Raw genomic sequence first — 44,149 nt, 5'->3', positions numbered from 1 at the left:
GATCGGATCGTCCGCAGCGGGCGCGGCGGGCGCAACCGGTTGCTGCAGACTGCCGATGCCGCCCATCATGCCCGAGGCCATGCCCAGACCCATCATGCCCGCCGCACCGGTGTTTTCACCGGCTGATTGCATGCCTTGGGCCACGCTGGCCTGCAAGTTGGAATTGCCGCGTGCACCGGCCAGCGCATCGGCACGCTGCACGGTCTTGAGCAGTTCACGCGTGTTCTCGTCGTATTCGATCGAAACGATGGCGGTCTTGACGATGGCCAGGCCGCGATCGGATTTCCACTGATAGGCATTCTCCACCGCATCGGACAGGCTTTTCGCAAAGCCAACCGAATCCTGCTGCAGTTTGGTGATGCGATTGCCCTTGGCCGGATCATTCGTGTACAGGCTGAAGGCGGGTGCGAGCGAACCGACCACTTCGTTGAAGAGCTGGCCGGCAGCGGCATTTTCCATGTCGGTGAAATCGAAAACCTGGCCGGGCTGCAAATATTTGGCCGGCACGAAATTCTTCACGAACAGGATCGGATCGATGATCTTCATCGTGTAGGAGCCGCGTGTCACCGCACCGACCTGGGTGCCGAGGAAGCCATCGTCCCAGTAGATTTCCGATTGGGTACCGAAGCGGTTGTCCGGCAGTTCCTTCAGCGAGACGAAGTACGCCGCCTGCATCGAGCCCGGCTGGCCGCCAAACTTGAAGCGCTCCCAGCTCTGCTTGATCAGCGATTCGACCAGGCCACTGCCGGAGAAGATCGACTTCGAATTGATGTCGTCCGAGCGCCATTCGTAACCGCCCGCCTCGGCGGCAAAGCCGGTAATCGCGCCATCCTGGAACAGCAGCAGACCGTAACCTTCCGGAACGATAATCTTCGAGCCATCGGTGATGATGTTCGAGGAGCCCTTGGTATTGGAGCCGCGTCCGGCATTGGTGCCCTGCGGAACCGCAGCGAACAACGCCGCAGTAGACGGCAATCCGGCCGGAACCGTGTAGAAATCCTTCCACTGGTCGGCCAGCGTTCCGCCAATCGAACCCACCACTGCCTGAACAAGACCCATGATATCTCTCCGCGATTCGTGGCCGGGCACCGTGCCCGGCATACCGGTCGAACTATACATTCCCTGACAAAAACTGGGGTGAATTCGACTCGCGCCTGAGTGATGAGAAATTTCCGTTCCCGCCCCGGCGCTGGCAGCAGCCGCCTCTCAATAGCCGCATGGCGGGTCATCCCGTGCCCATGATTGTCTGCGATTGCGACGGAAGAACCGGGGCATGGCTGCGAAGATCGACGCTGGAGCAGTTGATCCATGAGGCGGATCGGGCGCTGTACCGGGCCAAGCATCTGGGGCGCGACCGAGTCGTCCGCACCACTGTCCGCGCATCGGCACCGCTTGCCGGACTGGTGGTGGTCGGCAGTGGCATCCAGTTTGACCGTCACGTCAGCGAGCGCTGTATGGCGGAGATTCGGGAGGCCCAGACCGTTTTCTGCCTGGTTGATCCGTTTGCGCTGGAGGTGATTGCCAGTTTGCGTCCCGATGCGATCAATCTTCGACTGCACGACGCTCCAGGCAAGGACCGACGTCAGAGCTGCGGCGAGATCGAAGAATCAATCATGACCGAACTGCGGACCGGCAAGCAGGTCTGCGCGGTGTTTCATGGGCATCCGGGCGTGTTCGCCGAGATTCCGCACCGGGTCATCGGCAAGGCACGTGACGAAGGTTTTCCAGCGCGCATGGAGCCGGGAATTTCCGCCGAGGCGTGCCTCTATGCGGACCTCAACATCGATCCCGGGCATGGCGGCGTGCAGTCGATGCATGCGATGCAATTTCTCATCGGCGACCGCAAGATTGACCCTGCCGGTTTGCTACTGCTGTGGCATCTGGCTCAGTCTGGCGACCCGTCCCGCACGCGGGAACGCTCCGGGCGCGAGGGCCTGCAAGCGCTGGTCCGAAAGTTGCTGCTCGAGTATCCGCCCGAACATGAAGTGATCCTCTACGAGGCGGCACGACGACCAAGCGAGACTGCACGCGCCGATCGCATTTCCCTGGGCGACCTGGCCACCGAGCAGTGCGGTGAATGCACCATCCTCGTCATTCCTGCACGGGGCGGCTTGCGCAACGATTCGCGCCAAGGGCATGGCGAAGAGATGCCATGACGGTTTCTCGCGGGCGATAGCGCATGCGCTGGAAGGTCGACAAGGGGGGACAAATCCGTGCCTGGGATCCGGCATGGCAACGGCAGGGTCGCGAGATTTGATATTCTGACGCCCATTGTCTCCGTCCCTGTGCCGGAATTGAAACCTCGTCACGGGCCGCCTCATGTTGAAAAAATCCAGTCCACGCTTCGTCGTTTACGCCGCGCTTGCAGCCAATCTGTTTATCACCCTGAGCAAGTTCGTCGCTGCCGCTTTCTCGGGCAGTTCGGCGATGTTGAGCGAGAGCGTGCATTCCGCGGTCGACAGCGTGAATGGACTCTTGTTGTTGTACGGCATGAACCGTGCCAAGACGCCACCGGACCGCGATCACCCGTTCGGCTATGGTCGCGAGCTCTATTTCTGGAGCTTCATTGTTGCGTTGCTGGTATTTGCGCTGGGCGCGGTTATCGCATTCGCCGAAGGAGTGGCGACTCTGCGCCACCCGGTTGCTCCCACCCACCTGTGGCTCAACTACCTCGTGCTCGGTGTGGCTGCGCTGTTCGAGGGTTCATCGTGGACCATTGCCCGACGCGAATTCCGCGCGCGCATGGGTGGGCTGAGTTACTTCGAGGCCTTTCGACAAAGCAAGGATCCCGTCACGTTCACGGTGTTGCTGGAGGATAGTGCCGCCCTGATCGGATTGTTGATCGCTTTCCTCGGCATTCTCGGCGCACAGCTGCTGGATGCGCCGTGGCTTGATGGCGCGGCATCGATTGGTATCGCCCTGGTGCTTGCGACCACGGCCCTGCTGCTGGCCCGAGAGAGCAAGGGCTTGTTGATCGGAGAGCCCGCACATCCTCGCGTCAGCGAAGCCATACTCAGCATCGCCAGGCGGGACCCGGGCATCCGCAGTGCCAACGGCGTGTTGACCATGCAGATGGGTCCCAATCAGATCGTTGCGATATTGAGCGTGGAATTCGAAGACGCGCTGACGACGCCCGAGGTCGAGGCCTGCGTCAACCGCCTGGAAAAGAGTGCGAAGCTGGCGAACAGCACGATCGTCGCACTGTTCATCAAACCGCAAACCGAAGAAGTCTGGCAGGCGCGGCTCAAGGCCCTGGACGACAAGCGCGAGGCATCTTGATCGGTCTGGCCAGCGAGCAGGCTTGGGACAACCCTAAAACTCTCGTTTTGAATCGCTACTGGCCCTTGGCCAAATGCGCGATACAGTCGATTTCGACCGTGGCTTCGTAGGGTAGCCGGCTGACCTCCAGAAACGTCCGCGCAGGCCGGGGCTCGGAAAACAGGCGCTCGAACTGGCGGTTCGCTTCTTCACGCAGTGTCACGTCGGTCACGAAGTAAGTGAGCTTGACGACGTTCTGCAATCGCCCGCCCGCCGTTGCAAGACGTTCGGTCATTCGATCAATTGCTGCGTCAAGTGCTTCGGTCCGGCCATCGACGGCCTTGCCCTCGGTATCGATCGACAGGGCGCCGGACACAAATACAAATCCATCTATCGCAAATGCAGGGCTGTATGGGTGGGGGTCCCGCGCTGGCTGCTCGGATCGGGCATCCTCACTGGATGACGTAGTCATGCTTGTTTACTCCCATTGTTTCGCAAGAACAATTTTCTGACGGCTGATCGCCGACGATTCACGGACGCTGTCGCGATCAAGATAGCAAGAGAACAACCGGGACACCGACCCGGCCGAGGGAGAGCGCCGGGATCGTGGGTGTCCCTGTCCTGACGTCAGAGGCTATCCTGAACTCTCCGGTGGTCCGGACAAGAGTGCACTTCAGGAGCAATACATGGTCATGTGGATTTCATTGGCGTTACTGCTGCTGCTCGTTGTGGTCGGCAGTGTGGCGCCGGATCAGCTGGCTGCATTGACTCAAATGGCGCTGGACTTGACCATTGCGCGTACCGGGTGGCTCTACCTGCTGGTCGTGTTTTCGCTGGTCATTTTCCTGTTCTACCTGGCCTGCAGCCGATTCGCCACGCTGCGCATCGGCGGCGAGGACGCCAAGCCCGAGTTTTCTGGTCCAACATGGTTTGCCATGCTGTTTTCGGCGGGCATGGGTATCGGCCTGGTGTTCTGGGGTGCCGCCGAGCCCATTTCGCATCTTGCCGCGCCTGCCGAAGGCATTGCGCCGATGACCAGCGAGGCGGCGCGTGCCGCGCTGCGCTATTCGAATTTTCACTGGGGACTGCATCCGTGGGCGATCTATGCGGTGCTCGGACTGGCCCTGGCCTGGTTCAAGTACAACCGTGGTGCCAGCGGTTTGATCAGCGAGTTGTTGCGACCCTTGTTCGGAAGGCTTGTCGATGGCTGGCTCGGACATGCGGTGGACATCCTTGCAGTATTGGCGACCGCGGTTGGCGTGGCCACCTCGCTGGGTTTTGGTGCGCTGCAGATTGGTGCCGGGCTGCATCACGTTTTTGGTTTGCCACAGAACACCGGGATGCGCATTGGCATCATCGGTTGCGCGCTCGCGCTTTACCTGATTTCTTCGGCAACCGGCTTGCATCGGGGCATCAAGTGGTTGTCCAACACCAATATGGTGCTGGCCTTGTTGCTGCTGTTCGCCTTCTTCGTGTTTGGCCCGACCGACTTCATTTTCGATGCATTCACCAACGCGCTGGGCGGTTATCTCAACAACTTTTTCGCCATGAGCCTGCGCATGACACCGTACAGCGAAGGCACTTGGGTGGCGGAATGGACACTCTTCTACTGGGCGTGGTGGATCAGTTGGGCGCCGTTCGTGGGTTCGTTCATTGCACGTGTCTCATACGGGCGCACGGTGCGCGAGTTTGTTGTCGGCGTGTTGGCGGTACCCAGTGTGCTGAGCTTCATCTGGTTTGCCGCGCTCGGAGGAACCGCATTGCATCTGCAACTCTTCAGCGGCGCCGATCTCGTTGGAGCTTATGCGCAGGGTCCGGAGAACGTCTTGTTCCAGGTTCTGGACACATTGCCGATGTCGGGGTTGCTTGCGCTGGTCTCGACGGCCTTGTTGCTGAGTTTCTTTGTGACCTCTGCCGATTCGGCAACGCTGGTTCTGGCCTCGATGTCTACCAGCGGCGCGCTCGATCCACCGGTGTGGAAAAAGATTATCTGGGGCATTGTCCAGGCAGCCGTAGCCGCAACCCTGCTGGTGGCCGGCGGACTCGAAGGATTGCGCTCAATGGCTATTGTCACGGCACTGCCGTTTGCGCTGATCCTGCTGGTCGTCTGCTTCTCGTTGCTGCGTGCTCTGCGCAAAGAGCAATCGAGGCTTGATCTGGAGGCGGCTGAATTCCGCCATGCCCTGCGCGGCTGGTTGGCGCAAACACGGAGCGGGGCAAAAAGTGAGACGCAACGCGCGAGAGCGGCCGAGGGCCCAGGCGAATCATGATTGAAGCGCAGCGTTGTCGTGGAGAAGTATCAGGATACTGGGCAGTCTGTATGGGCGCCGCCACGACACGGTCGTGCAAGGACTGACGAAACCAACAAATCCGTGGAGTACACGATGCGCACTGCAGACATCAGCTGCTGCTGACTACCTTCTGAGCCCGAACATCTCCGGCAAGCTCAGCGAATTCAATGCAAGCCGCTAATGCGCATGCACCAGCGTGCCGAGCAGAGAATCAAATCCGCCCCAGGCAATCTGCACGCCGATGCAGAGCAAAATGAACGAGACCAGCCGCTGGATGCCGTTGGCCACGCTCTTGGGCATCAATCGCGACAAGCGTGGTGCGTAGGCAAAGCAAAGATAGACAAGCACGGCGACCAGAACCACCGCAACGAAGATCGCAGCATGTGCAAGCATGCGCAGCTCCCAGTCGTGACCGGAAGCATGCGCGCTCATGGTAACGATGACGACAATGGCGCCGGGCCCGACCGTCAGTGGAAATGTCAGCGGATAGAAAACCTTGCCGAGCAGTGACTGTTCATCGTGACCGACCGAGGCGGCCTCGGTTTCGGATTCCTCTTTGGCATTGAGCATGCTCCAGCCCATCGCGGCCAGGGTCAGTCCGCCTGAAACTTGGAGTACCGGCAACGAAATGCCGAAGAACTTGAGCAGCAGGGCACCGAAGACCTCGATCACGGCGATGAACACGAGCATGCTCAGCGCGATGCGCCAAGCCAGCTTGCGAAAGACCACAGGTTGCGCGGGACCGACGATGTTGAGAAAGATCAGCGACGTGCCAACCGGATTGATGATGGGAAGCAGGGCCGCAAAGGTCAGCGGGATAAATTCCAGTGCCTCTTCATACATGGGTTTTGTGCTCTTGTTCAGCGCGACTGACTTGATCGTTGATCGGACAGGTATTGCATGTGCTTGTTGCGCCGGCGATAGATTGCCCGGTACGGAAGGCCGGCAACATTACAAGACGGGGCCAAGCAAGCGGAAAGTATCTTCGACAAACTTTTTCCATCGGGGTCGGCGCCGCCACGCTTCAAGCGTGAGCATTTCGGAATCCTCGATATAGGAGTTCTGCAGCGCGCGCAGCCGCGTGCAGAAGTCTGCGTCATAGACAAACAGGGATATCTCGAAATTCAGCCAGAGACTGCGCATGTCGAGATTGACCGAGCCAAACAGGCAGACCTCACCATCGATGGCCAGGCTCTTGGTGTGCAGCAGGCCCCCCTTGAACAGGGCGATGTTCACACCGGCCGCCATGAGGACGTCGAAATTGGCGACGCTCGCATGACGGACGAGCAAACTGTCGTTGTATGCGGGCACGATCAGCGTCACCCGTGCGCCACGCTGGACGGCCGCCTGCAAGGCAAGGATGAAGGATTCATCCGGCACGAAGTACGGCGTGGTCATGACGATTTCACTGTGCGCGTTGTAGATCGCCGTGAGCAGCAATTGGTGGATGCCTTCCGGTTGCAGGTCCGGCCCGGAAGGAACCACCTGGACAACACTTGCAGACGTTCCAGAAGAGTCGGGCAGGGCCGTTGCAGGTGCTTCAAACGGCTTGCCGGTTTCCACTGACCAATCCAGTGCGAATACGCCATCGAGTGATGAAACGGCCGGCCCGCTGATCCTGGCCATCGCATCGACCCATTGACCTGCACCAGACTTCTGCTTGAAGAAGCGTGGGTCGACCAGATTCTGGCTGCCGGTATAAGCGACCGTCTCATCGATGACGACGATTTTTCGATGATTGCGCAAATCGGCACGTGATCGCAGGCTGGGAATACGTCCCATCGGCAAGGAAGCTTCAAACTGCACGCCGGCCTTCTGCAGGCGCTGAAGATGCGGCCCTTGCAGGAACGCTTTGCTGCCAAGCGCATCAGCCATGGCTTTGCATTCAACGCCCCGTTGCGCTGCACGTACGAGTGCGTCGACAACATCCAGTGAGCGGCCCTCGCCGTGCCAGATATAGAAGGCTAGATGACAGCGTTTGCGGGCACGGTCTATGTCGGCAACGATGGCATCGAAAATGCCTTGATAGTTGTCGAGGAGGGTGATGCTCTGGCCGGATTGCGGGGGAAATCCGTAGAGCCCCCGGGCCAGGTTGGCAAGCGCGCCGGCCACCGGTGCACTGACAATGGAATCGACAGGTGTCTGGTTGAGGCTGTGTTGCCACGTTTGCAGGTCGGGCAGGTGCGCCTTCGTTCGGGCGATGCGTCCGCGCCCGAGACGTTTCTCGCCGAATAGCAAATACAGCACGGCGCCCACCAATGGAAGGCTGAACAGTATCACCAGCCATGCGCTGGCGACACCAACTGGAGAGCGCCGGGAGATGACCCGCAATGACAGGCCGATGACGATCAGCCAATGCCCGATCAATATGCCCGTCGAGATGGAATGAATACTCATGAAACCAGGAGCCTGGAACGAATGATTGGATGCGAACGACAACCATGACAGGTTTTCAGATTCCCAAGCGCGCAAATTGACCCGCGCTTTCCCGCATTGTCCTGCCGACCGGATACGGCTTCGGCCGCTTGTCAGGTCAACCAGGCTTCAAGGCCCTTGAGTGCTGCTGCCTGCGGGTAATCGCCCCGGCCTTCGACACCATGCTCGAAGCCTTCGTAGGCGATTACCAGCTCGCCGAACGGATCGTCGACTTCTTCGGTTTCCTCGAGAACCAGTTCGAGATCTTCGAGGGCTTCGTCGATATCGTTGACGTCCAGCGGCATGCGCAGGATCAGCAGCCAGGTGATGAAGTTGGCCTCGGGGGCTTCGGTTCTGGCCTTGCCGATCGCTGCCTCAAGCTGTGCCGAGCGACGCGAAAAATGGCTGCGCGCCGAAGTTTCGGAATCAAACAGCGTGATCGACTCACCCTCAGCCTGCATGTCGCCGGTTTCGAGGTTCTCGAAACTGGAAATTACGATGTGGGTCATGTGTCGCTCCGTTGTGAATAGCGCGAGCAGGGGATTGGCTGCTCATGGCTTGAGGTTGGCAGATCAGCGACGAGTCGCCAATACACCGTCGAGGGCGAGCTGCGCCTTGAAGCCCGCCTTTTCGAGACGCTTGCTGACTTCGCGTGGGACATCGCGACCGCTGGTCAGCTTGTTCGGGCTTCCGGTGTAGTGAAACAACTTGCCTCCCCGACGCAACACGCGCGCGAGTTGATCGTAGAAAACCTGCGAGTAGAGTTCACCGGCGATGCCGAAGCGCGGCGGGTCGTGCAGTATCGCCTCCACCGAGTCGTCGGCAATCTGTGCAATGGTATTGGACACATCAGCATGCGTGAGTTGCAGACGTCCGCTGCACGTCGACGAATCCGGGTCCGGAGACCACGGATTCAGTGACCGCAACCACAGGACATCGGCATTTTTCTCGAACGAATCGATGCGTGCGACGCCGGCATCGAGGCAACACGCCGCAAAGTAGCCGAGACCACCGCAGGTATCGAGCACGATCTTGCCGCGTGGCTCGATCAAGGCGACCTTACGCGTTGCATCATCGATCGGCGATTCCTTCGAGGTCGGCAGCATCTTGATACCGTCGATCTCGAAGGTCGGCGCGCCCCATTCGGTCGGCACGAGTTTGATCAGTGATCCGGAGAACCGCGACGCCGCCCGGAAATCATGGCCATCCCAATAGTAGATCGTACGCTCCTTGAGCTTGCCAGGATAAGCATGGGAATTCCCATGCCAATGCCAGGAATCCGATTGCAGGATTGCCGTCGCAATGGATTTTCCGAGGTCGAGTGACCCGATCCATGCGGAGCTGCCGGCCTCGAGTGCGGCGCGCAAGGACTCGGCGTTGGCTCGCGTCAGCAGCGGTCCGGAATAGTGCGGCACGTTGAATGATGTCCTTAAAAATTGTCAGGATTGTATGGCTTTTCCGACTGTCGCACGCGCTTGTCGGCCAAGCACGGGGTTTCCATTCCGTACCGATGGAGGAGTAGGATTTGCACTCGCTTGTCGCAACTTGCCAAAGTGACGGCGTGAATCAAGGATGCGGCACCCTGCCAGCGAACATGCGCTGCTCGTGCCCAATTGACCACGAACAATGACTTGGAGTTTTCATGACTACTCCGTCTGCAATACCCCCGAGCAACGCCATTGCCAGCCCCGCGGACGATGGTCCGCTGTCGCCCTGGTGGCTGCGCAGTATCGCCATCGTGATGCTGGTCGGGTTCGGTGTCCTGATCGCGATCACGGTTCTGGCCTACCGCAACGCGCCGCCGATACCGGGCAAGGTCGTTGATACGCAAGGCACCACGTTGTTCACCAGCGAAGACATCGGCAACGGCCAGGCCGTGTTCCTTAAATATGGATTGATGAACAACGGAAGTATATGGGGCCATGGCGCCTATCTCGGCCCGGATTATTCCGCCGAGGCCCTGCATCGCATGGGGCAGGACACCGCCGCCGCACTGGCGCTGCAACAATTCGGCAAACCGGTCGCTGAGCTTGATGCGGTACAACGTGCTGCCTTGCAGGCTTCTGTTGCGGTGGTGTTGAAAACCAATCGCTACGATCAGGCCAATGACGTGCTGACCCTGACGCCCGCAGAAGTGCAGGCCTGGCAACAGCAAATTTCCCATTGGACGGAATACTTCAAGGATCCGACGCGAAACGGCGGGCTCAAACCAAATCTGATCAGTGACCCCACCGAGCTGCGCGAATTCAGCGCTTTTGTCTCCTGGGCCGCATGGGTCTCGATTGCGAATCGACCGGGGGAAGATTTTTCCTACACCAACAATTTTCCGTTTGACCCGAGCGTCGGCAACGTCGCGATTCCCGGCGCGCTGCTTTGGAGCGCATTGAGTCTGCTGGTGTTTCTGGCCGGCATTGCTGCCGTGCTGCTGGCGTTCGGCAAGTTCGAGTATCTCGGTTGGCTCAGTCATGGTCATACCATCGAACCGCGAATTCACCCCGGCAGCCCAAGTCCCGGACAGCGTGCCCTGGTCAAATTCTTCGTCGTTGTCGCGCTGGTGTTTCTGTTCCAGACGCTGATTGGCGGTGCGACTGCGCACTATCGTGCCGACCCAGGCAGCTTCTACGGCTTCCAGCTTGAGAACATTTTCCCGAGCAACCTGATGCGTACCTGGCATCTGCAGAGCGCGATCATGTGGATCGCAACCGCTTACGTCGCTGCCGCGCTGTTCCTCGGCAATACCTTGCGCCGTGAAGAGCCACGCGCACTCGCCACATGGACGCATATTCTGTTTGCTGCCTTCGTTGCGGTGATCGGCGGCAGCCTGCTCGGCGAGTGGGCTGGCATTTCACAGCTTCTGGGTGACTGGTGGTTCTGGATCGGCAACCAGGGCTGGGAATACCTGGAGCTCGGACGCCTCTGGCAATACATTCTGGTCGTCGGGCTGCTGGTGTGGTTCGCAATGCTGTGGTGGGTCGCGCGTCCCTCCAAAGTGGAAAACGTTGAAGCACGACCGATCGTGAAGATGTTTTTCATCGCCTCACTGTCGATCCCGGTGTTCTACATCCCCGCCTTGTTCTTCGGCGCCAAGACCAATTTCACTGTCGTTGATACCTGGCGCTTCTGGATCATTCACCTCTGGGTCGAGGGCTTCTTCGAATTCTTCGCCACCACCATCGTTGCCCTGGCCCTTTACCAACTCGGTCTGACTCGACGCAACACCGCGCTGCGGGTGATCTATCTCGATGCGATCCTGTACTTTCTCGGCGGTTTGATCGGTACCGGCCATCATTGGTATTTCAACGGCCAGACCGGCTTCAACATGGCGTTGTCGGCACTGTTCTCCGTTCTTGAAGTGGTGCCGCTGACCTTGCTGACGCTGGATGCCTGGGATTTCGTACGTACCACAAACCGTGAAAACCAGGTTGCCGGAAAGCCGACACCCATTCCGCACAAATGGACGTTCTACTTTCTGATGGCGGTTGGCTTCTGGAATTTCTTTGGTGCCGGCATGTTCGGTTTTCTCATCAATCTGCCGATCGTCAGCTACTACGAAGTCGGCACGCAGTTGACGCCGAACCATGGTCACGCCTCGATGATGGGCGTTTTTGGAATGCTGGCGATTGCGCTGATGGTGTTTGTACTGCGACAGACCGCCGATGACAAAACCTGGCCCGGTATCGAGAAGTACGTGAAGATGGCGTTCTGGGGCACCAATGTCGGCTTGATGATGATGGTCCTGATGAGCTTGTTCCCCAGTGGCGTTCTGCAGATGTGGGATGTCATTCAACATGGCTACTGGCACGCGCGCAGCATGGACTACATGTCGACGCCGCGATCGCACCTGATTGAATGGTTGCGCATGCCCGGCGACATGGTGTTCATCCTGTTTGGTGCGATTCCGTTGGTAATCGCGTCAACCAAAGGCTGGCTCGGAGTGCGCGCGAGTTCGAGGAAAGACATGGCGGCTGGCTGACATTCAGGACCGGGCGCAGACAAAGATTGAAGGATCTTTGTTGCGGAACTGGGATCGCTGTTGCGCAACTTCACTCTGCCCCGGTTCATAGCGCATGCGTATGGTGCCGGTAGCGTTCCCGCGCATTATCCGGAAACTCCATGTCCAGCAAATCTCGCACCGGCAAGAAAAGCAGGAAGTCATCCATCGAGGGGCAAGACGCGGCGACGCATGAGTCATTCGCATTGTCGCGAGAAGAAAAGCGCGACGTCGAGGAAAGCTTGCCGCCTCGGGTCCAGGTGCTGCACGAGATCATTCGCCAGCAAGGCAAGGAAGAGCTCGAACGATCGATCTCGGCACTCGGTTGGTCTTCGCTGGCAGCGGGGCTTTCGATGGGTTTCTCGATGCTCACTCGCGCTGTGCTCAATGCCCACCTTCCAGAAGCGGCAGGGTGGTTTCTCGTCGAGAATCTGGGCTACACGATCGGCTTTCTTATCGTGATCCTGGCCCGACAACAGCTTTTCACCGAAAACACGATAACCGCCGTGCTGCCGCTGATGACGGTGCCAAGTCTGCAACACTTCGGCAAATTGCTCAGGCTCTGGGGTGTCGTGCTGCTCGGGAATCTGATCGGGGTCGGACTGTTTGCCTACGGTGTTGGCCACATGCAGGTCATAGAAGAGCCTGTGCGCGAAAGCATCATCAAGCTCGGCCTTGATGTCATGCACAACACGCCCTGGCAAATGTTCTCCAAAGGCATCGTTGCCGGATGGTTGATCGCGACGATGGTCTGGCTGTTGCCTGCAGCACGCACGTCGAAAGTGATGATCATTCTGTTGATGACCTACTTGATCGGGATCGGTGGCTTCACCCACATCATCGTCGGTTCTACCGAAATCCTGTTCCTCGTTTTCGACGGCCGCATGTCATCTATCGGCTACATTGGCGAGTTCGCCCTGCCAACCCTGGCCGGAAATCTTGTCGGCGGCAGCGCAATCTTCGCCCTGATCAGTCACGCTCAGGTGCGCAGTGACGATTGACCGGCAAAGCCGCATTGCGGACTCTGCGACACCTTTTTGAAAGGCATCACGATCACCCAGGTCGCTGATAGCTGCTCCCGACACATACCGAAAGAGTTGACAGAAGCCATGTGGATCAGAAGCTGGTTTGAGAATCGACGCATCAGGAAAATGGCTGTCAGCGTCGATCAGTGGGAATCCGCCATTGCCGATTGGCCGGTGGCGAATCGATATCAAGGTGCTGAGCGTGAAGCGCTACGCGACGTCGCATTGCGATTTATCGCGCGCAAGATCATTACTCCAGGCGGCGACTTTCAGTTGACCGATGCCATGTGCCTGAAGCTTGCGACCATGGCTTGCGTTCCCATCCTCAAGCTTGGGCTCGACTGGTACGACCATTTCAAGACCGTCATCGTCTACCAGGAAGACTACGTTTCGGATCAACCCTATCGAAGTGATGATGGCGTTGTACACACCGGTACGCGTGGACTGAGTGGCGAAGCTTGGCTTCGAGGCCCGGTGATTCTGTCGTGGAGTTCAGTTCGCCAATCCGGTGCGCATTCGCGTAACGGTCATGCCAGCAACGTGGTCGTACACGAGTTGGCGCACAAGCTCGACATGCTGCGCGATGGTGCCAACGGCGCGCCTCCCATGCACCCGGACATGCGCCCGGGCGAGTGGCATGAAATTTTCTCGGCAGCGTGGGAGCGGCTGCACAACGATGATGAGCAGGGCCGCTCATTGCCAATCGATGACTATGCGCTTACCAACGAAGCTGAGTTCTTCGCGGTATGCAGCGAATCGTTCTTCGAAGCTCCAGAAAATCTGCAGAAAGCGATGCCGGAAGTCTACCGGTTGCTATGCCAGTTCTATCGCCAGCAACCTGCGCTGGCTGCCACTTGATCAGCGTTGCCCTAAGGCGGAAATCACTGCCTTGATGCCTCGACCAGCCGTCTGCTCATCGGCTGAAAAGCCGTAGCGACACGTCCCGGATTGCCATTTCAATGCCCACCACAGGCCGCCAACCACGCTGCTGATGCCGATGGCATACATGCCTAGCGTGATGTATGCGCCCTTGATGATGTGACGATGACTTTCTTGATGGCGGCGCGGTCGTTGAGATTGGGGAAGGGCTCGGTCGGCTCGGGTACATCCGGGAAACGGCGCAGCGGACCCCAGCCTTCGCTGACAGTGAACAGCGGAACCGGATTCGGACCGATCCAGACTTCCTGCAAGCGTAAGCGGATCAGTCAATCGTTGGAGGAGTTTGAGTCGACTGGTTCGGCGGATTTCCGTACTCGAGCTGATCTTCGGTGATAATGGCCGTTCTTCGCTCACTCAAGGAATTTCCCATGAACGCGACAGATCACAGGCTTTTCTCATTCCATCTGCTCGGCAGTCTGTTGCTTGCTGCCCTGGCAACACCGGCGTGCGCAAGAGATTTGCCGCCGATCGAACGATTGCAGGTGCCGACTGGCTTTCATGTTTCGATCTATTCGGCAGATGTGCCGAATGCACGTGAGTTGGCTATCGGCACAAATGGCACGGTGTTTGTCGGTTCACGCGGCGAAGGCAAGGTTTATGCGTTGACGGATGCCGATCAGGATGGTCGTGCCGAAAAAGTGCAGGTGATTGCGAAGGGACTGAAGATGCCAGTCGGTGTCGCCTTCCATGAGGGTGACCTCTATGTTTCAGCGGTCAGCCGAATTCTGGCTTTTCGTGATATCGAAAAACACCTGGATCAGCCGCCAGAGGCTGAAGTCGTGGTTTCCGATCTGCCGACAGAGGCTCATCACGGCTGGAAGTTCATCGCGTTTGGTCCCGATGGAAAGCTGTATGTGCCAATCGGCGCGCCGTGCAATATCTGTGATCGGGATGGGTACGCGAAAATCATCCGCATGAACGCCGATGGCAGCGATCGCGAGGACGTTGCGTTCGGCGTCCGCAACACGGTCGGCTTCGACTGGCAACCGGCAACGAAGCAACTCTGGTTCACCGACAACGGGCGCGACATGCTCGGCGATGATCTGCCCGCCGATGAACTCAACAGGGTCAGCCGCATGGGCGAGCATTTTGGATTTCCGTATTGCCATCAGGGCGACTCGCTGGATCCGGAGTTTGGCAAGGGCAGGGACTGCGCTGATTACACGCCGCCTGTACTCAAGCTTGGCGCCCATGTCGCAGCACTGGGCATCCGCTTCTATGACGGCAAGATGTTTCCAGCGGCGTATCAGGGTGCGGCAATCATTGCCGAGCATGGCTCGTGGAATCGTTCGAAGAAATCCGGCTACCGGGTGATGACGGCGCGCGTGGCTGGCACCAGGGTGCTGGGCTACGAGTCTCTGATCGACGGCTTCATGGCCAATGAGAAGAGCTGGGGGCGCCCGGTCGATGTCCTGGTCATGCCTGATGGCGCGCTGCTCGTCTCCGATGATCAGGCCGGTGCGGTTTATCGGGTGACGTATTCGGCTGAAGGCGCCCGCAAAAAGTAGAACTTCTGGCCGCAATGGCTTCGTCGCCGCGACGACATTTGCATCGACATCACGAAGTTGCTTCGATGGTGTCCTGTGCTATGGTTTTTGCTCGATACAAACTTGGTCAGGGAGGTTCTCGATGAGCTGCAAGAGCATCCATGTCGGCTTGCTTGTTTTGTCCTCGGTATTCCTTGGCGGTGGTTCTGCGATTGCAGAATCGGCGGGCACTGCTGTCGTTCGGGTTACCACGACGCCAGTCTACCGAGACGCGATGGTGCGTTTTGCCGGAACGCCTGCTGGCCAGATGCGCTTGGACGAGAATGGCGTGACGGAGATTCGTGCGCAGGTAGACATCGGTCGACATGAATCGACCCTGGCTCTGATCGATCCGAATCTGATCAATGCCGGATACCAGTTGACCGAAGTCAGATGTGACGATCCGGGCAGCGCGCAGCGCAGTTCCGGCAGTGTGCAAAACGCCAAGGCCACTTTTGAAGTCGACTCTGACGAGACGGTCACTTGCTCTTTTTCGCTACAGGTCTCGCTGGCCTGCAAATGCCCCAGAGAGGGACGTTGGAACGTGGTCAACAACACTGGCAGCATGGCTTGCACCGGGGTCATGTCAATGACGCACCCGCTCAAGGCCAGCCGCTCCAAAGGTTCGCTCGATGTCAATGACCGCTGCGACACGATCGTCGCCGAGGGCATGTCCGATGATGAAGCGTCCATCACAATGGCCTTGCAACCTGATTGCAGTTGGAAAGGATCGGTTGGAGGCGAGCAGGATGGTATTCCGATGACGATCAACTTCCGATGGAATGTCGAGAACGAGGGGCGCATTACAGGCAATCTTGATTCGACGATTTCCCAGCAAGGCATGACCTGCAGGATGTCGCGCACGTTCGGACTGGATTTCGATAGTTGAGACAACGCTGATCAAGTGACGCAACCGCCATCGCATTCAGAAGGCTCGCCAGTCGCGCTGCATGGCGACGCGAAGGCTGGTTGCCTTGACGAGCCGCGCGGTGCGGCTGCAGGACTTTCTGCATACCACCTGCTTCAATAGAACCAACCGGTTAGGCGAAACCTGTCTGCTGCGCGTTGATTGGACCGTGTGCCATACACTGCACGGATGGCATGCGGCTGGAACCTGCCGGGAATGGACCATTCCGGATGGTCGTGGCACCGCACTTCTTTTCAATGGAACAATCCATGTCCGAAATTCCCCCATGTCCAATCTGCTCAATGGAAAACACCTATCCCGATGGCGACAGCTACATCTGCGCCGACTGCGCGTACGAGTGGCCGATCCAGGCCGAGGATTCGTCGGCCGACGAGGATGCGGTCATCATTCGGGATTCAAACGGCAATCGCCTGAGTGATGGCGATGACGTCGTCCTGATCAAGGATCTCAAAGTGCGTGGCTCGTCGATGGTGATCAAGCAGGGCACCAAGGTGCGAGGCATCCGCCTGGTGGACGGCGATCACGATGTCGAAGGCAAGGTCAACGGCAGTGCGATGATGCTGAAGTCCGGATTCCTGAAAAAAGTTTGATGTACAAGATGATCGTTGCAGCGTGTCCGTGGTAGAAGATCAGTTCCGAGCTCGATTGAAAGCGGGGTAGCGCAGCGTATGTTTTGTCCGAAATGTGGTCAGGAAAACACCGATTCGTCCATGCATTGCATTCGCTGCGGCGAATCCTTGCCGTCTGCTGGAACGGAGTACGGGCTTGGAATGGCGGCCCGCCCAACGCAGCGTGTGACCATCAACAACAACCTGGTCTGGGCAATCCTCGCCACCTTGTTTTGTTGTCTGCCAACCGGCATCGTCGCCATCGTCTATGCGGCGCAAGTTGATGGCAAGGTTGCCGGTGGCGACATTGAAGGTGCGCAACATTCGGCGCGCAATGCGGCAACCTGGAGTTGGGTGTCTTTCGGCCTCTTCATGATTGGCATCCTTGGATACTTCTCACTACTTGTTCTCGGAATAACGCTGGGCAACTGATGCGTGGCGAAGTTGCCAACGGGATGCCCTTCCGCGATCAGAAATGGTTGCCGCTGATTGTGCTGGTGGTGCTTGGTATAGCGATGTCCAGCATCTTGATGCTATCCGACCCGTTTGCGGCCGATAGCATCCTGCCACCTTGTCTGTTCCATTCGCTGACTCATCTCTACTGTCCCGGCTGTGGCGTCACCCGGGCACTGCATGCCTTGCTGCATGGCGAGCCGGCGCTCGCCTTGAGCATGAATCCGCTGGCGGTGGTGGCGATTCCGGTGATTCCGCTGATGCTCTGGAACTCAGCGCGCCCGGGTACGCCTTGGATCGCGAAAATTTCTGATGGACGCCTGTGGTTGGCGCTGGTCACTGGCTTTTTCATTTTGCGCAATCTGCCGTGGGCGCCGTTTGTCTGGCTGGCTCCGGGATAGTCGACATTGCCCGGGGTCAACATGCGAATCGATCGCTGCTGTGTTCAATCAGCAGGCAAGGTACGCTTGGCGTTGACCCAGGCAATCGCTGCAAACAAGCCGGCGAGCGCGTAGACACTGACAAATGCCTGCGTCGGCATGTATTCCTGAAGCAATGCGAACGCCAATCCGCCGGCTGCCAGTGCGGCGCTGGTGGCGAGTGCGGAGCTGAGTTGCAGGGCGGACGAGTAGATGCCTTGTTGCTCACGTGGAGCAAGTTTGAGCGTGAGCACGCCAAGCATCGGAAACGACACGCCCATGCCGAGGCCGGTGATCGACCAGCCAATCAGCATGCACCATTCCGGCAGCAAGCCGAGCACGCTTGCCATGCATGCGCCAATGCCAAGAACCAGCAGCAGACAGCCGCGCGCTAGCCAGCCATGCCGCGTTGTTTCGCGAATCATGCGCGACTGCAGATGACTGCCAAGGCTCCAGCTCAATGCACCGCCAGTCAGGGCCAGACCAGCGGCGGTAATCGACCAGCCGCGCTGCTGGTGCAGCCACAAGGGAACGAAGGCTTCACTGAGGAAAAAAGCGGATGAGTTGAGTCCACGCAAGGCAATCACGGTTGGCAATCCCCGATTCATGCGCAGCGTTCCGGGAGGCAGCAATCGTGTCGCCGAAATGACAATCGCGAGCACCGCTGCGAGCACGATCAACAGCATCCACATGCCGGCATCGGCGCTGAGCGCGAGGGCCACGCTGCTGAGCGAGGCCAGTAGCGCCCATGGCAACATCCGCCAGGATTGGCGTGTGGTGCTTATCGGTTCGCTTTTACCGCGAAGTGGCGGCAGGATCAGGGCAGCTGTCGGCAACAACAACAAGAGAACCGCGAGAAACAGCCAGCGCCAGCCGAGCTGTTCGACGATCCAGCCCGAGATCGCCGGTCCCACGATCGCAGGCACCACCCAGGCGGACGAGAACAGGGCAAACAGGCGAGGGTGAAGTTCCGCTGGCAACGCGCGAGCGGCGGCAACATACATGGCCACACCCAGCGCACCGACGCCGAGTCCCTGGACGATGCGACCCGCGACCAGCAGCAGCATTGAATGTGCCAGCCCGGCCATCAACAAGCCGATTGCGAAAAGCAGCATTCCCAGAGCCATCGAACGAAACGGCCCATGGCGGTCGCAATCGCCACCAGCCCAGACCATGGCAACCACGGAACCGGCCAGCGTGCCGGCAAAGGCCAGCGCGTAGAGGGACATGCCATCCAGCGCGGAGGCAACTGCGGGCATCCCTGCCGCTACGCCGATGGCTTCGAAAGCAATCATCGAGCAAAGGCTTACCGCGCCGATGCTGAGACTGCGAAATTCACGGTCGAACAATGAAGGCTTTGCACGGTGTCGGGTTGTCGTGGTTTCGGACATGAGTTGATCGTGACAAATGGGCGAATCGCGAAGTAGCGCAATCGAATGGCAGCCTTGGATGGGATAGACCAGCGTAGCGGGTCGAACATGACGCTGAATTCACCGTGTCGGTGTTTGTTTTGATTCAGATGAAAACGCGCATTCTCGGTGTCTTCACATAGTTGGAAAAGGGCAAGACGTCATGATGACGTTCCTGGTGATCGTGGTCGTATCGGCGGCATTGATTTTCGGTGCAGCGTGGGGAATCTACTGGGGTCTTTCAGAAAAGGCCGAGGGATTCCTCGTCGCTGTAGCCGGCGGTTCGCTACTTGTATCGACAGTTCTTGAGTTGATTGAGCCGGCGACCCGTGAGGCGAACATGCTGGTCGCACTTGCCGTTGTGCTCGCCGGGGCGATCGTATTCAGTGTGCTCGACTGGCTGGTCAAGAAGAAGTGGGGAGGTGACAGCGGAGGTGGTCTTCTGGCGGCGATCACGATCGATGGCATCCCGGAGAATCTCGCCCTCGGCGTCGCCCTGATCGGTGCCGGACCGATGTCGGTCGCTGCGCTATCGGGATCGATCCTGCTTTCCAATCTGCCTGAGGCCGCGGGCGGTGCCAGGCAGATGATCAAGAACAAGCGTTCGAAAGCCCAGGTATTCTTTTTGTGGACGATGACCGCGTTGTTGCTGTCAGTCGCGGCGATTCTTGGAAACCTCCTCCTCGAAGGTGTGTCCAGGGATCTGCTCGCCTATATCCGCTGCTTCGCCGGTGGCGCCGTGATCGGTTCGCTGGCGACCGAGGTTTTCCCGCTCGCCTTCAAGGAAGACAACTACGTTGCCGGCGTTGCTGCCGCGATTGGTGTCGTGCTTGCTTTCCTGCTCAACAGCCTTGCCGGATGACGAATCGTCGCCCGATCGTTTCGATCAGGCGTCGGCTACCTTGAGCACGAGCTTGCCGGTGTTCTCGCCCTTGAACAGCTTGAGTAGGGTTTCCGGGAAGGTTTCGAGGCCTTCGACAATGTCTTCGCGGGTTTTCAGCTTGCCTTGATGCATCCAGCTGGCCATCACGTTGGCCGCTTCGGAGTAGCGCGCCGCGTAGTCGAACACGACCATGCCGGTCATCGATGCGCGATTGACCAGCAGGGAAAGATAATTGCTCGGCCCGGTAACCGCCTCGGTATTGTTGTATTGCGAGATCGCGCCGCAGATGACGATGCGCGCGTGCATGGCGAGGCGCGAGAGGGCAGCATCAAGAATGTCGCCGCCGACATTGTCGAAGTAGACATCGATACCCTTCGGACAATGCTTCTTGAGACTTTCCTTGACGTCTTCCGACTTGTAGTCGATGGCGGCATCGAAGCCGAGTTCGTCGGTGATGTAGCGACACTTGTCAGCGCCTCCAGCGATACCGACCACGGTACAACCCTTGATTTTGGCGATCTGGCCGACCACCTGGCCGACCGCGCCAGCGGCACCCGAGACGACCACGGTATCGCCATCCTGCACCTTGCCGACATCAAGAATGCCGAAGTAGGCGGTCATGCCTGGCATGCCGAGCGTACCGAGATACACCGGCAACGGGGCGAGCTTCGGGTCGACCTTGTTGAGGCCCCTGCCATTCGAGATCGCGTAATCCTGCACGCCGAGCATGCCAACCACGTGATCGCCGACGGCGAAGTCGGAATGGTTCGAGGCGATGACCACACCGGCAGCGCCGGCACGCATGACTTCGCCAATGCCAACAGGTGCAATATACGATTTGCCTTCATTCATCCAGCCGCGCATGGCCGGATCGAGCGACAGGTACAGGACTTTGACCAGGATTTCATCATCGCCGGCGACCGGCACCGGCGTTTCGACAAAATCGAAATCGCTGCGCTTGACCATGCCGACAGGGCGTTTCGCCAGCTTGAACTGGCGATTGATCGTGTTGCTCATGGTTTTCTCCGGGAGAGTGGAATTGCAGAGGGGGAAACTGCGCGCGGCGCATTCAATGCACGCGGCGACCTCCGAACCATAACCGGGAACGCCATCTCGTGTCGTGATCGGTTGAAAAGAAAGCCGGAGGTGGTGGATCTCCACTCATCAGAATTTCCATTCGGAGGCTCGGGCTAGAGCAACGTCCAGTTCAAATTGACACCAATCGAGCGTTCAGGTGCAAACGTCGAGAGCTCGTCCGAGGTTGCGTAGTACTGCTTGTCGAACAGATTGCGCACATAGAACTGCAGGTTGAACGATGGCGTGAAGCGATAGCGCGCGTCGGCATCGACGATATCCACTGCATCTCTCGGCAGTTCCTCAAACCCGGGACTGCTGACCTCCCAGCGATGGCTGTAGCGCGCGCCAAAGGTAATCTTCTGCAGACGATAGCGCGCCTCGAGGTTGGCCGTAACGGGTGGCAATCCGTAAAGTTTCTGACCTGTATTGTCACTGCCGTGAACCACGGTGACGCTGCTACGCAGGCTGAATTCACCAGTCGGTGTCCAGTTGATTGCGGCTTCGCCGCCGTACAGTCTAGCCCTGCCGACATTCGTGTATCCATTGACATCCGGACTGATGTCGACGAGCTGGATCAGGTCCTTCACCTCATTGCGCCAAATGTGGATTTCACCATTCCAGTTGCCCGCGTTGAGCAGGTAGCCCAGGTCGATTCCTTGCGAGTGTTCGGATCCAAGATTCGGATTGCCAACGATTTCACCTTGTGCCGTAACACCGGTATAGAACCGTTCCTCAAGGGTAGGGAAGCGGTAGCCGGAGGCAAGGTTGAGGGTCCAGCGACTCCACGAGTTCGGAGTCCATACGCTGCCAACGGTGTATGCCTGATCATTGTCGCTGGAGTGGGCACCCGCTTGCTGCTGATTGATTGATGACGTACGCGCACCGAATTCGAACGCGAACAACTGGCTGACTCGCCAGTCGCCGATGGCAAACAAGGACCAGGAATTTTCACTGCCGTCACGCAGACTGTAGTTGCGATCGAGCACGTTGCCAGTGGCGTCGTAGCCGTTGACGTTGCGTCGACCGAGGTATTCGACGCCGATGTTGCTGGTGAGATTGCCGTTCGAAAACGTCTGTTGCGCCGTTCCGCCCATGTCGGTACTGCTTACCGCCGAGAAACTGTCTGGCCGACCTGGACGCTGCTTTCGAGTGCCCAGATATTGGTCGTGGGCATGCAGTCTCGCTTCGAAACCGTTGGCGTGACGCAGACGCAAGCGACCAAGAGTGTGGCTGTCCTCCGGGTAGGTCGTATCCTGTTGCGGATAACGCGAATTGGACTTGCCGATATTCTCGGTACGCGAGGGCACGAGCAAGACATCAAAATCAAAATCGCCGAGTTTGTTGCGATATTGCAAGGACGCGCTATCTCGCTTGTAGCTTGTGTTCAATGGCGTGCCATCGGGAGCCTCGCTGTCGCCGGCTTGATGGCGAGCGACGGCCAACGAGAAGTGCTCTGAACCCATGCCACCGGCAAGCAACGCTTCGTTGCCCGAAGTCGAGTAGCCCGATTCGATAAAGGCTGAATCGAACCAGCGTGGCTCGATCGATACCGCACCACCGAGCGCTCCCGCACCGAAATGGACCACGGCCGGCCCGCGCGTCACATTGATGTCGCCGAGCAGGGTAGGTTCGACAAATGCTACCGGCACGCCAGCGCGACGCTGGGCCGTAATCGGCATGCCACCGACCAGGATCAGGATGCCGTTGGCACCGCTGCCGCGAATCGAGAAGGTCTCGAAAATCCCGTTCTGCCCGGTCGCGGTAACACCGGGAACCTGAGTGATCAGATCCTGGAAATCGGACGGCGCGGCCACGGCTTCCTGATAGGTGACAACATCGGTGGCCAGCGCCGATGGCCAATCGTTGGCCGTACCACGCGCAGTGACGCGGATGGCATCGGTCATCCACGGCGTGTCGGAATCGCTGACTTTATTCGAGACCGCGACGCTCGAGCTTTTCCGATCCTGCCCGGACTCACCGTCCGTTGCCAGCTTGGTTTCATTGGCGAGAGCAAATGGAGTCGAAATTGCAGCGAAATTGATCGCTGCAGCGAGCGCTCTGCGCTGGATGACTCGAGACATGGAGCGTTCCTCTGGAATACCGTGCGGAATAGATGCGAGCAGTCGGCCAGTTTAGAGGGCCGCGGCAATCGTCAATATAGGTCTGTAGACGGGATCTCAATCAGCCCCGGGAATGAGTTCGGACAAAAGTGTTACCTGCGGGAGGAAGACTGATTGCCGTCTGACTGGGCTTCAAGAGCGGTTTTCGGCGATACTCGGGTAATGAACAAAACACTAATTGGCTTGCTATTCCTCACCTTCGCCGCGGTTGTTCAAGCCGCCGAAGCCCCCGCAACCTCGGCGCGCAATATTGTTCTTGTTCGGCATGGAAATTACGTGTCGGATCCGGCCGCTGATCCGAAACTCGGTCCCGGACTTTCGCCGCTTGGTGTTGCCCAGGCCTATCTGGCTGGCGCGCGTCTGGCCGCGATGCCTGCGCACTTCGATGCGCTCTACGCCAGTCCGTTGCAACGCGCCCGTGATACCGCCGCGATCATTGGCGAGAATTTCCCGGGTCGCACATTCAGCGTGCTCGCTGATCTGGAGGAGTGCACGCCACCGACTCGCCGCACCGAAATCACCAAGGATGACAAGCCCGAAGAACTGGCCGCGTGCAAAAAGCAACTCGATCGCCTGTTCGATACGCATTTCATCCCTGCACAGGGCGCGGAACGCACCGAGATGTATGTCTGCCATGGCAATGTGATCCGCTATCTGACCACGCGAGCGCTTGGTGTCGATACCCGTGCCTGGCTGGAGATGTCAGTCCATCACGCCAGCATCACGCGGATCCGCGTCGAGGCCGATGGACGTTTCAAGGTGATCAACGTGGGCGATTCGGGATACATGCCGGCAAACATGCTGACGGGCGCAACCGGTGACGAAAAACGCAGTCTGGAGATTCCCGAATTGCCGGTTGCGCAGCCAGAATCAGATTGACCTTCAAGAGCCAGTCAAGCGGCCAATCCGGCTTGGAACTATTGAGCCTGCATCGCGGCATCGTCCCAGCCGCTCCATCCCGGACCGCGCACGACCTGGCCAGGTGTTGCGCCGGTGTGTTCGCCATTGCGCAGAACCTGCACACCGTTGACGAAGACATTGCTGACCCCGCTGGCGTATTGCATCGGTGACTCATAGGTGGCGTGGTCAATGATCGTGGCCGGATCAAAGATCACGATATCGGCATGGCAACCGACCGCGAGGCAGCCACGATCACGCAACTTCCAGTTGTGCGCGGGCAGGCCAGTGAGTCGATGCACGCCTTCTTCGAGTGACATGAGTTTCCTGTCACGGACGTAGTGGCCGAGGAAGCGCGCCACATTGCCATAGGCGCGCGGATGCGTGCTCGACTTCAGGAATACGCCCTCCGGCGCCGAGGATTCGGCATCGGAACCGAGGCTGGTCCACGGTTGCGACAGACCGAGTTCCACGTTCTCCTCGCTCATCAGGAAGTAGGCGGTATCCACTCGTGAATCATCCTCGATGATCAGATCGATCGCGGTGTCCTCCGCGGATCTGCCACGTTGAACTGCGACCTCAGCCAGGGTCTTGCCGATCAAGGGCTTCAAGGCCTCGCTGCGAAAGCCGATGAAAAGGACCTGGGTGTCCGAGCCGGCGAGCAAGCGCAGATTTTCCCAATCGGCGTTGGGATCTTTCATTTCGGCAATCACGCGCTGGCGGATTTCCGGATCCTTGAGCCTTGCCATCATGGTCTCCTGACCACCGGCCTGGACCCAGGGCGGCAGCGCCGCAGTCAGGCCAGTGGCACCTGCGGTGTAGGCATACATGTTTGCGCCAATGTCGATGCCTTCGGCACGTGCGGCGTCGATGGTAGCGATCGCTTGCGCCATCTTTGCCCAGTTGCGTTGGCCGGCTGCCTTGAGGTGGTAGGCCTCGACGTGCTGACCCGTCGCACGGCCAATGCTGATCGTCTCCTCAAGCGCTAGTGGCAGTCGATCCGCTTCGCTGCGCATGTGCGCGACATAGCCACCACCGGACTCTGCAGCGGCGCGAGCCAAGGCGATTAGTTCATCCGTTTTGGCAAAGAATGCCGGTGGATAGATCAGTGATGCGCCAACTCCCAGCGCACCTTCCTTCATGGCCTCGCGCACGAGATCCTGCATTCGAGCCAGCTGTTGTGGGCTCGGTGCAACATTGTCTTCGCCAAGTTCGTGAATGCGAATCGTGGTTGCGCCAACGAAGGAAGCGATATTTGGTGTGATGCCGCGCTTCTGCATGGAGTCGAGATAGCCGCCAAGGCTGGTCCATTCGATCGGAAACCGGATGTCACCCTGTTGCTTCAGCGCATCGGCCTTCATTGCGTCGTTCAATGGCCCCATCGACCAGCCTTCGCCAAAAAGTTCGAGAGTCACGCCTTGCTTGATGTCGCTCATGCTGCGCGGATCAGCAATCAAAGACTCGTTGGCCCAGCTCAGTGCGTTGATGAAGCCGGGTGCGACCGCCTGGCCGTGAGCATCCAGTTCATTGCTCGCATCAACTTGCGTGCCGCGCGGGAGCAGCGCAGCGATCCGGCCATCGTTGACAGCAACGTCGAGTTGCCTGACGGCTGCGCCGCTGCCGTCATACACTGCGCCGTTACGGACAATCAGATCGTAGTGGGGCAGGGGTTCCGGCAAAGGCGGCGAGGAACAACCGGCCAATGCGACAATAATGACCGAGCCGATGGCAAGCCTGAAGGAGTCGCGCATGGTTGAATCTCCATTGATTGACGCAGGCAGAGAGGAGCCAATTGTCCTGACCAAAATCAGCACCACATTCCGCATTGATCCGGAAAGATGTACGCGGCCCCGCTGATGGTATCTTGGCCGATGGATTTTATGCTCAAGGCAACGCGGATCAAGTGGCGCAATCGTCACGACACCTGTCTGCGTGATCGCCTTCAGCGAAGCCAATCGAATGCTTCTCCCACTACGCAAAAGTGACCCAATCCACGTGACCAACAACGACATTCTGCGCAGCATCCGCTACATGCTCGACCTCAGCGACACCCGGGTTGCCGAGTTGGCCCGATTGGCCGATGCCGAACTGGCCATCGACAAGGATGGCGTACAGCGACTCCTGAAAAAGGAAGACGACGAGGAATATCTCAATTGCAGCGATCGCGTGCTCGCCTGTTTTCTCGATGGTCTCGTGGTCCACAACCGGGGCAGGAATGAAGACCAGCCGGCGCGGCCAGTCGAAAGTCGCATCACCAACAATCTGGTGTTGAAGAAGCTGCGCATTGCGTTCGAGCTCAAGGACGTCGACATGCATGCGATCTTTGGCGAAGCCGGATTTCCGCTGTCCAAACCGGAATTGTCCGCCTTGTTCCGGCAGCCGGGCCACAAGCACTACCGAGCCTGCGGTGACCAGATTTTGCGCAACTTTCTGAAGGGACTGACGCTACGCTTGCGTGGCGATTGATTGTTGAAACACCTTTCAACAAACTCGGAATCTGTCACGGGCTCGATCAGTCGGCGAACGGCGCTGAGCCGTGGGGAATTCTCACCAACTTCCGTTCGTGGTGAGCCTGTCGAACCATGGACGGAAGTTCGCCTCAGCCGTCCTGTAGCGTGAGTTCATCCTTTGACAAGCTCAGGACGAACGGTTTTGAGGTTGTGTGGGTGCGTCCTTCGGCAAGCTTGGAGCCGGCCCTGAACTACGATTCGGGGACGAATGGCTTGAGTTGAGTCACGCTTTTTCCTATCGGGTCGCGGGATCAAAACCATCCTTGAAGATCCGATCCAGAAAGCGGATATCGAGGATCGGTTTTGCGCTACCGAGAATTTCCGCAATGCCGCGATGAACCAGGACCGTGCCGTTTACGGAACGTGTGATCACGCTGCCATCGGCTTGTCGCTCGCTGACTTCGGTTCGCGTGGGACGCAATTCCGGGGCACTGAACGGCAGCGCGTCACCGGTGTCGAACCCGACCTCATCGATGCCGCTGTCCGTGTTCGAAAATTGCATGCGGAACTGGGTGATGCCGTCGCGTCGAATGGCGGCGATGGCGGCTGAAGTCAGGTCGATGCGCAAGGCGTAGTAGCGCTCGTCGGCCGATCCAACGAAACAGCCCGCATCGCTGACCTCGGCTGGCGCACTGGCATCGCCAGGCTCGATCTCGGGCAAGCCGAAGCTCGCCGCGATATCGAGTCGCGGGGTTCCGAGATTTCCGTCGACAAACGGATTGCTGCCGCTGCGTGTGTCTTGAACCAGGTACAGGCTCGCCGATTCGATCGTCTCGCCAGGCGGAATCGCGCTGGTATCGAAACTGACGATGCCGTGCGTCAATCATCGGGTACCGTCGTCGCCGAGAATGATGTGGTCATTGCCCGCATTGACGCCGTCGCTCCAGCCATCAAGGTTGCCGCCCAGTGACGCCAGAGTCAGCGAAACATCACCGCGAAATTTCGGAAAGAAGGTGGTTTCGGTTTGTACGGAAACCTTGTAGCGATAGCCCTCCGCATCAAGATGGATGGGATCGGCGATGTTGCGGAAGTTCTCACGCAGACTGGGTTGATCCGGGTTGCCCGCGGGAAACGGCAGATAGTCGAGTGCTTGCTGACCCGGACGCGGCAGGACACCCGCTGCCGAAATTCCGTCACCGTAGTAGTAGTGCATCTCGCCGATACCATGATCGAAGTGCAAGCGCGGATTGGCATTCGTCCAGGCGATGCGACGTGATTCGATATTCAACATCATCGCGTTGAGTTCAGCATCAGTGATCAGGTTGCTGCCCGGATCACGGCTGAGGTCGCGGCGCTTCGGGCAGGCGTAGAGGAGACACAAGGCACCGGTGTTGAAGTTCGGATACTCGTAGCTGGACAGCAGCACATCGACCTGAGGGCGCGTTGAGGTGATTGCGTTGGCGATGGTCGTACTGTCGGCAAGCAGGCGGGTGAAAAAGGTGTCCTCAGATCCCGCGCCGTCGAGATCCATATCCTTGTACCAGCCACCACCCGACTTGCCAGCCAGCACATCATTGCCGCCGATGCTGAGCATGACCGTGTCGATGCTCGGTTCGGCCTGCAGCTTGGCCACGACATTGGCGATCCACGGATAATTCGCGGTATCGACCCACTCACGCGCCTCGCTGCCGGAAATCGCATACTCCGATCCGCGATAGCCCGCGCCGGGATTGGTACCCAGCGATTGGCTGATGGCGAGGTGATCGGCCATGCCGAATTTGTCGAAGATGATGTTGTGGGCATCATCATCCCACATGTACTGGGCCCAGCTGTCACCGGCCAGAAGCACACGTGGCGTCGGCGTTGCGCTGGTGCAGGCACCTGCGATCAACGCCGGGCGCGGTGCGCGTGGCAGCTTGCCTTCATAGTTCCAGGGATAGGAGCCGTGCCTGAGCACATCGGCAGAAGGCTCTGCGGACATGGCCTGAAATGGCAACAGACATAGCGTCGTCGCGATGATGCTTCTGGTGATCTTGCTCATTGGATCCGTTGTCTCCACTGCCGAATGGCGCGCCCCCATCTCAGCCAAGAATGACGAAGTTGACCGCACACGTCCATGCTTGTCGCTGCGCGATCGCGCACAACCCGATCACCTCAAGCTCGCATACCCATACAATGGCGCGCTCGACGATCAGGTGATGCGCCATCCATGCGATTGAACAAGTACATCAGTGACTCAGGCCTTTGTTCGCGACGCGAGGCGGATCGGTTGATCGCTTCGCGCAAGGTGATGCTGAATGGCCAGCTTGCGCGGATTGGCGATACCTATGCGCCAGGTGACGAGGTGATGGTCGAGGGGCAACGTTTGCGCGTGCGCTCGGCGGCTTCCGGTGTGCGCAAGCATGTCTATATCGCCTTGTTCAAACCGGCCGGCATTACTTGCACCACCGAGCATACGGTGAAGGGCAACATCGTCGACTTCGTTGACCATCAGCAGCGCATCTTTCCGATTGGTCGGCTCGACAAGGATTCGGAAGGCTTGATCCTGTTGACCAGCAATGGCGATATCGTCAACGAGTTGCTGCGCTCGGAGAACAATCACGAGAAGGAATATCTGGTCGGCGTCACCAAGGCGGTGACCGAAGAGTTCCTCACCGGCATGTCGCGTGGTGTCCGCGTGCACGGACAGATGACCAAGCCATGCCGAACCCAGCGTCTTGCCCGCTATGGATTTCGCATCGTGTTGACCCAGGGCCTCAACCGGCAGATTCGCCTGATGGCGAGCGCGTTCGGCTATCGGGTCAAACAATTGCGCCGTGTGCGCATCGTCAATATCAAACTCGGCACGCTCAAGGTTGGCCAGTGGCGGAATCTGACGGATGCGGAACTGCGTGGCCTGCTGCCGAATCGCACCGAGTGGTAGTCGCCCTGAGCCAGCTGGCGGCCCCCGCGCCGGCAATGCGTCCACTGGCGAAGCTCGCGCTCAGCAGATAGCCGCCAGTCGGTGCTTCCCAGTCGAGCATCTCGCCTGCACAGAAAATGCCGGGCAGGGCGTTGACCATGAGCTGATGATCGAGCGCTTCAAGACGAACGCCACCGGCTGAGCTGATCGTCTCATCGATGGGTCGCGCGCGCAGCAGGCGCAAAGGCAGCGCCTTGATCGCGTTGGCCAGCCGCGTAGCGTCATGGAAAGCCTCGCGCTCGCAGACTTCATGCAACAAGGCCACCTTGGCGCCTTCGAGGCCTGCGTTGCGATGCAGATGCTTGGCCATCGACCGTTTGCCGCGCGGTCGTGACAGGTCACGAATCAGCCGATCGAGGTCGCGATCGGGAGCGAGATCAAGGCGGATCGTGGTTAATCCCTGTGCGTCGATCGCCTCGCGAAGCTCGGCTGAAAGCGCATAAATCAGACTGCCTTCGACGCCATCCCGAGTCAGAACGAACTCACCCTGACGCGAACTCTGCCCGGCAGCGGAGGTCTGGATCGCGACCGGTTTGATCGGCGCTCCAGCGTGTTGCTCGCGCAGGAATGGCGTCCAGTCGACATCGAATCCACAATTGGCCGGTTTCAATGGCGCGACCTCGATTCCACGTTCCCTCAGCGTCTCTTGCCACGAACCGTCCGAGCCGAGGATCGACCAACTGCCGCCGCCAAGCGCCAGAATCAGCGCATCTGCAGCGACGTTGACATCCCCGGATTGAGTCGAGAAACGCAACGTTCCGGCATCGTTCCAGCCCAACCAGCGATGATGGACATGGAAGCGAACGCCACTTGCGCGCAAGCGGCGCACCCAGCCGCGCAGCAGTGGTGCGGCCTTGAGATCTTTCGGGAATACTCGTCCGGAACTGCCGACGAAGGTATCGATACCCAATTCCGCGGCCCACTTGCGTAGCACATCCGGGTCGAACTGATCGAGCCAGCGTGCGACCTCGTTCTGCCTTGAGCCAAATCGGGTAACGAAAGCATCACGCGGCTCGGAGTGGGTCAGATTGAGTCCGCCCTTGCCGGCAATCAGGAACTTGCGCCCGACCGAGCCCATGCGCTCGTAGATATCGACGCTCATGCCAGCCGCATTGGCGGTCTCGGCGGCCATCAATCCTGCCGGCCCGCCGCCGATAACGACGATGCGATTCTCTGGTATCGAACTCATCGCGGAATATTCGCATGCTTTGACAGGTCCCGGTCGATGCGATACTTGGTCTTTACGGTCGCAATGGCCGCCTACATCAACTGACGGACGCCCATGTACGCAACGCTTGTCATCATCGCGGTTACCTGTGTCATCTCTTTTCTGGGATTCAAGAACGAAAAATTGATCAGCGATCTGATCCTTTGGCCACCGGCGATCAGTCGCAACAAGCAGTACTACCGTCTGCTGAGCTATGGCTTCATCCATGCCGATGGCCAGCACCTGCTGTTCAACATGATCACGTTGTTCTTCTTTGGCCAGCTGATCGAACAATTCGTCACCGGCTATATCGGCACACTGGGTTTCGTCGCCTTCTATCTGTCAGCAATTCTCGTATCGATCTTGCCGACCTACATGAAGAATGTCGGCAACCCGGCCTATCGCAGCCTCGGTGCGTCCGGTGCCGTTTCGGCGGTGCTGTTCGGCTTTGTCCTGATGCAACCGTGGGCAACCATCCTGATCTTCTTCATCCCGTGTCCGGCGATCATCTATGCGGTGATCTATATCGCCTACTCGATTTACATGGATCGTCAGGGCAACGACAACATCAACCACAGCGCGCATTTGTGGGGGGCGGCCTATGGCGTGTTGTTCCTGTTGGCAATGGAGCCGAGATTGATTGAAAACTTTCTGGCCCAACTGATGCAGCCGCGTTTCATGTAGTCATAAAGTCACGACATGCCAACACGGGTCAGGGGCGCGCCTCAAAGCTGCCGACGAAGATGAAGTCGGTTTGGCCAAGTGGGGCGCCGAGCATGATTCAGTCGTAGATCAATGCCTGTTCGCTGAGAGGAAGCGGAGTGCGATCTCGTGGCATGCGCATTCCTGCATTCGGCGTCTCGCAATTGATCTTTTCGAACATCACGCTGTCCAGCGGTTGTCCGGGTAGCACCAGCAAACGACCCAGTTGTTCCAGGGAAGGGGCATTGACCAGAGAGTCCCACGACGAACCTGGATCGAGATCAAGGCCGGCTTCCGGACTGCCGCCGCTTTTGACATGGCAGTTCGAGCAGCGCGTGTTGAAGATCGTCTGGATATCATTTTCGTAGTCGATATTCCAGGTAATCGGAATGCTTGCGATGCTGTCGCAGCCATTGGCGGCGTGCGCCGGATTCATCATTGCAAGCAGTGCAATCGCTGTCTCCAGCCAAGGGCTTTGCTTTCGTTGCTTCACGGCCAGATGGTCCTTGCGACAAGCGCAATCAATGCAACATGAAACCGAGATTGTTGCTGGAGAAATTGGCCAGGTTCGGAAAGATGGTATTGAGATCGGCGTTCGACGTGACACCCATCCAGCGCGCCAGGGTTGCCGCCATCTGGTCGACACTGGTCGATGGAATGAACTGGCCACGACTCAGACTGACGGGTCCGTTGAGTGTCTGATCGGGGAAATTCCCATAGATGCGTCCGCCTTGCACATCTCCACCCATGATCATGTTGACCGAACCCCAGGCATGATCGGATCCGTTGCCGTTGGTCGACAGGGTTCGAGCGAATTCGCTCATCGTGAAGGTGGTCACCTGATCTCGCGCGCCGATCTCGCCCAATGCAGCCCAGAATGCGCCCAGCGCCTGGGAGACGCGTAAAAGCAGGTTCGCGTGTCCATTGCTGCCGGTACTCATGAGGTTGTCGTGCATGTCGAATCCGCCAAGACGCACGTAGTAGATCTGGCGGGAATGCTGGACGTTGAACGAGGTATCGCGGGACAGCTTGATCATGCGCGCGACCATCTTCAGCTGATTGGCCAGCGACTCGTCAGGAAAATTCGTGCTCACGTTACCTACGCCGCCACTGGCGAGCCCCGAATTGAGCAGGCCGTAGAGATCGCGGGAGCGGCTCAGGATATCGCTGTATTGGCTCTGGTAGGGCGACGGGTAACTTGCATCAAGCAGCTGCTGCAACGCGACAGCGCGCTGGTAGCTTGCGCCCGTATTCCCGGTGCCTGAGACATTGGTCACGCCACTGCTCGACATCTGATACGGAAACGTATTCAAGCCGACTTCAAAGCGATTGCCACCACCGATTGATATGCACGGAGACAGCAACTGATTGAGATTGTCCTGGCGCACCCGATCGGCAATCAAGCCGCCCCAGCCGCGCGCGGATGCGGTCGTGCGCGCGATGTGCCAGAGGTTCTCCTGATTGCTGTGCGAGTAAAGCTGCGGTGGCCGCAAAGAGGGCGTCGCGTTGTATTCGGTCTTGCTGATCGGCTGGATCAGGGTGCCGATGTTGCTGATCAAGGCCAGCTTGCCCTGATTGTACAGCGAGCGCAGGCCGGATTGACTGGGCCCGGTGCGGTCGATCGTGCTCGGATGCAAGGCATAGCTGCCACTCGCATCGCTGATCTGGGTGCCCGCCAAGGCACTGCGAGCGATGGCGAGGCCGCCAGGGTTGCCGCTGGCGTTATAGACCCCGCTGCGCGATGCAGCGTAGACGTCATAACGGGCCTGGTCATAAGGCATCAGGAAATTCCAGGCATCGTTGCCGCCGGCCAGATAGACGCAAACCAGCGCCTTGTAGCCGGGCACCGTGGTCTGTGCCAGTGCACGGCTGATCAGGTTCATTTGCGGAAGCAGTGTCGAGGCACCGCCAGCGCATAGTGCGCACGACAATTGGCGCAGGAAGCTTCTCCGGGAGGTCGATTCGTTGCTCACGGTCATGTCCTCAGCGCTGCACGGCGAATTCGGGCGAGATCGCCACGAGGTAGATGATCGAGCGAGCACGCTCGGACGCGGAGACATTTCCGTCCATGAAGGTGACGGCATTGATCAGGGACGTACGCATTGCGGCAGACATGCTGCCGTAGAGCATGCGCCGGTTGGCTTCATCGACCATCGCCGCATAGTCGGTGCCAAGCGAAGTGAGCGCAGCGAGGTCGAGCAACGGTCTATTGCTCGGAGGATTCGACATGCCGACATAACTGTTGAAGGCATACGAGTACAGACTGTTTGCGCTCGAGACGATCGTGCTTTCGTCGAGAGTCTGGAACTCGGGAGAGAACAACCCCGAATCGGCAATGACGCCGGGTTCCTGATAATCCGGTTCGTAGAAATTGAACACCGTATCAGCACCAAGCGGACGTTGGCCGAAGGTGCCGCTCGGATTGGTCATGCCCATCGGGATATTGCCGTAGGCATCGGCCGCGGGCATTTGTGCGGCCCAGGCGCGCCAGATTGCGGTCAGCTTGAGCAGGGGCTCACGCGCCTTGCCACTGTTGGCTGTCGGCGCGTTGCGTGCGTCGACATCCAGCAGGATCTGCTTGATCACGGCACTGAGATCGCCTCGCTCGCCAAAACCGTTGTTGTTGAACTTCTGTGCAACCCGCTGGATGTAGGCCGGTGACGGCGAGCTTGTAGTGAACCGCTGGATCAGCTGGCGCGAAATGAAAGGCGCGATGTTCGGGTGAGCGAAGAGCAGGTCGAGCCCATCGTCGACATCGTCCGGACAACTCTGATCTGCCGAGGCCTGCTGGTTGCGGAAATGACTGAGATACTTGCCCATCGACGGATTCCAGGTCGTCTGATCAAGCAGTTCGCGATAGTTGCCGAATGCGTTGCGAGCCAGAATGTCCCAGTACTCGCCGAGCTGGATCGGTTCGCCGCCAAGCGAACTGTTCTGATCGGAAACGACGAGGATCTGACTTAGTGCAAATGCGAGTCGCTGACGTAGCTGGTCGTTGCCGGTGGCCGCCGTATGAAACCAGCGGTCCAGACGCTGACTCTGGCTGATCCCACTCTGGCCCGCACTGAGACGTGCGGCATTCACCGTTTCCAGAAACGGCCTCGCTGCGGTGGCAGGCTTGTTGAATTTCTGTCGCAGCCATTCCGAGTAGCCGATCGCGCGCAGTCGGGCGATCTCGGCAAGGGTAGGGCCATAGGTCGCCTGGGTCAGAAATCTGGCCGCCTCTGCATCGTTGCCCGGAAGGTCAGTTGGCCGTTCGAATGAATTTCCGAACAGGGGATCATGGACAAGTGCCTGCACAACAATCGGAGACAGCAAACCCAGAATGGCCAGCGCAGCGCAAAAGACGATCTTGTTCATCGGCACTCCCCGGAATTCGAGCGCAACATACGTCCTGTCGAGACAGCCATGTGTGATGTCCGTCTATAGAAATGAAAGTGTCGGTGGGTGCTTGCACAGGTTACGGCTGGAGAGTCTGCTCCCGGCGACTGAATTCGCGCAATTGCCGCGATCCATTTCGCCCGCTGATCGCCGCAAATCGCGCCAGCCTGCCTCGGTTGGCGCGGGCTGTGCTTGTTGTCTGCGGTTTGGAGGGCTAGCCTTCATGAATGCGCGAACGACGTACACGGGCGGGGTTCTGGATTCGATCGTTTTGTCTGGCCACGATTCTGTCGTGCGGCTGGATCGCTGCTGCGTACGCGGGAGAAGTTCCCGGTATCGAACGCATTCATTTTCGGACGTTCGGCATCACCGATGGATTGTCACAAGCCACGGTCCGGGCAATGGCCCAGGATTCGAGCGGCTTCCTCTGGTTGGGAACCCAGGATGGCCTGAGCCGCTTTGATGGCTACGAGTTTCGTGTCTACAAGACGGAGCGCGATGATCCCTGGTCACTGTCCCAGAATCATGTCTGGGCGCTGGCTGCCGATCCGGATGGCAGCCTCTGGGTCGGTACCCAGGCCGGTGGCCTCGATCACTACGATCCGCAGCTTGATCGATTCGTCAGCTATCGGGCAGATCCAGGCAATCCTCATGCACTGGCCAGCAGCCACGTTACGGCCTTGTTGATTGATCGAGAGCGAAGACTTTTGGTAGCCAACTCAGCGGGACGAATGCAATGGTTTGATCCTGGCTCCAAATCCTTCCGGGATTTGCCGTTTGCAGCACATCCTGCATTCCGAATGGTTCGCAGCATGCTGCAGTCAAGCGATGGGCGCATCTGGCTGGGTGCAAGGGAAGGCCTCTGGCAAATGAGTTCTGACGGCAGCAACTTGCATCAAATTCTCGATCATCAGCAGCGTTCGCTGGACATCTATACGCTGGCGCAAACTCCGAATGGCGAAATCTGGGCGGGGACGGCAGAGAGCGGCTTGTATCGCTTCAATAGCGATGGTCTGTTGCTCAAGCACTATCAGGAACGGCAAGCGAATTCCGAAGTCGGACTGCCGGATGGCGGCATCCGCGATCTTCTTGCCGACGCAGATGGCGGACTCTGGATCGCCGGCTTCAGTCATGGCCTGGCGAGATTGCAGCCAGACCATGAGACGTTTGTCGAATACGCCCATGATCCGGCACGAGATGGCACAGTCGCCGCACACAGGCTGCATACGCTGTTGCGTGGCCGCGATGGAAGTCTGTTTGTGGGCTCCTGGGCCAACGGATTGTCCGTGCAAAACCCCCGAACCGAAGCTTTCACCCGTATTGAAAGCGTTGTGGGTGACTCTCGAACGCTGCCATCACGTCAGGCATTGACGGTATGGGGGGACCTGGATGGCACGTTGTGGGTTGGCGTCCTGGAAGGCGGGGGACTCGTTCATCTTGATTTGAACAAGGGCGTTATTGCCCGCTACCGGCATGATCCGCAACGAGCCGATTCTCTCTCGCATGATTTTGTCCAGTACATCACCAGAACCCGGGATGGAAGTTTGTGGGTGGCAACCAATGGCGGCGGACTCAACCGGATGCGCGGAAACAGCGACAGTTTCGAACATTTCAGAAACGACCCGAATGATCCGGGCAGTCTTGCCGAAGATGCGCTTCTCTACATATTCGAGGGGCGTGATGGAACGCTCTGGATAGGCACCGTGAATCAGGGCCTGGACGAGCGCTGCAGTACCTGCAAGTCATTCGTCCACCATCGACACCAGGTAGTCACTGAAAGCCATTCGAGTAATCCCGGTGGCGACAGCGTGAGTGATATTGTCGAGACATCAAACGGCGACCTGTGGCTCGCGTTACGGGCGGGTGGACTGGATCGCTTTGATCGCGCCGCACAACGATTCGAGCACTTCCGTTCGGATCCGGATGATCCCCAATCGGTCGGCAGCAATGCCATTTCGACCCTGACCATGGATTCCCGCGGAGAGCTCTGGGTTGGAACCCAGGGAGCCGGCATCAGTCATCTTTTGCCAGGGACCGAAGATGCGCCGCGATTCGAGACGTTCGGCTCGAAGCAAGGGTTGGCCGCCGAGGCGATCGGGAAGATCATGGAGGATTCGAGCCGAAAGTTCTGGATCAGCACCACCGTAGGCCTCAGCCGCTTTGATCCGGAACGCAAAAGCTTCATCAATTTCGGCCCTCACGATGGCACTTTGTCCTCGGGCTACTGGATCAACGGTGCTACGCGCCTTCCTGGTGGCCTGATGGCTTTCAGTGGCCTGGAGGGCATCAGCGTCTTCGATCCACTCAAAATCAAACTGCCACCAGCACCGCGACCCCTTGCGACACGCCTGTTGCTGCAGAATGTTCCGGTCAAGTTGAAATGGCGCGACCCGGCATCACCACTCGACAAGAGTCTGTGGATGGGTGGCCAGATCGAACTGAGCCACGAACAAGACAACGTCACAGTCGAATTTGCTGCTCTGGACTTTACCGATCCGGAATCGATCGAATACAGCTATCGCCTTGACGGACACGATCAACGCTGGATCGAGACCTCCTCCTCGCGGCGCTTTGCGACCTATACGGATCTGGATGCCGGGAATTATCGGCTACGTCTGCGCACAAGGCGTAGTGGTCAGGCTTGGGGTGAGAAAGAGTTCATCGTTGATATCAACGTTGCGCCCTCTGCCTGGGCTTCACCGCGAGCCTTCGCGGCATATCTTGCTGCACTGATTGCACTGGCCTGGCTGATTGCGATCTGGGTTCGCGCCAGTCTGCATCGTCGCGCACAGGCCCAAAATGCAATCCGTCTCAGCGAGGAGCGCCTCAAGATGGCGCTATGGGGGAGTGGAAGCGAGCTCTGGGATCTGAACCTGCAAACACAAAAAATGGTCAGGGAAAATCGGCTGGAGCAACTCGCCTTCAATGCGGACTCCATAGGCGATTCAATTGATGCGCACATTTCGCTTGTCCACAAGGATGATCTCGACGAGTTCAACAAGGCGCTGACGACCCACCTCAAAGGTGAGTCGGACAGTTTCGAGGCTAGCTATCGAATTCTCGATGTCGAGCGCAACTGGATCTGGGTGCTGAGTCGAGGCCGGCTGGTTGAACGTGATGAGCAGGGAAGGGGGGTGCGCATGGCTGGCACGACTCACGACATTACCGAGCTGAAGACGGCGGAAGAGGCGTTGCGCAAACTCAACGAGGAGTTGGAGCAGCGTGTGGAGAATCGCACGTCGGACCTCAAGGCAACGAATCTGGAGCTTCAGCAGACCCTTGATCGTCTGACACGGACTCAGAAACAATTGCTTGAGGCGGAAAAAATGGCCTCGCTTGGCGGGCTCGTCGCCGGAATTGCCCACGAAATCAATACACCGATCGGGGTCAGCGTGACCGCGGCTTCACATATGAGTGAGGAAGCCACACGAATTGCCCAGCTTCTTGAGAAGGGCGAACTGACTCGCTCGGAACTGCAACGGTTCGAGCATGCCGCGCTTGAAAGTTCACAGTTGATCCTTCGCAACCTCCAGCGCGCCGATCGGCTGATTCGAAGTTTCAAGCAGGTTGCGGTCGATCAATCGACCGAGGATCGCAGAGTCATTGATATTGGCATTTGCATCAGCGAAATCCTGATCACGCTTGGGCCAACCCTGAAGAAGACGCCACATCAGGTGGAAATTTTCTGCGAGCAACCCGTGGTTTGCGAAACGGCGCCTGGGGCGCTGTACCAGATCATTACCAATCTGGTCATGAATTCACTCATTCACGGCTTTTCCGATGGCAGATCCGGACGCATCGGTATTGAAGTTACCCAACGCGGCGACAGCATCGGCATTGACTATCGGGACAACGGCAAGGGCATGGACGAAGTTGCCCGTGCGCGTATTTTCGACCCCTTCTTCACCACCCGTCGTGGAGTCGGAGGGTCAGGTTTGGGGATGCATATCGTCTATAACCTGGTGACTCAGGTTCTCGGTGGCACCATCGTCGTCGACAGCGCATTGGAATCCGGATTTCAGTTGAGCATTCGCTTCACATCCGGAAATCGTGCACCGTTCGAGAAAAGCAGGGGATGACGAAAACTTCATCTGCCTACTGCGGAACAAGGAAGGAGGAGCGTCAGGCAATCAGGTATCCGGAAGCTGCTTGCGCAGTGACGATATTTCCTCCCAGTTCGCGAGCAGCAAGTCGGTCAATTCAGGATCAAACTTGACGCCACGTTGATCACTGATGAAGCGGCGAATTTCCTGATCTGGCCAGGCTTCCTTGTAGCAGCGACGACTGCCAAGCGCATCGAATACATCGGCAAGTGCAGTAATTCTCCCGGCAATGGGAATGGCATTCCCGGCCAGGCCTTTCGGGTAACCGCTGCCATCAAAGTTCTCGTGATGGGAGAGTGCGATCTCTCCGGCGAGGCGAAAAACCGGGCGCCGCGAGCCCGCCAGCAGGCGCGAGCCCAGCTCGGTATGGGTACGCATGATGACGGTTTCCTCCGGCGTATGCGCACCAGGTTTGTTGAGGATTGCGTCCGGGATGCCGATCTTGCCGATATCGTGCAGTGGTGCGGCGTAATTCAGCATTTCACAAGTGGCTTCATCGAGGCCATGCAGCCGACCAATCTTGCTGGCGATGATGCCGACCCGTCGCACATGATTGGCGGTTTCGCGTGAGCGTGATTCCGCGGCTCCGGCGAGCAGGTAAACCATGTCGAGCTGACTGTTGAAAAGCTCCTGATTGAGATGGAGGTTTTCATAGGCAATGGCGACGTTGCTGCAGAACACCTGCATCAGACGATGTCCGTGTTCATCGAGGCGCTGCGATTCACCGACAAAGAGCAGAGATTCCGTGGCATCGCTGTCACTGAAGTGCAGAACGTAGTGATCTGCGGAAAAAACATGCTGCTTGTTGCTGAAGGCTTGACGCATTGAGTTGACGACATGCGCGGGAAGTTTCTCTTCAGCATTATGTGAAACGTATTGCGAATAGTCTCCGCTGGCCGCGGCGATCTGGAAATGTTTCGGTAGCTCTGCGCACGGATTGGCGATGCGGCAGCACAAAGCCGTTGTCTCGGTTCCGATCAATTCAGCCAGCTTCTCCAGTACGACTGACGAGAAATGTTGTGGCTGCTGGTGCGAGAAAACCTCGGATGAAGCGCGTATGACAACCTCAAGGCCGCGCCGACTGGACTCGATTGTGCGCATGTCACGGTAGGCACGTAGCGCCGAATACAGGGTCGTCGAAAGTTTTTGTGCGGTAAGTTCGGTTTTTTCCTTGTAGTCGTTGATGTCATATGCGGCAACGACCTCCTGCTCAGGCGCCTGGCCGGGCTGTCCCGTGCGCAGGACAATGCGAACGAATTGATTGCCCAGACGCTCGCGAATCGTGCGTACCAGGGCAAGACCGGCCTGCTCGGTCTCCATGACCACATCGAGAAGCACGACAGCGGTATCGGCGTGTTCGAGCAACTGTGATTCTGCCTCGACGCTTGTATAGGCGCTCAGCAGTTGCAGTGGACGATTGGCAAAACGAAAATTGGCAAGGACAAGACGAGTCACCTGATGGACTTCGGGCTCGTCGTCGACGATCAGCACTTTCCACGGGGCCAATTCACCCGTTGGTTCATCGGAAAACTCAAGACTGTCGTCGATCAGCCCCACTTCACTCCCCCGTGGCGGTCGCGTTCAGTCTAACCCAGATAAACCGATGGTTGACTACCGTTGCGGGAGTTTTTCAGCAGCGTCGACCATCAGCCACTTTCTTTCGGCACGTTCCGGGCAGCTCGAACCTCAGCTCTTGCCGTGGAACAACTCGCGTCCGATCAGCATGCGCCGAATTTCGTTGGTTCCCGCACCGATTTCGTAGAGCTTGGCATCACGGAGCAGGCGTCCAGCCGGAAATTCATTGATATAGCCGTTTCCGCCCAGCGTCTGAATCGCCTCAAGAGCGACCTGAACGGCAGTCTGCGAGGCATGCATCAGGCACGACGCCGGGTCGATGCGTGATTTCACGCCACGATCAAAATCCTGCGCAACCATGTAGGCATAGGCGCGTGACGATTGCAGATTGGTGTACATATCCGCAATTTTCGCCTGCATGATGCCAAACGTGCCGATCGGTGCATTGAACTGCTTGCGCTCACGGATATACGGCACGACCAGATCCATGGCCGCTTGCATCAAGCCGATCGGCCCACCCGACAATACAAGCCGCTCGGTGTCGAGTCCGCTCATGAGCACGCGAACCCCTTCATTGACCTGGCCGACAATGTTCTCGGCCGGAATTTCGCAATCCTCGAACACGAGTTCGCAGGTGTTCGATCCGCGCATGCCGAGCTTGTCGAGCTTTTGTGCGGTCGAGAAGCCCTTCATGCCTTTCTCGATGATGAAGGCGGTCATGCAACGTGAGCCAGCCGGCTTCGGCGCGGTGCGCATGTAGACGAGTAGAACGTCCGCATCCGGGCCGTTGGTTATCCACATCTTCGAGCCGTTGGCGATCCAGACATCACCCTTCTTTTCGGCGTGACAGGTCATCGATCCGACAACATCGGACCCGGCACCTGGTTCACTCATGGCCAGCGCGCCGACCCATTCACCGCTGCACAGCTTGGGCAGGTACTTGCGGCGTTGCGCGTCGTTCGCGTTGTTGCTGAGGTTTTGCACGCACAGGTTCGAGTGGGCGCCGTAGGACAGGCCAACCGAGCCAGACGCGCGTGAAATCTCCTCCATGGCGACCACGTGGGCGAGGTAGCCCAGTTGCGATCCGCCGTATTCTTCCGGCGCGGTAATGCCGAGCAGACCCATTTCTCCGAATTTTCGCCACAGATCGGCCGGAAATTCGTTGTCGCGATCAATCAGGTCTGCGCGTGGCGCGATTTCCTTGTCCGCAAACGTCTGCACGGCGTCGCGCAGGGCGTCTAGATCTTCACTGAGCTGGAATGGACGCATGGAATTTGGCCTTCGTCAGTTGTGCTGTCGCAATCAGTTGCCGCGACGACCCTGGAAGTTCGGTGCGGTCACGCCGAGGTGGGGCAGGCGCAACTTGCCGATTGTGGCAATACGCTCTTCGGCGAGGCGGTCCGCAGCGAGATAGGTCGGGATGTTGTCGCGCTTGGCAATTTCGAAGATGCGACTGACGTTGTGGTAGATCGTGCGCATCATGCGCATTGCGCGTTCACGGTTGTAGCCATCGATCTCCAGCGAGATGTTCATGACGCCACCGGCATTGACCGCATAGTCCGGCGCATAGAACAGGCCCCGACGTGAAATCTCATCGCCAATCTCGTCACTGGCCAACTGATTGTTGGCTGCGCCACAGATGACCTTGCACTTGAGGCGATCGAGGGTGGCTTCGTTGAGCGTGCCACCGAGCGCGCAAGGGCTGTAGACGTCGGCATCGGTATCGTAGATTTCATCGAGTCCGACCGCCGTGCAGCCGTAGTCGTCAACCGCACGCTGCACCAGCTCCTTGTTGATGTCAGTCACATAGACCTTGGCCTCGTGCTCGCGCAGAAGCTTGATGAGCTCCATGCCGACATGGCCGGCGCCCTGGACGGCGAAGCTGTATTTGCCGACATCTTCATTGCCATAACAGGCATTCAGCGATGCCAGAACGCCTTGCAGGGTTCCGTATGCAGTGAACGGCGAGGGATCGCCGGACCCGCCATGAACCTGATGCACGCCGGTAACAAACGATGTCTCGCGGAATACCCATTCCATGTCATTGACGTCGATTCCGACGTCTTCGGCAGTGATGTAGCGACCGTTCAACGAGTTGACGAAGCGACCGAAGGAGCGGAACAACGCCTCGGACTTGTCCGTGGCCGGATCGGCAATGATGACCGCCTTGCCGCCACCCAGATTGAGCCCGGCCACGGCATTCTTGTAGGTCATGCCGCGCGACAGGCGCAGGACATCATTGATCGCCTCCTGCTCGGTCTTGTACGGCCACATGCGCAAACCACCAAGCGAAGGGCCAAGAACAGTGTTGTGGATGGCGATAATGGCTTTCAGGCCGGCATCCTTGTTATGACAGAACACCACTTCCTCGTGGCCGGTCTTGGCGAGCGTTTCAAAGATCATGACGTGCTCCGCAAACGATGCTGCACCGGATTTCTGAAGTCCGACTCCCTGTTTCAGGTGAGAGCTGACTTGAAGTCCCGGTGTCAAGGGGTTGAAATTCAAGAAGGTTTCAGCAAAAAACTGCTGCTGAGATGAGTTCGGCAGGCGCATAGTCTAGCCTTGCCGACGTGCCGCTACAAACCCGCTGTCACGGCTGCGCAATCAAGTCATCATCCGACTTGCGAAGCATTCACACTTTCACGCAGGATGGGACTTTCGCCGTTCAATGGAGTTTACCGATGCCTAGATTTGCGAACCTGCTCGTTGCCGTTTTGCTTGCCATGTCCTGCTCCCTGTTTTCGACACCGGCCGCCGCGGATGGCAGCGCAAGCGACGCGCTCTTTTCGGCCTATCAAAAGATGATCAATTCGTCTTATTCCGCCGATTCGGTTTCCACGGATGCCAAGGGCAAGGAAACCCGTACGAAAGTTGAATTCGAGACCATCAGCCGTTTCCGGGCGACGACTTCAGAAACATCCATCGTGGTTCTGCCGGAAGGCACCTGGATGCGCAGCGGCGATGGCCAATGGATGAAGCCGCCAGTCGACATGAGCGGGATGTTCAAGCGCATGATCCCGTCGACGATCGAGGATATTCGCGCAGGAACCAGCAACATCAAGGATGAGGGTTTGCAAACGATTGATGGGCAAAGCCTCCGCGCCATCAGCTACGACGTCAACACCAAGGTCATGGGTGTGACCGTTTCATCCCACAACAAGGTTTTCATTGACGATACCGGCAGGATCGTACGTTCGGAAAGCGACTCCACGGCGATGGGTCACAAATCGCATACGGTCCAGACCATTCACTACGACGACTCGATCAAGATCAGCGCGCCGAATTAAGGCAACGCTGATCAAGTGGCCAAACCGTCATGGCATTCAGAAGGTTCGCCGGTCGTGCTGCGTGGCGAAGTGAAGGCTGGTTGCGTTGACGAGCCGCGCGGCGCGGCTGGCGGACCTTCTGGATGCCACCTGTTTCAACAAAAACAATCGGTTAGGCGACACCTGTCTGCGCGCAGCTCTTTGTTGCGCTGGCTTGAAGCACGGCCAGTGCATCTGCGCCAGCGCGCCGCGATCTGCACGCAG

General features: G+C 58.4%; 39 protein-coding genes and 1 pseudogene. 19 read left to right on the top strand and 21 right to left on the bottom strand.

What is annotated here, in order from left to right; translation table 11 throughout:
• Positions 1-1,059: SPFH domain-containing protein (locus VFN25_RS11520; protein WP_325142023.1), on the bottom strand; the 1,059-nt coding region annotated here is incomplete at its 3' end.
• Between the two features lie 158 nt (positions 1,060-1,217).
• Between VFN25_RS11520 and VFN25_RS11515 the strand changes: the two genes are divergently transcribed.
• Together VFN25_RS11515 and VFN25_RS11510 are read left to right on the top strand one after the other, a co-directional pair.
• Complete coding sequence (locus tag VFN25_RS11515) at positions 1,218-2,156, top strand: SAM-dependent methyltransferase (protein ID WP_325142021.1); 939 nt, start codon at positions 1,218-1,220, stop codon at positions 2,154-2,156.
• Positions 2,157-2,319: 163 nt separating this feature from the next.
• Positions 2,320-3,279, top strand: coding sequence for a cation diffusion facilitator family transporter (locus VFN25_RS11510; protein ID WP_325142019.1), 960 nt, complete (start codon positions 2,320-2,322; stop codon positions 3,277-3,279).
• A 55-nt stretch (positions 3,280-3,334) separates the two neighbouring features.
• Here VFN25_RS11510 and VFN25_RS11505 read toward each other — a convergent pair whose 3' ends face one another.
• Positions 3,335-3,730, bottom strand: coding sequence for a RidA family protein (locus VFN25_RS11505; protein WP_325142016.1), 396 nt, complete (start codon positions 3,728-3,730; stop codon positions 3,335-3,337).
• A gap of 214 nt (positions 3,731-3,944) precedes the next feature.
• Between VFN25_RS11505 and VFN25_RS11500 the strand changes: the two genes are divergently transcribed.
• The gene (locus VFN25_RS11500; RefSeq protein ID WP_325142014.1) at positions 3,945-5,528 is read left to right on the top strand and encodes a BCCT family transporter; all 1,584 of its coding nucleotides are present in this window, start codon (positions 3,945-3,947) and stop codon (positions 5,526-5,528) included.
• A 198-nt stretch (positions 5,529-5,726) separates the two neighbouring features.
• Here VFN25_RS11500 and VFN25_RS11495 read toward each other — a convergent pair whose 3' ends face one another.
• The 4 genes from VFN25_RS11495 to VFN25_RS11480 all read right to left on the bottom strand — a co-directional run bounded on the left by VFN25_RS11495 (position 5,727) and on the right by VFN25_RS11480 (position 9,379).
• Positions 5,727-6,392, bottom strand: coding sequence for a MarC family protein (locus tag VFN25_RS11495; protein ID WP_325142012.1), 666 nt, complete (start codon positions 6,390-6,392; stop codon positions 5,727-5,729).
• A 108-nt stretch (positions 6,393-6,500) separates the two neighbouring features.
• Positions 6,501-7,946, bottom strand: a complete 1,446-nt coding sequence (cls, locus tag VFN25_RS11490; RefSeq protein ID WP_325142010.1) for a cardiolipin synthase — start codon at positions 7,944-7,946, stop codon at positions 6,501-6,503.
• A 131-nt stretch (positions 7,947-8,077) separates the two neighbouring features.
• The gene (locus VFN25_RS11485) at positions 8,078-8,473 is read right to left on the bottom strand and encodes a hypothetical protein (protein ID WP_325142008.1); all 396 of its coding nucleotides are present in this window, start codon (positions 8,471-8,473) and stop codon (positions 8,078-8,080) included.
• Positions 8,474-8,536: 63 nt separating this feature from the next.
• Positions 8,537-9,379, bottom strand: coding sequence for an SAM-dependent methyltransferase (locus VFN25_RS11480; RefSeq protein ID WP_325142006.1), 843 nt, complete (start codon positions 9,377-9,379; stop codon positions 8,537-8,539).
• A 227-nt stretch (positions 9,380-9,606) separates the two neighbouring features.
• Between VFN25_RS11480 and VFN25_RS11475 the strand changes: the two genes are divergently transcribed.
• From VFN25_RS11475 to VFN25_RS11465, 3 genes are all read left to right on the top strand, one after another.
• Entirely contained in the window at positions 9,607-11,937 is a 2,331-nt protein-coding gene (locus VFN25_RS11475; RefSeq protein ID WP_325142004.1) for a nitric-oxide reductase large subunit, read from the top strand.
• 140 nt (positions 11,938-12,077) lie between these two features.
• Complete coding sequence (locus tag VFN25_RS11470; RefSeq protein WP_325142002.1) at positions 12,078-12,956, top strand: formate/nitrite transporter family protein; 879 nt, start codon at positions 12,078-12,080, stop codon at positions 12,954-12,956.
• Between the two features lie 150 nt (positions 12,957-13,106).
• Positions 13,107-13,838, top strand: a complete 732-nt coding sequence (locus VFN25_RS11465) for a zinc-dependent peptidase (protein WP_414648947.1) — start codon at positions 13,107-13,109, stop codon at positions 13,836-13,838.
• 152 nt (positions 13,839-13,990) lie between these two features.
• Here the strand turns inward: VFN25_RS11465 and VFN25_RS16835 are convergent, their stop codons facing one another.
• Positions 13,991-14,170, bottom strand: a complete 180-nt coding sequence (locus VFN25_RS16835; RefSeq protein ID WP_414648945.1) for a sulfotransferase — start codon at positions 14,168-14,170, stop codon at positions 13,991-13,993.
• A gap of 117 nt (positions 14,171-14,287) precedes the next feature.
• Here VFN25_RS16835 and VFN25_RS11460 point away from each other — a divergent pair, with 117 nt between their 5' ends.
• The 6 genes and pseudogenes from VFN25_RS11460 to VFN25_RS11440 all read left to right on the top strand — a co-directional run bounded on the left by VFN25_RS11460 (position 14,288) and on the right by VFN25_RS11440 (position 17,835).
• On the top strand, positions 14,288-15,427 hold the full coding sequence (locus VFN25_RS11460; protein WP_325141998.1) for a PQQ-dependent sugar dehydrogenase: 1,140 nt from the start codon (positions 14,288-14,290) through the stop codon (positions 15,425-15,427).
• A gap of 121 nt (positions 15,428-15,548) precedes the next feature.
• Positions 15,549-16,334 carry a hypothetical protein gene (locus tag VFN25_RS11455; RefSeq protein ID WP_325141996.1) on the top strand — a complete coding sequence of 262 codons (786 nt, stop codon included), beginning with the start codon at positions 15,549-15,551 and terminating at the stop codon, positions 16,332-16,334.
• 287 nt (positions 16,335-16,621) lie between these two features.
• Positions 16,622-16,963 carry a zinc ribbon domain-containing protein YjdM gene (locus VFN25_RS11450; protein ID WP_325141993.1) on the top strand — a complete coding sequence of 114 codons (342 nt, stop codon included), beginning with the start codon at positions 16,622-16,624 and terminating at the stop codon, positions 16,961-16,963.
• Between the two features lie 78 nt (positions 16,964-17,041).
• A pseudogene (locus tag VFN25_RS16830) lies at positions 17,042-17,104 on the top strand (zinc-ribbon domain-containing protein); the annotation flags it as partial.
• 39 nt (positions 17,105-17,143) lie between these two features.
• Positions 17,144-17,413, top strand: a complete 270-nt coding sequence (locus VFN25_RS11445) for a CD225/dispanin family protein (RefSeq protein ID WP_325141991.1) — start codon at positions 17,144-17,146, stop codon at positions 17,411-17,413.
• A complete protein-coding gene (locus tag VFN25_RS11440; protein ID WP_325141989.1) occupies positions 17,413-17,835 on the top strand; it encodes a DUF2752 domain-containing protein in 423 nt (140 codons plus the stop codon). The genes VFN25_RS11445 and VFN25_RS11440 overlap by 1 nt, the downstream gene beginning before the upstream one ends.
• 44 nt (positions 17,836-17,879) lie before the next feature.
• On the opposite strand, the gene VFN25_RS11435 is transcribed toward VFN25_RS11440, so the two are convergent.
• The gene (locus VFN25_RS11435) at positions 17,880-19,244 is read right to left on the bottom strand and encodes an MFS transporter (RefSeq protein ID WP_325141987.1); all 1,365 of its coding nucleotides are present in this window, start codon (positions 19,242-19,244) and stop codon (positions 17,880-17,882) included.
• 181 nt (positions 19,245-19,425) lie between these two features.
• Between VFN25_RS11435 and VFN25_RS11430 the strand changes: the two genes are divergently transcribed.
• Positions 19,426-20,124 carry a hypothetical protein gene (locus VFN25_RS11430; protein WP_325141986.1) on the top strand — a complete coding sequence of 233 codons (699 nt, stop codon included), beginning with the start codon at positions 19,426-19,428 and terminating at the stop codon, positions 20,122-20,124.
• A gap of 24 nt (positions 20,125-20,148) precedes the next feature.
• Here VFN25_RS11430 and VFN25_RS11425 read toward each other — a convergent pair whose 3' ends face one another.
• Positions 20,149-21,162, bottom strand: a complete 1,014-nt coding sequence (locus tag VFN25_RS11425) for an NADP-dependent oxidoreductase (protein WP_325141985.1) — start codon at positions 21,160-21,162, stop codon at positions 20,149-20,151.
• A 173-nt stretch (positions 21,163-21,335) separates the two neighbouring features.
• Positions 21,336-23,303 (bottom strand): TonB-dependent receptor, encoded by a 1,968-nt coding sequence (locus tag VFN25_RS11420; protein WP_325141984.1) that lies wholly within the window; start codon positions 23,301-23,303, stop codon positions 21,336-21,338.
• 201 nt (positions 23,304-23,504) lie between these two features.
• Between VFN25_RS11420 and VFN25_RS11415 the strand changes: the two genes are divergently transcribed.
• Entirely contained in the window at positions 23,505-24,221 is a 717-nt protein-coding gene (locus VFN25_RS11415) for a histidine phosphatase family protein (RefSeq protein ID WP_325141982.1), read from the top strand.
• A 38-nt stretch (positions 24,222-24,259) separates the two neighbouring features.
• Here the strand turns inward: VFN25_RS11415 and VFN25_RS11410 are convergent, their stop codons facing one another.
• Positions 24,260-25,990 (bottom strand): N-acyl-D-amino-acid deacylase family protein, encoded by a 1,731-nt coding sequence (locus tag VFN25_RS11410; protein ID WP_325141979.1) that lies wholly within the window; start codon positions 25,988-25,990, stop codon positions 24,260-24,262.
• A 244-nt stretch (positions 25,991-26,234) separates the two neighbouring features.
• Between VFN25_RS11410 and VFN25_RS11405 the strand changes: the two genes are divergently transcribed.
• Positions 26,235-26,705, top strand: coding sequence for a DUF1456 family protein (locus VFN25_RS11405; protein WP_325141976.1), 471 nt, complete (start codon positions 26,235-26,237; stop codon positions 26,703-26,705).
• Positions 26,706-26,984: 279 nt separating this feature from the next.
• Here VFN25_RS11405 and VFN25_RS11400 read toward each other — a convergent pair whose 3' ends face one another.
• Complete coding sequence (locus VFN25_RS11400) at positions 26,985-27,572, bottom strand: hypothetical protein (protein WP_325141974.1); 588 nt, start codon at positions 27,570-27,572, stop codon at positions 26,985-26,987.
• Positions 27,573-28,730: a hypothetical protein gene (locus VFN25_RS11395; protein WP_325141972.1), complete on the bottom strand. Its 1,158-nt coding sequence runs from the start codon at positions 28,728-28,730 to the stop codon at positions 27,573-27,575. It abuts the gene before it with no gap.
• Between the two features lie 75 nt (positions 28,731-28,805).
• Between VFN25_RS11395 and VFN25_RS11390 the strand changes: the two genes are divergently transcribed.
• Entirely contained in the window at positions 28,806-29,612 is an 807-nt protein-coding gene (locus tag VFN25_RS11390) for a pseudouridine synthase (protein WP_414648942.1), read from the top strand.
• Here the strand turns inward: VFN25_RS11390 and VFN25_RS11385 are convergent.
• A complete protein-coding gene (locus tag VFN25_RS11385; protein WP_325141967.1) occupies positions 29,539-30,840 on the bottom strand; it encodes a TIGR03862 family flavoprotein in 1,302 nt (433 codons plus the stop codon). The genes VFN25_RS11390 and VFN25_RS11385 overlap by 74 nt on opposite strands.
• Before the next feature lie 93 nt (positions 30,841-30,933).
• On the opposite strand from VFN25_RS11385, the gene VFN25_RS11380 reads away from it, so the two are divergent.
• Positions 30,934-31,542 carry a rhomboid family intramembrane serine protease gene (locus VFN25_RS11380; RefSeq protein WP_325141965.1) on the top strand — a complete coding sequence of 203 codons (609 nt, stop codon included), beginning with the start codon at positions 30,934-30,936 and terminating at the stop codon, positions 31,540-31,542.
• A 97-nt stretch (positions 31,543-31,639) separates the two neighbouring features.
• Here the strand turns inward: VFN25_RS11380 and VFN25_RS11375 are convergent, their stop codons facing one another.
• The 3 genes from VFN25_RS11375 to VFN25_RS11365 form a co-directional block, all read right to left on the bottom strand.
• The gene (locus VFN25_RS11375; protein WP_325141963.1) at positions 31,640-31,999 is read right to left on the bottom strand and encodes a hypothetical protein; all 360 of its coding nucleotides are present in this window, start codon (positions 31,997-31,999) and stop codon (positions 31,640-31,642) included.
• 82 nt (positions 32,000-32,081) lie between these two features.
• Entirely contained in the window at positions 32,082-33,443 is a 1,362-nt protein-coding gene (locus VFN25_RS11370) for a DUF1501 domain-containing protein (RefSeq protein ID WP_325141961.1), read from the bottom strand.
• A 100-nt stretch (positions 33,444-33,543) separates the two neighbouring features.
• Positions 33,544-34,920, bottom strand: a complete 1,377-nt coding sequence (locus VFN25_RS11365; protein WP_325141959.1) for a DUF1800 family protein — start codon at positions 34,918-34,920, stop codon at positions 33,544-33,546.
• A 248-nt stretch (positions 34,921-35,168) separates the two neighbouring features.
• Here VFN25_RS11365 and VFN25_RS11360 point away from each other — a divergent pair, with 248 nt between their 5' ends.
• Complete coding sequence (locus VFN25_RS11360) at positions 35,169-39,020, top strand: sensor histidine kinase (protein WP_325141957.1); 3,852 nt, start codon at positions 35,169-35,171, stop codon at positions 39,018-39,020.
• 51 nt (positions 39,021-39,071) lie between these two features.
• Here the strand turns inward: VFN25_RS11360 and VFN25_RS11355 are convergent, their stop codons facing one another.
• The 3 genes from VFN25_RS11355 to VFN25_RS11345 form a co-directional block, all read right to left on the bottom strand.
• Complete coding sequence (locus VFN25_RS11355; RefSeq protein WP_325141955.1) at positions 39,072-40,601, bottom strand: DUF3369 domain-containing protein; 1,530 nt, start codon at positions 40,599-40,601, stop codon at positions 39,072-39,074.
• Positions 40,602-40,730: 129 nt separating this feature from the next.
• On the bottom strand, positions 40,731-41,888 hold the full coding sequence (locus VFN25_RS11350; protein ID WP_325141954.1) for an isovaleryl-CoA dehydrogenase: 1,158 nt from the start codon (positions 41,886-41,888) through the stop codon (positions 40,731-40,733).
• Positions 41,889-41,921: 33 nt separating this feature from the next.
• Positions 41,922-43,022, bottom strand: coding sequence for a Glu/Leu/Phe/Val dehydrogenase dimerization domain-containing protein (locus VFN25_RS11345; protein ID WP_325141952.1), 1,101 nt, complete (start codon positions 43,020-43,022; stop codon positions 41,922-41,924).
• A gap of 278 nt (positions 43,023-43,300) precedes the next feature.
• Here VFN25_RS11345 and VFN25_RS11340 point away from each other — a divergent pair, with 278 nt between their 5' ends.
• Positions 43,301-43,906 carry a hypothetical protein gene (locus VFN25_RS11340; RefSeq protein WP_325141950.1) on the top strand — a complete coding sequence of 202 codons (606 nt, stop codon included), beginning with the start codon at positions 43,301-43,303 and terminating at the stop codon, positions 43,904-43,906.
• 36 nt (positions 43,907-43,942) lie between these two features.
• Here the strand turns inward: VFN25_RS11340 and VFN25_RS11335 are convergent.
• Positions 43,943-44,149 (bottom strand): hypothetical protein (locus VFN25_RS11335; protein WP_325141948.1); only part of this gene is annotated, 207 nt, incomplete at its 5' end.

Source organism: Dokdonella sp., from assembly GCF_035703485.1.
GTDB lineage: Bacteria > Pseudomonadota > Gammaproteobacteria > Xanthomonadales > Rhodanobacteraceae > Dokdonella.
Note: the sequence above shows the minus strand (reverse complement) of the source record. Positions and strands in the feature narration are given on the sequence as shown.

What these genes read in the sequence shown, in the direction of transcription:
- VFN25_RS11515 (WP_325142021.1), top strand. Translation starts at nt 1,218, where the DNA reads ATGGCGGGTCATCCCGTGCCCATGATTGTCTGCGATTGCGACGGAAGA.
- VFN25_RS11510 (WP_325142019.1), top strand. Translation starts at nt 2,320, where the DNA reads ATGTTGAAAAAATCCAGTCCACGCTTCGTCGTTTACGCCGCGCTTGCA.
- VFN25_RS11505 (WP_325142016.1), bottom strand. Translation starts at nt 3,730, where the DNA reads ATGACTACGTCATCCAGTGAGGATGCCCGATCCGAGCAGCCAGCGCGG.
- VFN25_RS11500 (WP_325142014.1), top strand. Translation starts at nt 3,945, where the DNA reads ATGGTCATGTGGATTTCATTGGCGTTACTGCTGCTGCTCGTTGTGGTC.
- VFN25_RS11495 (WP_325142012.1), bottom strand. Translation starts at nt 6,392, where the DNA reads ATGTATGAAGAGGCACTGGAATTTATCCCGCTGACCTTTGCGGCCCTG.
- cls (WP_325142010.1), bottom strand. Translation starts at nt 7,946, where the DNA reads ATGAGTATTCATTCCATCTCGACGGGCATATTGATCGGGCATTGGCTG.
- VFN25_RS11485 (WP_325142008.1), bottom strand. Translation starts at nt 8,473, where the DNA reads ATGACCCACATCGTAATTTCCAGTTTCGAGAACCTCGAAACCGGCGAC.
- VFN25_RS11475 (WP_325142004.1), top strand. Translation starts at nt 9,607, where the DNA reads ATGACTACTCCGTCTGCAATACCCCCGAGCAACGCCATTGCCAGCCCC.
- VFN25_RS11470 (WP_325142002.1), top strand. Translation starts at nt 12,078, where the DNA reads ATGTCCAGCAAATCTCGCACCGGCAAGAAAAGCAGGAAGTCATCCATC.
- VFN25_RS11465 (WP_414648947.1), top strand. Translation starts at nt 13,107, where the DNA reads ATGGCTGTCAGCGTCGATCAGTGGGAATCCGCCATTGCCGATTGGCCG.
- VFN25_RS11460 (WP_325141998.1), top strand. Translation starts at nt 14,288, where the DNA reads ATGAACGCGACAGATCACAGGCTTTTCTCATTCCATCTGCTCGGCAGT.
- VFN25_RS11455 (WP_325141996.1), top strand. Translation starts at nt 15,549, where the DNA reads ATGAGCTGCAAGAGCATCCATGTCGGCTTGCTTGTTTTGTCCTCGGTA.
- VFN25_RS11450 (WP_325141993.1), top strand. Translation starts at nt 16,622, where the DNA reads ATGTCCGAAATTCCCCCATGTCCAATCTGCTCAATGGAAAACACCTAT.
- VFN25_RS11445 (WP_325141991.1), top strand. Translation starts at nt 17,144, where the DNA reads ATGGCGGCCCGCCCAACGCAGCGTGTGACCATCAACAACAACCTGGTC.
- VFN25_RS11440 (WP_325141989.1), top strand. Translation starts at nt 17,413, where the DNA reads ATGCGTGGCGAAGTTGCCAACGGGATGCCCTTCCGCGATCAGAAATGG.
- VFN25_RS11435 (WP_325141987.1), bottom strand. Translation starts at nt 19,244, where the DNA reads ATGTCCGAAACCACGACAACCCGACACCGTGCAAAGCCTTCATTGTTC.
- VFN25_RS11430 (WP_325141986.1), top strand. Translation starts at nt 19,426, where the DNA reads ATGATGACGTTCCTGGTGATCGTGGTCGTATCGGCGGCATTGATTTTC.
- VFN25_RS11425 (WP_325141985.1), bottom strand. Translation starts at nt 21,162, where the DNA reads ATGAGCAACACGATCAATCGCCAGTTCAAGCTGGCGAAACGCCCTGTC.
- VFN25_RS11420 (WP_325141984.1), bottom strand. Translation starts at nt 23,303, where the DNA reads ATGTCTCGAGTCATCCAGCGCAGAGCGCTCGCTGCAGCGATCAATTTC.
- VFN25_RS11415 (WP_325141982.1), top strand. Translation starts at nt 23,505, where the DNA reads ATGAACAAAACACTAATTGGCTTGCTATTCCTCACCTTCGCCGCGGTT.
- VFN25_RS11410 (WP_325141979.1), bottom strand. Translation starts at nt 25,990, where the DNA reads ATGCGCGACTCCTTCAGGCTTGCCATCGGCTCGGTCATTATTGTCGCA.
- VFN25_RS11395 (WP_325141972.1), bottom strand. Translation starts at nt 28,730, where the DNA reads ATGAGCAAGATCACCAGAAGCATCATCGCGACGACGCTATGTCTGTTG.
- VFN25_RS11390 (WP_414648942.1), top strand. Translation starts at nt 28,806, where the DNA reads ATGCTTGTCGCTGCGCGATCGCGCACAACCCGATCACCTCAAGCTCGC.
- VFN25_RS11385 (WP_325141967.1), bottom strand. Translation starts at nt 30,840, where the DNA reads ATGAGTTCGATACCAGAGAATCGCATCGTCGTTATCGGCGGCGGGCCG.
- VFN25_RS11380 (WP_325141965.1), top strand. Translation starts at nt 30,934, where the DNA reads ATGTACGCAACGCTTGTCATCATCGCGGTTACCTGTGTCATCTCTTTT.
- VFN25_RS11375 (WP_325141963.1), bottom strand. Translation starts at nt 31,999, where the DNA reads ATGATGAATCCGGCGCACGCCGCCAATGGCTGCGACAGCATCGCAAGC.
- VFN25_RS11370 (WP_325141961.1), bottom strand. Translation starts at nt 33,443, where the DNA reads ATGAACCTGATCAGCCGTGCACTGGCACAGACCACGGTGCCCGGCTAC.
- VFN25_RS11365 (WP_325141959.1), bottom strand. Translation starts at nt 34,920, where the DNA reads ATGAACAAGATCGTCTTTTGCGCTGCGCTGGCCATTCTGGGTTTGCTG.
- VFN25_RS11360 (WP_325141957.1), top strand. Translation starts at nt 35,169, where the DNA reads ATGCGCGAACGACGTACACGGGCGGGGTTCTGGATTCGATCGTTTTGT.
- VFN25_RS11350 (WP_325141954.1), bottom strand. Translation starts at nt 41,888, where the DNA reads ATGCGTCCATTCCAGCTCAGTGAAGATCTAGACGCCCTGCGCGACGCC.
- VFN25_RS11345 (WP_325141952.1), bottom strand. Translation starts at nt 43,022, where the DNA reads ATGATCTTTGAAACGCTCGCCAAGACCGGCCACGAGGAAGTGGTGTTC.
- VFN25_RS11340 (WP_325141950.1), top strand. Translation starts at nt 43,301, where the DNA reads ATGCCTAGATTTGCGAACCTGCTCGTTGCCGTTTTGCTTGCCATGTCC.